At 71.1% G+C, this 54764-nt stretch carries 56 protein-coding genes and 2 pseudogenes (2 of these 58 only partly in view); 24 read left to right on the top strand and 34 right to left on the bottom strand.

The annotated features are described in order from the left end of the window. The 3 genes from ACFYPA_RS30485 to ACFYPA_RS30475 all read left to right on the top strand — a co-directional run. Window positions 1-428: the 3' end of an LCP family protein gene (locus tag ACFYPA_RS30485; RefSeq protein WP_359315019.1), read on the top strand. The gene continues 916 nt to the left of window position 1, outside the view; 428 of the gene's 1344 nt are visible here — the last part of the coding sequence; its start codon lies beyond the left edge, outside the window; the stop codon is at window positions 426-428. Between the two features lie 223 nt (window positions 429-651). After that, the gene (locus ACFYPA_RS30480) at window positions 652-2421 is read left to right on the top strand and encodes an LCP family protein (protein WP_359315022.1); all 1770 of its coding nucleotides are present in this window, start codon (window positions 652-654) and stop codon (window positions 2419-2421) included. 256 nt (window positions 2422-2677) lie between these two features. Continuing rightward, window positions 2678-4177: an LCP family protein gene (locus ACFYPA_RS30475; RefSeq protein WP_359082973.1), complete on the top strand. Its 1500-nt coding sequence runs from the start codon at window positions 2678-2680 to the stop codon at window positions 4175-4177. A 134-nt stretch (window positions 4178-4311) separates the two neighbouring features. Here the strand turns inward: ACFYPA_RS30475 and ACFYPA_RS30470 are convergent, their stop codons facing one another. Continuing rightward, window positions 4312-5340, bottom strand: coding sequence for a glycosyltransferase family 2 protein (locus ACFYPA_RS30470; protein WP_359082972.1), 1029 nt, complete (start codon window positions 5338-5340; stop codon window positions 4312-4314). Between the two features lie 279 nt (window positions 5341-5619). Between ACFYPA_RS30470 and ACFYPA_RS30465 the strand changes: the two genes are divergently transcribed. After that, a complete protein-coding gene (locus ACFYPA_RS30465; RefSeq protein ID WP_389135529.1) occupies window positions 5620-6984 on the top strand; it encodes an LCP family protein in 1365 nt (454 codons plus the stop codon). A gap of 32 nt (window positions 6985-7016) precedes the next feature. Here the strand turns inward: ACFYPA_RS30465 and ACFYPA_RS30460 are convergent, their stop codons facing one another. Further along, a complete protein-coding gene (locus ACFYPA_RS30460; RefSeq protein WP_148018987.1) occupies window positions 7017-7565 on the bottom strand; it encodes an acyl-CoA thioesterase in 549 nt (182 codons plus the stop codon). Between the two features lie 139 nt (window positions 7566-7704). Between ACFYPA_RS30460 and ACFYPA_RS30455 the strand changes: the two genes are divergently transcribed. Then, on the top strand, window positions 7705-8997 hold the full coding sequence (locus ACFYPA_RS30455; RefSeq protein ID WP_359353092.1) for an LCP family protein: 1293 nt from the start codon (window positions 7705-7707) through the stop codon (window positions 8995-8997). 66 nt (window positions 8998-9063) lie between these two features. On the opposite strand, the gene ACFYPA_RS30450 is transcribed toward ACFYPA_RS30455, so the two are convergent. The 7 genes and pseudogenes from ACFYPA_RS30450 to ACFYPA_RS30420 all read right to left on the bottom strand — a co-directional run. Then, window positions 9064-9870, bottom strand: a complete 807-nt coding sequence (locus tag ACFYPA_RS30450) for a class I SAM-dependent methyltransferase (protein ID WP_359315028.1) — start codon at window positions 9868-9870, stop codon at window positions 9064-9066. Beyond that, a complete protein-coding gene (locus ACFYPA_RS30445; RefSeq protein WP_359082965.1) occupies window positions 9867-10343 on the bottom strand; it encodes a hypothetical protein in 477 nt (158 codons plus the stop codon). The genes ACFYPA_RS30450 and ACFYPA_RS30445 overlap by 4 nt, the downstream gene beginning before the upstream one ends. Window positions 10344-10402: 59 nt before the next feature. After that, a complete protein-coding gene (locus ACFYPA_RS30440) occupies window positions 10403-10858 on the bottom strand; it encodes a hypothetical protein (protein WP_389135524.1) in 456 nt (151 codons plus the stop codon). A gap of 246 nt (window positions 10859-11104) precedes the next feature. Then, on the bottom strand, window positions 11105-11776 hold the full coding sequence (locus ACFYPA_RS30435; protein WP_359082963.1) for an enoyl-CoA hydratase-related protein: 672 nt from the start codon (window positions 11774-11776) through the stop codon (window positions 11105-11107). A gap of 287 nt (window positions 11777-12063) precedes the next feature. Next, complete coding sequence (locus ACFYPA_RS30430; protein WP_359082962.1) at window positions 12064-12531, bottom strand: hypothetical protein; 468 nt, start codon at window positions 12529-12531, stop codon at window positions 12064-12066. Beyond that, a complete protein-coding gene (locus tag ACFYPA_RS30425) occupies window positions 12528-12746 on the bottom strand; it encodes a DUF397 domain-containing protein (protein WP_389135559.1) in 219 nt (72 codons plus the stop codon). Before ACFYPA_RS30425 ends, ACFYPA_RS30430 begins: the two co-directional genes overlap by 4 nt. Next, a pseudogene (locus ACFYPA_RS30420) lies at window positions 12720-12842 on the bottom strand (transcriptional regulator); the annotation flags it as partial. The pseudogene ACFYPA_RS30420 and the gene ACFYPA_RS30425, both read right to left, overlap by 27 nt. Before the next feature lie 506 nt (window positions 12843-13348). On the opposite strand from ACFYPA_RS30420, the pseudogene ACFYPA_RS30415 reads away from it, so the two are divergent. Continuing rightward, window positions 13349-13444 (top strand): annotated as a pseudogene (locus ACFYPA_RS30415) (Uma2 family endonuclease); the annotation flags it as partial. Window positions 13445-13513: 69 nt separating this feature from the next. On the opposite strand, the gene ACFYPA_RS30410 reads toward ACFYPA_RS30415, so the two are convergent. Beyond that, on the bottom strand, window positions 13514-13951 hold the full coding sequence (locus tag ACFYPA_RS30410) for a hypothetical protein (protein WP_389135520.1): 438 nt from the start codon (window positions 13949-13951) through the stop codon (window positions 13514-13516). Window positions 13952-14143: 192 nt separating this feature from the next. Here ACFYPA_RS30410 and ACFYPA_RS30405 point away from each other — a divergent pair, with 192 nt between their 5' ends. Further along, window positions 14144-14821, top strand: a complete 678-nt coding sequence (locus tag ACFYPA_RS30405; protein WP_389135518.1) for a DNA alkylation repair protein — start codon at window positions 14144-14146, stop codon at window positions 14819-14821. Window positions 14822-14906: 85 nt separating this feature from the next. Here ACFYPA_RS30405 and ACFYPA_RS30400 read toward each other — a convergent pair whose 3' ends face one another. Then, a complete protein-coding gene (locus ACFYPA_RS30400) occupies window positions 14907-16064 on the bottom strand; it encodes an acyl-CoA dehydrogenase (RefSeq protein WP_359083011.1) in 1158 nt (385 codons plus the stop codon). 174 nt (window positions 16065-16238) lie between these two features. On the opposite strand from ACFYPA_RS30400, the gene ACFYPA_RS30395 reads away from it, so the two are divergent. Further along, the gene (locus ACFYPA_RS30395) at window positions 16239-17582 is read left to right on the top strand and encodes a UDP-glucose dehydrogenase family protein (protein ID WP_389135516.1); all 1344 of its coding nucleotides are present in this window, start codon (window positions 16239-16241) and stop codon (window positions 17580-17582) included. A gap of 10 nt (window positions 17583-17592) precedes the next feature. Here ACFYPA_RS30395 and ACFYPA_RS30390 read toward each other — a convergent pair whose 3' ends face one another. Beyond that, a complete protein-coding gene (locus ACFYPA_RS30390) occupies window positions 17593-18105 on the bottom strand; it encodes a CGNR zinc finger domain-containing protein (RefSeq protein ID WP_359082954.1) in 513 nt (170 codons plus the stop codon). Window positions 18106-18247: 142 nt separating this feature from the next. On the opposite strand from ACFYPA_RS30390, the gene ACFYPA_RS30385 reads away from it, so the two are divergent. Continuing rightward, window positions 18248-18607 carry a VOC family protein gene (locus ACFYPA_RS30385; protein WP_359082952.1) on the top strand — a complete coding sequence of 120 codons (360 nt, stop codon included), beginning with the start codon at window positions 18248-18250 and terminating at the stop codon, window positions 18605-18607. Between the two features lie 19 nt (window positions 18608-18626). Here ACFYPA_RS30385 and ACFYPA_RS30380 read toward each other — a convergent pair whose 3' ends face one another. The 3 genes from ACFYPA_RS30380 to ACFYPA_RS30370 are packed head-to-tail and all read right to left on the bottom strand — an operon-like array spanning window position 18627 to window position 21504. Continuing rightward, window positions 18627-19823: a dipeptidase gene (locus tag ACFYPA_RS30380; RefSeq protein ID WP_359082950.1), complete on the bottom strand. Its 1197-nt coding sequence runs from the start codon at window positions 19821-19823 to the stop codon at window positions 18627-18629. Between the two features lie 5 nt (window positions 19824-19828). After that, window positions 19829-20368 (bottom strand): 5-(carboxyamino)imidazole ribonucleotide mutase, encoded by a 540-nt coding sequence (gene purE / locus ACFYPA_RS30375; RefSeq protein ID WP_389135512.1) that lies wholly within the window; start codon window positions 20366-20368, stop codon window positions 19829-19831. After that, window positions 20365-21504 (bottom strand): 5-(carboxyamino)imidazole ribonucleotide synthase, encoded by a 1140-nt coding sequence (locus ACFYPA_RS30370; RefSeq protein ID WP_359082946.1) that lies wholly within the window; start codon window positions 21502-21504, stop codon window positions 20365-20367. Before ACFYPA_RS30370 ends, purE begins: the two co-directional genes overlap by 4 nt. Before the next feature lie 325 nt (window positions 21505-21829). On the opposite strand from ACFYPA_RS30370, the gene ACFYPA_RS30365 reads away from it, so the two are divergent. Continuing rightward, window positions 21830-22411: a GtrA family protein gene (locus ACFYPA_RS30365; protein WP_389135509.1), complete on the top strand. Its 582-nt coding sequence runs from the start codon at window positions 21830-21832 to the stop codon at window positions 22409-22411. Window positions 22412-22456: 45 nt separating this feature from the next. On the opposite strand, the gene ACFYPA_RS30360 is transcribed toward ACFYPA_RS30365, so the two are convergent. Next, window positions 22457-23722, bottom strand: coding sequence for an ATP-binding protein (locus ACFYPA_RS30360; protein WP_359082942.1), 1266 nt, complete (start codon window positions 23720-23722; stop codon window positions 22457-22459). Between the two features lie 15 nt (window positions 23723-23737). Then, window positions 23738-24415, bottom strand: a complete 678-nt coding sequence (locus ACFYPA_RS30355; protein ID WP_359082940.1) for a response regulator transcription factor — start codon at window positions 24413-24415, stop codon at window positions 23738-23740. A gap of 420 nt (window positions 24416-24835) precedes the next feature. Between ACFYPA_RS30355 and ACFYPA_RS30350 the strand changes: the two genes are divergently transcribed. Further along, complete coding sequence (locus ACFYPA_RS30350; RefSeq protein WP_359082938.1) at window positions 24836-26332, top strand: oligopeptide:H+ symporter; 1497 nt, start codon at window positions 24836-24838, stop codon at window positions 26330-26332. 84 nt (window positions 26333-26416) lie between these two features. On the opposite strand, the gene ACFYPA_RS30345 is transcribed toward ACFYPA_RS30350, so the two are convergent. From ACFYPA_RS30345 to ACFYPA_RS30320, 6 genes are all read right to left on the bottom strand, one after another. Continuing rightward, window positions 26417-27787 carry a hypothetical protein gene (locus ACFYPA_RS30345; RefSeq protein ID WP_359083010.1) on the bottom strand — a complete coding sequence of 457 codons (1371 nt, stop codon included), beginning with the start codon at window positions 27785-27787 and terminating at the stop codon, window positions 26417-26419. Between the two features lie 38 nt (window positions 27788-27825). Next, entirely contained in the window at window positions 27826-28944 is a 1119-nt protein-coding gene (locus ACFYPA_RS30340) for a hypothetical protein (protein WP_389135507.1), read from the bottom strand. Continuing rightward, complete coding sequence (locus tag ACFYPA_RS30335; RefSeq protein ID WP_359082936.1) at window positions 28941-29993, bottom strand: hypothetical protein; 1053 nt, start codon at window positions 29991-29993, stop codon at window positions 28941-28943. The genes ACFYPA_RS30340 and ACFYPA_RS30335 overlap by 4 nt, the downstream gene beginning before the upstream one ends. Before the next feature lie 46 nt (window positions 29994-30039). Next, complete coding sequence (locus ACFYPA_RS30330) at window positions 30040-30705, bottom strand: peptidase (protein WP_359082934.1); 666 nt, start codon at window positions 30703-30705, stop codon at window positions 30040-30042. Between the two features lie 305 nt (window positions 30706-31010). Then, complete coding sequence (locus tag ACFYPA_RS30325; protein WP_359082932.1) at window positions 31011-31553, bottom strand: ATP-binding protein; 543 nt, start codon at window positions 31551-31553, stop codon at window positions 31011-31013. Between the two features lie 227 nt (window positions 31554-31780). Beyond that, on the bottom strand, window positions 31781-32149 hold the full coding sequence (locus tag ACFYPA_RS30320) for an STAS domain-containing protein (RefSeq protein WP_359082931.1): 369 nt from the start codon (window positions 32147-32149) through the stop codon (window positions 31781-31783). 281 nt (window positions 32150-32430) lie between these two features. Between ACFYPA_RS30320 and ACFYPA_RS30315 the strand changes: the two genes are divergently transcribed. Beyond that, a complete protein-coding gene (locus ACFYPA_RS30315; protein WP_359353163.1) occupies window positions 32431-33414 on the top strand; it encodes an RNA polymerase sigma factor SigF in 984 nt (327 codons plus the stop codon). An 88-nt stretch (window positions 33415-33502) separates the two neighbouring features. On the opposite strand, the gene hutI is transcribed toward ACFYPA_RS30315, so the two are convergent. From hutI to hutU, 4 genes are all read right to left on the bottom strand, one after another. Further along, window positions 33503-34690, bottom strand: a complete 1188-nt coding sequence (gene hutI / locus ACFYPA_RS30310; protein WP_389135503.1) for an imidazolonepropionase — start codon at window positions 34688-34690, stop codon at window positions 33503-33505. Window positions 34691-34743: 53 nt separating this feature from the next. Then, window positions 34744-36132 carry a formimidoylglutamate deiminase gene (locus ACFYPA_RS30305; protein ID WP_389135501.1) on the bottom strand — a complete coding sequence of 463 codons (1389 nt, stop codon included), beginning with the start codon at window positions 36130-36132 and terminating at the stop codon, window positions 34744-34746. Next, entirely contained in the window at window positions 36129-37343 is a 1215-nt protein-coding gene (locus tag ACFYPA_RS30300) for an allantoate amidohydrolase (RefSeq protein ID WP_359353165.1), read from the bottom strand. Before ACFYPA_RS30300 ends, ACFYPA_RS30305 begins: the two co-directional genes overlap by 4 nt. 65 nt (window positions 37344-37408) lie before the next feature. After that, window positions 37409-39070 carry a urocanate hydratase gene (gene hutU / locus ACFYPA_RS30295; RefSeq protein ID WP_359082928.1) on the bottom strand — a complete coding sequence of 554 codons (1662 nt, stop codon included), beginning with the start codon at window positions 39068-39070 and terminating at the stop codon, window positions 37409-37411. A 222-nt stretch (window positions 39071-39292) separates the two neighbouring features. On the opposite strand from hutU, the gene ACFYPA_RS30290 reads away from it, so the two are divergent. The 4 genes from ACFYPA_RS30290 to ACFYPA_RS30275 all read left to right on the top strand — a co-directional run bounded on the left by ACFYPA_RS30290 (window position 39293) and on the right by ACFYPA_RS30275 (window position 41473). Continuing rightward, window positions 39293-39715, top strand: a complete 423-nt coding sequence (locus tag ACFYPA_RS30290; protein ID WP_356350479.1) for a hypothetical protein — start codon at window positions 39293-39295, stop codon at window positions 39713-39715. A 65-nt stretch (window positions 39716-39780) separates the two neighbouring features. After that, complete coding sequence (locus tag ACFYPA_RS30285) at window positions 39781-40512, top strand: transcriptional regulator (RefSeq protein WP_359083005.1); 732 nt, start codon at window positions 39781-39783, stop codon at window positions 40510-40512. Between the two features lie 38 nt (window positions 40513-40550). Next, window positions 40551-41024 carry a roadblock/LC7 domain-containing protein gene (locus ACFYPA_RS30280; protein ID WP_359082925.1) on the top strand — a complete coding sequence of 158 codons (474 nt, stop codon included), beginning with the start codon at window positions 40551-40553 and terminating at the stop codon, window positions 41022-41024. A gap of 74 nt (window positions 41025-41098) precedes the next feature. Then, the gene (locus tag ACFYPA_RS30275) at window positions 41099-41473 is read left to right on the top strand and encodes a hypothetical protein (RefSeq protein ID WP_359082923.1); all 375 of its coding nucleotides are present in this window, start codon (window positions 41099-41101) and stop codon (window positions 41471-41473) included. Between the two features lie 459 nt (window positions 41474-41932). On the opposite strand, the gene ACFYPA_RS30270 is transcribed toward ACFYPA_RS30275, so the two are convergent. Together ACFYPA_RS30270 and ACFYPA_RS30265 are read right to left on the bottom strand one after the other, a co-directional pair. Continuing rightward, window positions 41933-42778 (bottom strand): MurR/RpiR family transcriptional regulator, encoded by an 846-nt coding sequence (locus ACFYPA_RS30270; RefSeq protein WP_359083004.1) that lies wholly within the window; start codon window positions 42776-42778, stop codon window positions 41933-41935. Window positions 42779-42877: 99 nt separating this feature from the next. Beyond that, entirely contained in the window at window positions 42878-43324 is a 447-nt protein-coding gene (locus ACFYPA_RS30265; RefSeq protein ID WP_359082921.1) for a MarR family transcriptional regulator, read from the bottom strand. Between the two features lie 59 nt (window positions 43325-43383). Here ACFYPA_RS30265 and ACFYPA_RS30260 point away from each other — a divergent pair, with 59 nt between their 5' ends. Both ACFYPA_RS30260 and ACFYPA_RS30255 read left to right on the top strand, forming a co-directional pair. Further along, entirely contained in the window at window positions 43384-43767 is a 384-nt protein-coding gene (locus ACFYPA_RS30260; RefSeq protein ID WP_359082919.1) for a hypothetical protein, read from the top strand. A gap of 77 nt (window positions 43768-43844) precedes the next feature. Beyond that, entirely contained in the window at window positions 43845-44273 is a 429-nt protein-coding gene (locus ACFYPA_RS30255; RefSeq protein ID WP_359315054.1) for a hypothetical protein, read from the top strand. A 15-nt stretch (window positions 44274-44288) separates the two neighbouring features. Here ACFYPA_RS30255 and ACFYPA_RS30250 read toward each other — a convergent pair whose 3' ends face one another. Continuing rightward, the gene (locus ACFYPA_RS30250) at window positions 44289-45050 is read right to left on the bottom strand and encodes an SDR family oxidoreductase (protein WP_359082915.1); all 762 of its coding nucleotides are present in this window, start codon (window positions 45048-45050) and stop codon (window positions 44289-44291) included. 149 nt (window positions 45051-45199) lie between these two features. On the opposite strand from ACFYPA_RS30250, the gene ACFYPA_RS30245 reads away from it, so the two are divergent. Next, complete coding sequence (locus tag ACFYPA_RS30245) at window positions 45200-46069, top strand: helix-turn-helix transcriptional regulator (RefSeq protein ID WP_359082913.1); 870 nt, start codon at window positions 45200-45202, stop codon at window positions 46067-46069. 298 nt (window positions 46070-46367) lie between these two features. Here the strand turns inward: ACFYPA_RS30245 and ACFYPA_RS30240 are convergent, their stop codons facing one another. Beyond that, window positions 46368-47780, bottom strand: a complete 1413-nt coding sequence (locus tag ACFYPA_RS30240) for a cystathionine beta-synthase (RefSeq protein WP_389135495.1) — start codon at window positions 47778-47780, stop codon at window positions 46368-46370. A 177-nt stretch (window positions 47781-47957) separates the two neighbouring features. On the opposite strand from ACFYPA_RS30240, the gene ACFYPA_RS30235 reads away from it, so the two are divergent. The 3 genes from ACFYPA_RS30235 to ACFYPA_RS30225 all read left to right on the top strand — a co-directional run bounded on the left by ACFYPA_RS30235 (window position 47958) and on the right by ACFYPA_RS30225 (window position 51676). After that, window positions 47958-49013, top strand: coding sequence for an SGNH/GDSL hydrolase family protein (locus ACFYPA_RS30235; protein ID WP_359083003.1), 1056 nt, complete (start codon window positions 47958-47960; stop codon window positions 49011-49013). Window positions 49014-49189: 176 nt separating this feature from the next. After that, on the top strand, window positions 49190-50410 hold the full coding sequence (locus ACFYPA_RS30230) for an acetyl-CoA C-acetyltransferase (protein WP_359315057.1): 1221 nt from the start codon (window positions 49190-49192) through the stop codon (window positions 50408-50410). 396 nt (window positions 50411-50806) lie between these two features. Beyond that, complete coding sequence (locus ACFYPA_RS30225) at window positions 50807-51676, top strand: hypothetical protein (RefSeq protein ID WP_359315060.1); 870 nt, start codon at window positions 50807-50809, stop codon at window positions 51674-51676. Window positions 51677-51781: 105 nt separating this feature from the next. On the opposite strand, the gene ACFYPA_RS30220 is transcribed toward ACFYPA_RS30225, so the two are convergent. Both ACFYPA_RS30220 and ACFYPA_RS30215 read right to left on the bottom strand, forming a co-directional pair. Continuing rightward, complete coding sequence (locus tag ACFYPA_RS30220; RefSeq protein WP_359082905.1) at window positions 51782-52099, bottom strand: hypothetical protein; 318 nt, start codon at window positions 52097-52099, stop codon at window positions 51782-51784. A gap of 98 nt (window positions 52100-52197) precedes the next feature. After that, window positions 52198-53085, bottom strand: coding sequence for a Bax inhibitor-1/YccA family protein (locus ACFYPA_RS30215; RefSeq protein WP_359082903.1), 888 nt, complete (start codon window positions 53083-53085; stop codon window positions 52198-52200). Between the two features lie 212 nt (window positions 53086-53297). Here ACFYPA_RS30215 and ACFYPA_RS30210 point away from each other — a divergent pair, with 212 nt between their 5' ends. Next, window positions 53298-54233 (top strand): aldo/keto reductase, encoded by a 936-nt coding sequence (locus ACFYPA_RS30210; protein WP_389135490.1) that lies wholly within the window; start codon window positions 53298-53300, stop codon window positions 54231-54233. 23 nt (window positions 54234-54256) lie between these two features. Beyond that, complete coding sequence (locus tag ACFYPA_RS30205; protein WP_359082899.1) at window positions 54257-54616, top strand: MerR family transcriptional regulator; 360 nt, start codon at window positions 54257-54259, stop codon at window positions 54614-54616. A 35-nt stretch (window positions 54617-54651) separates the two neighbouring features. Here the strand turns inward: ACFYPA_RS30205 and ACFYPA_RS30200 are convergent, their stop codons facing one another. Beyond that, window positions 54652-54764 carry the 3' portion of a DinB family protein gene (locus tag ACFYPA_RS30200; RefSeq protein WP_389135486.1) on the bottom strand. 472 nt of this gene lie beyond the right edge of the window, so 113 of the gene's 585 nt are visible here — the last part of the coding sequence; its start codon lies beyond the right edge, outside the window — the gene reads right to left on this strand; it ends in the stop codon at window positions 54652-54654.

Here is a 54764-nt window from a genome sequence, read left to right as displayed (position 1 = left end):
GCCAGCAGCAGTTCCTGGGCGCACTGGTGAACAAGGTGCAGAGCAACGGGGTCCTGCTCAACCCCACCCGGCTCTACCCGGTGCTGGACGCGGCCACCAAGGCCCTGACCACCGACCCGGGTCTGGACAGCCTCAAGGACCTCTACGACCTGGTGCGCGGCATGCGCAACGTACCGACCGACAAGGTGCAGTTCCTGACCGTCCCCCGGCAGCCGTACGCCACCAACGCGAACCGGGACGAACTGGTGCAGCCCGACGCGGACAAGCTCTTCAGGCAACTGCGCGACGACAAGCCCGTCGCCGTCGTGCCCGCGGATCAGCTCAAGGATGACGGCGGAAAGAACACTGACGCCGCCGACGCCTCCGGACCGACTCCCACTCCCACCTACTCGGGGAACAATGCGGCAACCGACCTGTGCAAGCAGTAAAGCAATGACCAAGCCGCCCTCAATGTTCGGCGTGCAATGGGAAGAATGCCCGGTTGTAAGGGCCGTGGAATATGTCACGCCCGTCGCTGGACAGCGAACGGGCCGGATAGTGTGACGCGATCCGGTGCTTCCGGCCTCCTGGCCGCGTACTTCCGGAGCGAAAGACTGAGCGCCTTATCGGGGGAGGCGCCTCGCGTGGCACCGACGGAGGACTCAAACAACCGTGGATGCACAAGGCCGTGGGCGGGCGGAAGAAATCGATCCCGCAGACCAATGGGTCCTCAACCCGGACACCGGCGACTACGAACTGCGACTGAACAATTCCGGAGGGGATTCGGGCGGAGCGCCCGGGGTTTCGGCTCCGCGGAGTTCCGGGCGCAGAGGTGCCGTCCGTGAGGGCGACGGGGAGCGTCGCGGTGCGGCGGCGGGTGAGGGATCGCGCCGAGGCCGAGAGGTGCCCCGGCAGGGCGGCCGCCGTGCGGCCCCCGGCCCGCGCGGCCAGGAGGCCACCGCTTCCGCCGAGAACAGCGCGGGCCGGCGCAAGCGCAAGGCCCCCAAGGCCCGCCGCAAGAAGGCGCTGCTCTGGACGGGCGGCGTGATGGCCTTCCTGCTCGTCGGCGCCTCGGCCGGCGGGTACTGGCTGTACCAGCACTTCAACGGCAACCTGAACACCGTGGACATCGGCGACCGCGGCAACAAGGACGTCGTCACGGCCAACGCGCCGCTCAACATATTGGTCATCGGTACGGACAAGCGCACCGGCAAGGGCAACGAGGGCTACGGCGACAAGGGAAGTACCGGCCACGCGGACACGAACATCCTGTTCCACGTCTCCGAGGACCGCACCAACGCCACGGCGATGAGCATCCCCCGCGACCTCATGACCAACATCCCGGACTGCAAGGCGAAGCAGGCGGACGGCTCGGAGAAGACCATTCCGGGCACGCAGAACGTCCGCTTCAACACCAGCCTCGGCCAGGACGGCCGCGACCCGGGCTGCACGATGGACACCGTCAAGGAGCTCACCGGCCTGCAGGTCGACCACTTCATGATGGTCGACTTCAACGCGGTGAAGGAACTGTCCACGGCGGTCGGCGGCGTCAACATCTGCCTGGCCCACGCGGTCAAGGACGACAAGTCGCACCTCGACCTGCCGGCGGGCCCGAGCAAGGTCCAGGGCGAGGAGGCGCTGGCGTTCGTACGGACCCGGCACGCCTACGCCAACGGGAGCGACCTCGACCGGATCAAGGGCCAGCAGCAGTTCATCGGCTCGATGATCCGGCAGATGAAGTCGAACGACACGCTGACGAGCCCGACGAAGCTGTACAAGCTGGCGGACTCGGCGACCAAGGCGCTGACGGTCGACTCGGCCATCGACTCGGTGTCGAAGCTGAGCACGCTCGCCAAGGAGCTCACCAAGATCGACACGAAGAACATCACGTTCGTGACGCTGCCGGTGATCGACAACCCGGCGGAGCCCAAGCCGATCACGGTGGTCGTGGACCCGGTCAAGGCGCCCCAACTGCTCTCGATGATGCAGGCGGACACCTCGCTGACCGAGGTGGCCGCGCAGAAGAAGGCCGCCAAGAGCAAGCAGAACGCGCTCCTCAAGGGAACCAGGGCGGCAGCGGCCGACGTCCGCGTAGACGTGTACAACGGCGGGGAGATCGCCGGCGGTGCCCAGCAGACCGTCTCGTGGCTGCAGAACGACAAGGGAGTCCTGAAGTCCACGAACAAGGCCAACGCCCCGGCGAAGGCTGCCAAGACGACGCTCGAGTACGCGCCGAACCAGGCCGACCAGGCCCGGGCGCTCGCCGAGATGATGGGCCTTCCCGCCACGGCGATGAAGCCGGGCACGAAGGACGCCGTGGGGCTGCAAGCGATGGTGCTGACGCTGGGGGCGGACTTCAAGGGCGCGGGCACTCCCATCACCGGGCCGACGAAGATCGACATTCCGAAGGCCAGCGCCGACAAGGAAGTGTGCGCCAAGTGACACCAGGTCACTGCGCGATATCGCGAGTCTGAACAGCAGGGGGGTCCTGGTGGGACGGAGCAGCACGCCCGGGGAGGGGACACGACCACGGGCTTCACACGCCCGCGCCCTGGGGAGGGACGAAGGCCTCCCCACCGACGACGGCCCGCACCCGCGCACCGACGAGAACGAGGGCGGCGGGAGCGGGGGCGGCCGGGCCGGCCATCGGCGCGGCAAGTCACGTAAACGGGCGGCCACGAAGTCCCGTAAACGCCGCGTGTTCCGTTGGATCGCGATCGCGCTGGCGCTGCTGGTCCTGGGCACGGCCACCGCCGGATACCTGTACTACCAGCACCTCAACAACAACATCCGCAGCAGTGCGCGCAGCGGCGGCGAGAGCGGCGTGAAGAAGGCCGCACCCAACGCCGCGGGGCAGACCCCGATCAACATCCTGCTGCTCGGTTCCGACAGCCGCAACAGTGCGGAGAACGTGAAGCTCGGCGGCAGCCGGGACTCCGTCGGTGACAAACCGCGGGCTGACGTGCAGATGCTTCTGCACATCTCGGCGGACCGGAAGAGCTCCTCGATGGTCAGCATCCCGCGTGACACGATCGTCGAGATCCCCGAGTGCAAGGACGACGAGACCGGCCAGTCGTACCCCGCCACCGACAACAAGCCGATCAACGAGTCCCTGCAGCGCGGCGGTCCGGGCTGCACGCTGACCACCTGGGAGAAGCTCACCGGCGTCTACATCAACCACTGGATGATGATCGACTTCGCCGGTGTGGTGGCGATGGCGGACGCGATCGGCGGCGTCGACGTGTGTGTGAAGACCGGCGTGTGGGACCGGCCGACCCGCATGGTCAAGGGGGGCTCCGGCCTCAAGCTGCCGGAGGGGACCAGCACGGTCCAGGGCGAGGACGCGCTGAAGTGGCTGCGCACCCGGCACGCCTTCGGCAATGACCAGAACCGGGCCAAGGCCCAGCACATGTACATGAACTCGATGCTCCGCACGCTCAAGAAGCAGAACGCGTGGTCGGACGCGGGCCGGCTGATGAACCTCGCCGAGACGGCCACCGAGGCCCTCCAGGTCTCCGACGAGATCCGCTCGGTGAAGAAGCTCTACGACCTGTCGACGCAGCTCAAGAACGTGCCGATCAACCGCATCACGACGACGACGATTCCGACGGTCGAGTGGTCGCAGGACAAGAACCGGCTCGTGATGGTGGAGAAGTCCGCCGACCAGATGTGGCAGATGCTCCGTGAGGACGTCGCCTTCGACAAGAACGGCAAGCCGAAGGCGAAGGCCTCACCCTCCGCGACGGCGCCCGGTCCGCCCGCGGCGGCCCCGGGGACCCTGAACGTCTCGGTGGCCAACGGCACGGGTGTCGGGCAGCCGGCGAAGGACGGCCGGGCCACCGAAGTCGCTCAGCTCCTGAACGGCAAGGGCTTCGGCCTGGCCAAATCCGCTCAAACCGGGGAGCCGGTCAAGACCACGGTCGTGCGGTACCCGCAGGAGGACGGCGATCAGGGCAAGTCCGACGCGGAGTCCGTGGCCAAGGCCCTGGGGCTGCCGACGACGGCCGTCAAGGCCGACGCGGAGGCCGGCGAACTGACCCTCGTCGTCGGCGCCGACTGGCGCGACGGGACCGTGTACGAGGCTCCCGCGACGGCGGAGGCGGGTGACCTCCCGGACGGCGCGGATGAGGCGAACGCCGCCGACAAGGAGTGCATGGACGTCTACTCCGTCTACCGGTGGGACGGCGCCAAGAGCTGACGCGGCGGTGTTCCGGTCCCGGCGGCGCGACGCCCCGGGACCGGGACCTGGAGCGCCGGTACGGGCGGTCCCGTAACGGGCGAGGCCGCCCGGTGCACCATGCACCGGGCGGCCTCGTTCGCTCCCCGAAGGGATCAGACGTGCTGCGGCCCCGCCTGCACCGCCGGGCGGCGGCTGGCGATGACGCGCTTCGCCAGTGAGCGCGGGCTCGTCAGGAAGCCGTAGCCCCACGACATGTGCATGGTCGCCAGCGCCACCGGGATCTGCGCCCGTGCCTTCAGCGGCAGGCCCTTGCCCGCCGGGAGGGACCCGGCGACGATGGCCGCGACGTAACCGGCAGGGACGACCAGCGCCCACGGGGTGACCGCGGCACCCACCACGAGACCGGCCGCGATCGCGACGACGGCGGTCGGCGGGGCCAGATAGCGCAGGTTGATCGAGCCGGGGTGGTAGCGGGCGACGACGTGGCGCCAGCGGCCGTAGTCCTTGTACTGCTTGGCGAGCGCCCGGACGGAGGGGCGCGGGCGGTACTGCACCCGGAGCTCGGGCGAGAACCAGATCAGGCCGCCGGCCTCGCGGATGCGGAAGTTCAGCTCCCAGTCCTGGGCGCGGATGAACTCGATGTTGTACCCGTCCGCCCTCTCCAGGGCCTCCCGGCGGAAGACGCCCAGGAACACGGTCTCGGCCGGTCCGGCCTCGCCGCCCGTGTGGAAGGCCGCGTTGCCTACGCCTATCTTCGACGTCATGGCCGCGGCGACGGCGTCCTCCCAGGCGTTCTCGCCCTCGGCGTGCATGATGCCGCCGACGTTCTGGGCGCCCGTCTCCTCCAGGAGCCGGACGGCGGTCGCGATGTAGTTCGGCGACAGCATGCCGTGGCCGTCCACGCGCACGACCACGGGGTGGCGGGAGGCCTTGATCGCGGCGTTGAGCGCGGCGGGGGTGCGGCCGGTGGGGTTCGGCACGGTCTGGACCCGGGGATCCTCCGCGACCAGCTCGGCGGCGATCTCGTCCGTACGGTCCGTGGACGGGCCGAGCGCGATCACCACCTCCATCTCACCGGCGTACTCCTGCTCCAGGATGTGCCGGACGGAGTTCCGCAGATGCCGTTCCTCGTTGAGTACCGGCATGATCACGGAGACGGCGGGGTGCTGCGCGGCAGACATGTGGTCCTCGGGGGTTCCTCGGGAGCGCCGGGGGTCTCGCACCCCACCAGGCGGCGTCATTCGGCCGCCACGTTACCGCGAATGGGGGACAGCGGCGCGCGCCGCCGGCCTGCTGCCCGGGATGCAGATCGTATGTGCCTACTGTGCGAACGGTCCCCCTTGCACCGCGGAGGTGTCCCCGTGCCCACGCCGCACCGCTCCCCCCGTCCACCGAGGCCCCGCGCCGCTCCCCCGCGACGCGGACGGCCCAGGAAGCAGGACGAGAGACCACGCTGGGGCATGAGGGTGGCGACCACGCTCTCCGTGCTGGTGCTCGGCGCCGGCGGCATCGGCCACGCCGTCGTGACCGGTCTGGAGTCCGGGATCGACCGGATCGACCCGTTCAAGGACATGAAGAACCGGCCCGCGGGCGGTCACGGCATGAACCTGCTGCTGGTCGGCACCGACGGCCGCGACAAGATCACCAAGGACGAGAAGCGGAAGTACCGGCTGGGTGGCGCGCCCTGCCACTGCACCGACACGATCATGCTGGTGCACCTGTCCGCGGACAAGGAGCGCGCCAGCGTCGTCAGCCTGCCGCGCGACAGCTACGCGGAGATCCCCGAGCACCGGGACACGACGACGGGCAAGGAACGCGCGGCCCACCCGGTGAAGCTGAACGCGGCCTATGCCGAGGGCGGGCCGAACCTGACCGTGCGGACCGTCGAGCACATGACGGGCGTCAAGATCGACCACTATCTGGAGATCGACTTCACCAGCTTCATGACGACGGTCGACACCCTCGGCGGGGTGAAGATCTGCACCGCCCGGCCGATGAAGGACTCCTACACCGGTCTCGACCTCGCGGCCGGCACCCATGAGCTGGACGGCGGCCAGGCGCTCCAGTACGTGCGCTCCCGGCACATCGACGGCGCCGCCGACCTGGGCCGGATGCAGCGCCAGCAGAAGTTCATGGCCTCGCTGATCGAGCAGGCGACGAGCAGTGGGGTACTGCTGAACCCGGTGAAGTTCCAGGAGGTCGCCTCGACGATGCTGAAGTCGGTACGGGCCGACCGGGGCTTCGGCACGGAGCGGATGCTGGAGCTCGGCCAGGCGATGCGGGGGTTCTCCGCCTCCTCGACCGAATTCACCTCGGTGCCCATGGGCGACGTCGCGTACCAGGTCAAGGGCATCGGTTCGACGGTCAAATGGGACCCGAAGAAGTCGAAGGCGCTGTTCCGGGCGCTGCGCGACGACCGGCCACTCACCACCGCGCGCCCCAAGGAGGCTCCGGCGAAGAAGGTCGACGTCCCGCCGCGGCAGATCCGGGTCCAGGTCTACAACGGAACCCCGAAGGACGGCCTCGGCTCCACCGTCGACGCGGCACTGCACGCCACGGGCTTCGACACCACCCGCGCCCCGCTCACCGCGCCGCAGCGGGACCTCGAGCACACCCTGGTCACGTACGACCCACGCTGGGACCGGTCGGCGAAGTCTCTGGCGGCGGCCCTGCCGGGGGCCGACCTGATGGCCGTGAAGGGGCAGGGCAGCACGATGAAGGTGACCGCCGGCGCGGACTACCGCACGGTGGAGCGGGTCCGGGCCGAGGAGCCCGATCCGGGCACGTTCGGCGCGGTGAAGGGCGACGAGGTGGTCTGCCCGTAGGGAGTGTCCGCCCGGAGGGCCGTTCGCGGCCCTCAGTCCTCGATGCCGTCGGCCGCGCGCTTCTCGCGCAGCTCCTTGATCGCGCGGCGCCGGGCGAGGCGGTGGGTGCGCCGGATCTGCGCCTCCTGGTAGCGCCGGTTGTCGCGCTCGGTCTCCGGGATCACGGGAGGTACGCGGCGCGGCCTGCCGTCCGCGTCGACCGCGGCGAACACCAGGTACGCGCTGCCGACCTGCGAGGCGGGGGTCGACTCGTTCCAGCGCTCGGCCATGACGCGGACCCCGACCTCCATGGAGGAGCGGCCGGTCCAGTTGACCTGGGCGCGGACGTGAACGAGGTCACCGACGCGGACCGGCTCCAGGAAGACCATCTCGTCCATGGAGGCCGTCACGGCGGGCCCGCCTGAGTGCCGGCCGGCCACCGCGCCCGCCGCGTCGTCGACCAGCTTCATGATCACGCCGCCGTGCACCGTACCCAGCAGATTGGTGTCGCTGCCGGTCATGATGTGGCTGAGGGTGGTCCGGGAGGCCGCTGTGGGCTTGCCCGGAATGTCGCCCTCCGGGCGCGGGGCCTGATCTGTCATGCCCTCCACCTTATGCGGGGGATCGGAGACGTTCCGCCGGGGCGGGAGCACGTCGCAATGCATCAGCTTCGCAACAGCCCTGGTCCGATTTCCCTCACACCCTGTATGAGCAGTGGCCCGGACCTGCACACTGGGTCGCATGAACGATTGGCCCGAGGGCTGGAACGGCGACAACCGCGGCGGAAACGGCTACGGGCAGGGCAGCGCGAGCGGCCGGCCCGAGAGCGCCCGCTCGATGCCGCACGTCCAGCGGCGCCCCACCCCGCCGCAGCAGCGCCCGGCGCCGCCGAGGCAGCCGCAGGTGCCGCAGCAGCCCGGCGGCTACGGCGACGCCCCTGAGTACGACAGCGGCTACAACACCGGACAGGTCTACGGCAGCGGCCAGGACGGCCGCGGCGGTGGCGGTCACGGCGGCGGGCCCGGCGACCGCGGATACGTCCAGGGCCGCCCGGCGGCCCCCGACTGGCGTCGGCGCATCAAGATCGGCGTGCTGAGCCTCGTGGTCGTGGTGCTCGCCGTCTCCGTGGGTACGTACTTCTGGGCCGACTCCAAGCTGAAGCGCGAGGTCGACCTCTCCAAGGTCATCGAGCGGCCGAAGTCGGGCGACGGCACGAACTATCTGATCGTCGGGTCGGACAGCCGCGAGGGCATGACGTCCGAGGACAAGAAGAGGCTCCACACCGGTTCCGCCGAGGGCAAGCGGACCGACTCGATGATGATCCTGCACGACGGCTCCAACGGCCCGACGCTGGTCTCCCTGCCCCGTGACTCGAACGTCGAGATCCCCTCCTTCGTCGGCTCCGAGTCCGGCAAGAGGTTCGAGGGCAAGGGCCGTACGACGAAGCTGAACGCCGCGTACGCCGAGGACGGCCCCGAGCTCCTCGTCCGTACGGTCGAGTTCAACACCGGGCTGCACATCGACCACTACGTCGAGATCGGCTTCGGCGGCTTCGCCAAGATCGTGGACGCGATCGGCGGCGTGGAGCTCGACATCCCCAAGGCCTTCAAGGACAAGTACTCCGGCGCCGACTTCCAGGCCGGCAAGCAGTCGCTCGACGGCCAGCAGGCCCTCGCCTTCGTCCGGACCCGGCACGCCTTCACCTCGGACCTGGACCGTACGAAGAACCAGCAGAAGTTCCTCGCGGCGCTGGCGAGCCAGACGGCGACGCCGTCGACGGTCCTCAACCCGTTCAAGCTGTACCCGACGATGGGCGCCGGTCTCGACACCCTCATCGTGGACAAGGACATGTCGCTGTGGTCCCTGGGCCAGATGTTCTTCGCCATGAAGGGCGTCACGGGCGGTGACGGGACGTCGCTGAACATCCCGATCTCCGGCTCCTCGGGCGGCAACCTGCTCTGGGACAAGGCGAAGGTCAAGCAGCTGGTCGAGCAGCTCAACAACGACGAGAAGGTCACGGTCACCGGCAACTGACCGTACCCCTCGGACAGGCGCGGGCCCGGACGGCTGAACCGTCCGGGCCCGCGCCTGTGCCGGCGCCTACACCTTCCCGTGGGCGAGCACCGCCACGTGCGGCAGCGCCAGCAGCCCGTCCTCGCCCTCGAACTCCTTGCACAGCACGTCGTACTCCCGCTTCGCCTCCGCCACGCCCTCGGGCCCGCGGCTGTTGACGAGCTGCCCGATCGCGGCGACCCCGGACGCGGGCCCCGCCCACCAGTCCTCGGCGTCGGCCCGGTGGTCCCAGGACAGCGACGCGCTGCGTACGTCCCCGAGTCCGGCCGCCGTCAGCAGGGCGCCCAGCCCCTGCGGGGTGCGCGGGAAGTCGTGCTCCTCGTCGACCGCGGCCAGCCAGCCGGGCCGGGTCAGACCGGCGGCCCCGGCGGCGCGGCCGATCAGCGCCTGGCCGGGGGCGCCCGGCGTCTGCCAGATCGTGACGGCGATCCGGCCGCCGGAGCGGGTGACCCGGCGCAGTTCGACGAGGGCGTCCAGCGGGCGGCCGACGTGGTTCAGCACGAAGTTGGCGACGACGGCGTCGAACTCACCGTCCGCGTAGGGCAGCTGGGGCAGCGAGCCGATGCGTACGTCGACTCCGGGCGCCGCCCGCCGGGTGGCCGCGACCATGCCCGGTTCGGCGTCCACGGCCCGTACGACGGCACCGCGCCCGGCGGCGGCCACCGTCACGCTGCCGCTGCCGCACCCCACGTCGAGCAGACGAGTCCCCGCGGCGGTGGACGCGGAGTCCAGCAGGGCGGGGACCGTATGGGCGCAGAGGCGGGCGAAGGTACGGGCGTAGCTCTCGGCGCGCCCGTCCCAGATCCGCCGCTCACTCACGTCGAACGCGGTCACGCGGCGCCTCCGGACGGGCCCTGCGGCTCCACTTCGTCCAGGTCCTCGTAGAGCGCGTCCAGGATGCGCCCCGTCGGCTCGCCCTCCGGCGACAGTTCGGCCAGACACCAGCCGGGCAACCGCGCCTCGACCTCGGGCGGAAGATCGCCGTCCGCCGGATCGGCCAGCGCGTAGAGGAGACCGAAGGCGGTCTCCTTCGCCACCTCCCGGGCTATCTCCCCCAGTTCGGCCGGCGTCAGCCCGAGCCGCACCGCCCGCTCCACCGCCCCGCCCGCCAGGCCTTCCTTCCGGTAGGCCTGAATCCAGTCGGGGGCCGCCGAGCTCCATGCGTCGATGTCCTGCCAGACCGCGCGCAGGAACCGGTACCGGGCCAGCTGAGGGATGTTCTCCTCGGCCTCCGACTCGGCCCAGCCCGATGCGTCGTCGGCCCCCAGTGCCTCGAACAGGCCGGTGAGCGTGTCGATGTCCGTCATGGAGAGGGAAGGTACGCCATCGCGCCGGGTGCCCGCGCCGGGTTCGGGCGTCGTCCGCGTCAGCCCCACATCGAGGCGGCGATCAGCCCGACGACGGCGACGGCGGCGGCCCACACCAGGACGGTCGTGCCGCGGCCACGTCCGCCTTTCCGGGAGCCCTGCCGTGGGTGGTCCCGGCCCGGCGAGGGGGCCACCGTCTCCGTAGCCCTCGCGCCGGCCGTCTCGGCCAACAGGCCCCGGCAGCAGGCCGCCAGGCGGGCGATGTCGCCGTCGAGGGGGGCGGTGGTCTCGGCACGCGCCGGGGCGGTGGTGCCGCCGTCCAGGATGCGCCCGGCCCGGATCCTCACCCGGCCGGACCCGTGCGGGGCGAGACTGATCCACCGGTCGGCGTCCTCACCCCGGATCACGACGGTGCCGCCGCGTTCGCGGTAGACGGTGTACTGCCGCCAGAGCAGCTTCGCCAGCGGTCCGGGGAGGTCGGCCACCGTCGCCGCCTGCCATCTGTCGTCACTCAACGGCATGGGGCCGCCTGTCGGGTGCTGTGCGTCGGCCGGGGTCTGTGCCCCGGTATGTACGTGGTCAACTCGCCGGTCCTTTCGGGCCACGCCGGTCGGCGCGATCACCGCAGGATTGTAGAGGTACGGCAACGACGCACGTCCACCTGGGAGTTGACAGCCCGTACGTTCCTCTCCGCCGCGGACGACGGGGGGCGCCGCAGCCGCGCCCGCGAGGCCGGGGCGCGGGGTGGCGCGGCGCGCGGGTCAGCCGAGCGGGTTGGCGGTGTCGCGCAGGGCGGCCAGGGCCGGGGCGTACATCCGCGCCTTGATCGTCCCGACGGTGTCGCCGGCCTTGTTCACCTGCGCCTGGGCGATCTCGATCGCGGTGGAGCGCACGGCGTCCTCACCGACCGCCAGGTCGACGATGCCGGCGGCCGCGGCGTCGGACCCGCCGTAGCGGTGGGCGGTGAGCATGGCCTTGTGCGCGGTCTGCGGGGCCAGCCGGGACTGGACGAGGGCTGCCATGCCGGGGGTGAAGGGGATGTTGATGTCCGCTTCGGGCAGGCACCAGTAGCCGCGGTCGGCGCGCATGACACGGAAGTCGTGAGCGAGGGAGAACATCGCACCGGCGGCGAAGGTGTGCCCCTGCAGGGCGGCCACCGTGATGATCGGCAGCGACAGCACCCGGGCGAACAGTCCGTGGACGGAGACGACGTAGTCCTGGTGCTGGTCGGCGTGGGCGAACAGCCAGTCCAGGTCGAGCCCGTTGGAGTAGAACTTGCCGGTGGCGGCGGTGACCAGGGCGCGGGGGCCCTCCGCCTTCTCCACCTCGTCGAGCGCGGCGCCGACGGAAGCGAGCCAGTCGGGGTGGAAGCGGTTCTCCCCGTCCCCGAGGTCGAGGACGAAGACGTTGTCGTGACGGTCGAGCGTGGGCATGGGGGCTCCTTCGGGCTGTGCTGACGTGGGCTGAGTCGAGTGGCCACGCTCTACGGCCGGGGCCGCGGTCCGGCCCCGTAATCACGCGGCGGAGGGGCAGCACCGAGGATCATCCGGTCACGGCTCACACTCCCGCGCGGACTCACCTGCCCACCACTTCCCCGACGACGACGCGGCCCGCCACAGATGGTCTACCTGCCAGTAACTTATGGGCGCGGGAGGGAACAGGCAAGTGGGTCACGGTGATCGTTTGCCGTCCCCTGCCGAAAACCGCCGTAGCGCCCCGCTCACCTGCGACTGTTGCGGGCCATCCAGGGGCTGAGCATCATGCGCGGCACGAGTTCCTTGTACGTCTCGTCACCGGGCAGCGGGACGACGAGCCACTGGCCGGGCGGAAAGAGCTTCCCCTTCACGAACGCGGTGCCGCCGTACACGGAACGCAGGAACGCGGGCACGGAGTCGCGGGGGACGTCCTCGAACTCCACCCCGTCGACGGTGACCTTCACGTCGTCCTCGGGAAAGACCTGCACGGTGACGGCGGGCGCTCCGCCCAGCTCGATGAACGCCTCGTGCGGCAGCGAACCGTCCGTGTCGAGCACCGTGAACGCGCCGGCGGAGGTGCGGCGGGAGGTCTGATCAGCACCGATGTCATCGGTGACGGTCACCTCCAGGTTGTACGTGCTCGCGACCTCACGGACCGCGGCGACGGCGGCCTCGGTGCTCGGGAGATGAGGATGCGGGTGCGGGTGCCTCACGCGGCGCTCATCCCTGCACCGCGTACGCGACGAAGGCCATGGGCGCGCTTGGAGTCGCGGTCGTGGACGGTGCTCGAAGCATCAGCGACCTCGACACACTCGCTGCCGTTGCCGCTGTCGCTGTAGCTGCTCTTGACCCGCTTCAAGGCGGAAGCATCTCCGGCAGACGACTTGCGGATCATGTCTCTCCCAGCACTTTGCTCGATGAAGGCCATCGACTCCCGAGGGCTTGGAGCCCGGGCCCGGATCATTCCATACCGCAGCTCAAGGATTCGGAGCTGCTTCGCATCGGAGACGGGCCGACCGCCGAACCTCGTCATCGGGATCGACGTCCCGGACGGGCTCGTCCGCCCCGCCGTCGCCCCGCTCCGTACCGTCGCCAACCACGCTCGTGCGTGCCCCACTTCCGGCGTGCGTGCCGTTCTTCGCTCAACGGCATCCGTTCCCCGCACGTCACTCCGGACAGCCGGTACAGCACTGGACGAACCCCGGCATCCCGCACCGGGTCGTGGATGCCCGCGCCCCGGTGAAACACGTCCCGGTGAGCCGCGACGCGGCCGCCCACGACGTCTAAAGGCTTGTAAAGAACTCAGGGAAATAACCCCACCAAACCCCACCCGGCCCCCGTCCTGACCTGCATCACTCACGCGAGTGAACAATGGCAACCGGGCTGGATTCGGGACGGGTTGGCCGACATATGCTCGCCGCGACAATCACAGAACATGAGACGGCCCCGGCCGGGACTGAGAATCCCGCCCGAGGCCTGACCACGAGGAAGAAGAGAGCTTCCCGATGGATACGCAGCAGGTTATCGCGCCCCCGCTACGCCACCCGCAAGGACTTCGTGTACGGCGAGGACGTCACCATCGCCGGGTGGACCATCGCGACGACCGACCTCCCCCGGTACGCCTGAAGCCGCCGAACTCACGGCCCGACAGCGCGGCCGCACAACGGTGGAGGCCCCTGGCGGCCGTGGGCACCGTCAGGCCGACTGGCCGGCTCGGGACGCGGGCTCCCTGAAGAGCGGGGCGCGCACGACCCCTGTCCCGCAGACGCCCATCCCGAGGACGCCCACCGCCACCAGGACGGCAGGCAGCGACGGGCGGATCATGAGCAGCATCGCGATCGGGCTGATCGTGCCCGCGGACATCGCCGTGATGAGGGTGACGGCCCAGCGCACGCCGCGTGGGACGGGGCGGGTCAGCACGATGAGTCCGCAGGCGACGGCGACGGCCACGATCGCCACCACCAGGAGCACCCCCCAGGACGCACCCGGGACCTCGGGCCCGAACTCGTGCTCACGGGTCGCGCCATTGCTCACGGCCCATATCCACCCTGCGGCGCCCAGGACTGACGCACCGACCACCCCGTAGAGGAGGTAGTACCTCTTCGTGTGGCGTGCCGCGGTGCTTTTCCCCATGGTCGGTCAGTCCTAGGTTCGAGTGTGCGTGCCGGGTGGACTCCCCTTCACGGCGGGCCGCCGACCCCTCGCGAGGGCGATCACACCGTACGGCGTGCCGCCCTCGCGCGCGACGAAGATGTACCGGCAGCGGACGCCTCCCGCCCTACGCTGAATCCCGTACGTGAGGAAAGAGAGGAACGGGAGGCGCCGATGACCGGGACGACGACGACAGTGGCCGAGGTGATGGCTGAGCTGGCCACGCTCGATGACCCGAAGGCACGCGCGGTCAACGCGCGGCGCGGCGACGATCACGGTGTGAACCTCGGCAAGCTGCGCGCGCTCGCGAAGCGACTGAAGAAGCAGCAGGAACTCTCGGGCGAGCTCTGGAAGACGGACGACACCGCGGCAAGGCTGCTGGCGCTCCTGATCTGCCGACCGAAGGCGTTCGGGCGGGACGAGCTGGACGCCATGCTGCGTGAGGCGCGGGCCCCCAAGGTGCACGACTGGCTCGTGAACTACGTGGTGAAGAAGAGCCCGCACGCCGAGGAGCTGCGCCTCGCGTGGTCCGCCGATCCGGATCCGGTCGTCGCCGCTGCCGGCTGGGCCCTCACCACCGAGCGTGTGGCGAAGAAGTCCGAGGGCCTCGACCTCGCCGGGCTGCTCGACGTCATCGAGGCCGGGATGAAGGACGCCCCGGACCGCCTGCAGTGGGCGATGAACCACTGCCTGGCGCAGATCGGGATCGACCACCCCGAGCACCGAGCCCGAGCGATCGGCATCGGGGAGCGCCTCGAAGTGCTCAAGGACTACCCGACCCCGGCGGGCTGCACGTCTCCGTACGCACCCGTCTGGATCACGGAGCTGGTGCGGCGGCGGCAGGGTAAGTAGGCATGGGCATGGGCCGAAAGAAACGCCCCGCCCCCGGGGACAGTCCGGGGGCGGGGCGGCTGGGGCTGTGCCGTGCGTTACGCCGTTACGGCAGGTTGCGGGCCATGACGATGCGCTGGACCTGGTTCGTGCCCTCGTAGATCTGGGTGATCTTCGCGTCCCGCATCATCCGCTCCACCGGGTAGTCCCGCGTGTAGCCGTAGCCGCCGAGCAGTTGGACCGCGTCGGTGGTGACCTCCATCGCGACGTCGGAGGCGAAGCACTTGGCCGCGGCGCCGAAGAACGTGAGGTCGCCGTCGAGGCGCTCGGACTTGGCGGCGGCCGAGTAGGTGAGCTGGCGGGCCGCCTCCAGCTTCATGGCCATGTCGGCGAGCATGAACTGGACGCCCTGGAAGTCGCCGATCGGCTTGCCGAACTGCTTGCGCTCCTGGACGTAGCCCTTGGCGTAGTCGAGGGCGCCCTGCGCGACGCCGAGCGCCTGGGCCGCGATCGTGATGCGGGTGTGGTCCAGGGTCTTCATCGCGGTGGCGAAGCCGGTGCCCTCCTCGCCGATCATGCGGTCGGCGGGGATGCGGACGTTGTCGAAGTAGACCTCGCGGGTCGGCGAGCCCTTGATGCCGAGCTTCTTCTCCGGGGCGCCGAAGGAGACGCCCTCGTCCGACTTCTCGACGACGAACGCCGAGATGCCCTTGGAGCGCTTGGTCGGGTCCGTGACGGCCATGACCGTGTAGTACTCGGAGACGCCCGCGTTGGTGATCCAGCGCTTCACGCCGTTGAGGACCCAGAAGTCGCCGTCGCGGACGGCCTTGGTCTTCATGCCGGCGGCGTCGGAGCCCGCGTCCGGCTCGGAGAGGGCGTACGAGAACATCGCGTCGCCCTTGGCGAGCGGGCCCAGGTACTTCTTCTTCAGGTCCTCGGACCCGGACAGGATCACCGGGAGCGAGCCGAGCTTGTTCACGGCCGGGATGAGGGAGGAGGACACGCAGGCGCGGGCCACCTCCTCGATCACGATGACCGTGGCGAGCGCGTCGGCGCCCGCGCCGCCGTACTCCTCCGGCACGTGCACCGCGTGCAGGTCGGCGGCGGTCAGGGCGTCCAGCGCCTCCTGCGGGAAGCGGGCCTCCTCGTCGACCGCGGCCGCGTGAGGGGCGATCTTCGCCTCGGCGAGCGCTCGCACCGTCTCACGGAGCATCTCGTGCTCCTCGGCCGGACGGTACAGGTCGAAATCGGTCGAACCCGCCAAGACGCTCACTCCCCAAGATGCTAACTACCGTTAAGTAACCCAATTTTAGGCGCCTCCCCCCGCACAGGCATACGTGCGGGGGCCGTGAGCTTCGCGACAGCCGGAATGGGACGTTTCAAAGGCAGGACTATGCTCGTTCACCGCACGTCTGTCCGCATCTCACAGGAGCACTACATGGCCCTCAGGATCACTGTGATCGGCACCGGCTACCTCGGCGCCACCCACGCCGCGGCCATGGCGGAACTGGGTTTCGAGGTCATGGGGCTCGACGTCGTGCCCGAGAAGATCGAGATGCTGTCCGCCGGCCGGGTCCCGATGTACGAGCCGGGACTGGAAGACATCCTGAAGAAGCACGTCGCCGGCATCGAGGGCTCCACCGGGCGGCTGCGGTTCACCACTTCGTGGGAAGAGGTGGCGGAATTCGGGGATGTGCATTTCGTCTGCGTCAACACCCCGCAGAAGCACGGCGAGTACGCGTGCGACATGAGCTATGTGGAGAGCGCCTTCGAGTCGCTCGCCCCCCATCTGACCCGTCCCGCCCTGGTCGTCGGCAAGTCCACCGTGCCGGTCGGCTCCGCCGCCCGGCTCGCGGCCCGGCTCGCCGAGCTCGCGCCCGTGGGTGAGGGTGCCGAGCTGGCCTGGAACCCGGAGTTCCTGCGGGAGGGCTTCGCCGTCAACGACACCCTCCACCCCGACCGGATCGTCGTCGGCGTGGAGAGCGAGCGCGCCGAGAAGCTGCTGCGCGAGGTGTACGCCGTGCCGGTCGCGGAGGGGTCGCCGTTCGTGGTGACGGACTTCCCGACCGCCGAACTGGTGAAGACCTCCGCCAACTCGTTCCTCGCGACCAAGATCTCCTTCATCAACGCCATGGCGGAGGTCTGCGAGGCCGCCGACGGCGACGTGGTGAAGCTGGCCGAGGCGATCGGGTACGACGAACGCATCGGGAAGAAGTTCCTGCGGGCCGGCATCGGCTTCGGCGGTGGCTGCCTGCCCAAGGACATCCGCGCCTTCATGGCACGCGCCGGTGAACTGGGCGCCGACCAGGCCCTGACCTTCCTCCGCGAGGTCGACTCCATCAACATGCGCCGCCGCGGCCACATGGTGGAGCTGGCGCGCGAGGCCGTCGGCGGCGACTCGTTCCTCGGCAAGCGCGTGGCCGTGCTGGGCGCGACGTTCAAGCCGGACTCGGACGACGTACGCGACTCGCCGGCGCTGAACGTCGCCGGGCAGATCCACCTCCAGGGCGGCCAGGTCACCGTCTTCGACCCGAAGGGCATGGACAACGCCCGGCGGCTCTTCCCCACCCTCGGTTACGCCGACAGCGCCCTGGACGCCGTGCGCGGTGCGGACGTCGTGCTGCACCTCACCGAGTGGAGCGAGTTCTGCGAGCTGGACCCGGAGGCGCTGGGCGAGGCCGTCGGCCGCCGCATCATCCTGGACGGGCGCAACGCGCTGGACCCGGCGGTGTGGCGCGAGGCCGGATGGACGTACCGGGCGATGGGGCGGCCGAAGGCCTGACGCCTGCCGCTCAGCCGCGCTTCGCGCGGTAGGTGCGCATCTTGGCCCGGGCGCCGCACACCGACATCGAGCACCACCGGCGGCGCCCCGCCGGGCTGCGGTCGTAGTACGCCCAGCGGCAGTCCGCCGCCTCGCACGCCTTGAGCCGCACCCACGTGCCGTCGGCCGAGGCGGCGGCGATGGCCGCGGCGACGCGAGCGGTCAGTCCCGGCGGTTCCTCCACGGGACGCAGACAGGCCGCGCCCTCCTCGTCCACCGCGACGCGCAGGGCCGCGTCGGCGAGCAGCCGGTCGAGCACGGACACCGGACCGGCGTCGGGCGGGTGATGACCGGCGTGCGCGAGGCAGGCGGTGCGCAGGGCCTCGCGCAGGGCGCGGGCCGCCGGGACGTCAGGCTCGGCGATGGCGAGGGCGGCGCGCCCGGCAGCCGCGTCGAGGGCGTCCGCACCGGTCCCGACGTTCAGGGTGTTGACCAGGGCTTCGACCAGCGCGAGTCCGCCGGGTGCGGAATCCCTCTCATTCATGGTTGCGACGTTACCCCCATTGGGGGAGCATGCAGTAACGGTGACCGGTTGAGCGGCTTTACCAGTAACCGCGTGTCCGCTTCTGCCGTGCGCGTCTGCCTGCGCGTCTGCCGTGTCCGCATCTGCCCGAGGAGGAAACGTCATGGCCACAGCCACACTGGGTGCCGTCGTCCTGGACTGCCCGGATCCCGTCGCCCTTGCCGGTTTCTACGCCGAGCTGCTCGGCGGGGAGGTCGAGCGGCAGGAGGACTGGGTGAACCTCACCGGGGTCACCGGCGCGCCGCTCGCCTTCCAGGCCGCGCCCGGCTTCGTACGGCCGCAGTGGCCTCGTCCGGACGCCTCGCAGCAGTTCCATCTGGACCTGAGGGTGCCGGACCTGGACGCGGCGGAGAAGGAGGTGCTGGCGCTGGGCGCGACGGTGCTCGAAGCGGAGGACCGGCAGCGGACGTTCCGGGTGTACGCCGATCCGGCGGGCCACCCGTTCTGTCTCTGCGCCTGCTGAGCGCGGGGCGCCCCGGGGCTCAGGCCGCCGGGGCGTCCAGCTGCTCGATCGTGGCGTGGGACGGGCCGCGGCGGGTGCGCAGGTCCCGGGCCACGTCCTCGGCGGCACGCAGGACCCGTACCGCGTTCTGCCAGGTGAGCTTGGCGAGGTCGGCGGTGGACCAGCCGCGGCCCAGGAGCTCCGCGATCAGGTTCGGGTAGCCGGAGACGTCTTCGAGGCCCTGCGGGAGGAACGCGGTGCCGTCGTAGTCCCCGCCGATGCCCACGTGGTCGATACCCGCGACCTCGCGCATGTGGTCGAGGTGGTCGGCGATCGTGGCCACGGTCGCCATCGGGCGGGGGTTCGCCGCCTCGAACGCGGCGTGGACCTTCATCCCGCGCTCGGTGGTGTCGAGGTGGTGCAGGCCCTGGGCGCGCATGTTCTCGTCCGCGGCCTTCGTCCAGGCGACGGCCTCCGGCAGCACGAACTTCGGTACGAAGGTCGCCATGGCGATCCCCCCGTTGGCCGGGAGCTGCGCGAGGACATCGTCGGGGATGTTGCGCGGGTGGTCGCAGATCGCCCGCGACGAGGAGTGCGAGAACATCACCGGCGCGGTCGAGGTGGCGAGCGCGTCGCGCATCGTCGTCGCCGCGACGTGCGAGAGGTCGACCAGCATGCCGGTGCGGTTCATCTCCCGTACGACCTCGTGGCCGAACGGGGAGAGTCCGCCGACGCCCGGGACGTCCGTCGCCGAGTCCGCCCAGGCGATGTTGTCGTTGTGCGTCAGCGTCATGTAGCGGACGCCGAGGGTGTGCAGGGCGCGCAGGGTGCCCAGCGAGTTGTGGATGGAGTGGCCGCCCTCGGCCCCCATCAGGGAGGCGATCCGGCCTTCGGAGCGGGCCGCCTCCATGTCGTCGGCCGTCAGGGCGCGGCGCAGGTCGGCGGGGTGGCGCTCCAGGAGTTCGGCGACCGCGTCGATCTGTTCCAGGGTGGCGGCGACGGCGTCGTCGCCCGCCATGTCGGACCGTACGTAGACGGACCAGAACTGGGCACCCACTCCCCCCGCGCGCAGCCGGGGGATGTCGGTGTGCAGGTGGGCCGACTGGTCGGTGGCGATGTCGCGGGCGTCCAGGTCGTAGTTGACCTGCTCACGCAGTGCCCACGGCAGGTCGTTGTGGCCGTCGACGACGGGGTACTCGGCGAGGAGTTCCCGGGCCTGCTCCAGGCGGTCCGTCATGATGCCTACGTTCCGAAGCCGAAGGTGTCGGGGTTCCCGGCCTTGCTGCGCAGGCGCTTGCCCTTCTCGGTGGCCTGGTCGTTCAGGTCCGAGAGGAATTCCGTCATGCGGGTCCGCAGCTCGGCGTCGTGGGCGGCGAGGATGCGGACGGCCAGCAGGCCGGCGTTCCGCGCGCCCGCGATGGAGACGGTGGCGACCGGGATGCCGGCCGGCATCTGGACGATGGACATGAGGCTGTCCATGCCGTCCAGGTACTTCAGCGGGACCGGCACACCGATGACGGGCAGCGGGGTGACGGAGGCGAGCATGCCGGGCAGGTGGGCGGCGCCGCCCGCACCGGCGATGATCGCCCGGAGGCCGCGGCCCGCGGCGTTCTCGCCGTACGCGATCATCTCGCGCGGCATGCGGTGGGCGGAGACGACGTCGACCTCGTAGGGGATCTCGAACTCGTCGAGTGCCTTGGCCGCCGCTTCCATGACGGGCCAGTCGGAGTCCGAGCCCATGACGATGCCGACGACCGGTGCGGTGGAGGCGGGGGAAGTCATTCGGTGATCGTTCCTCGCAGGTAGTCGGCCGCGTGCCGGGCGCGCTCGCGCACGTCCGCCAGATCGTCGCCGTAGGTGTTGACGTGGCCGACCTTGCGGCCGGGCTTCACGTCCTTGCCGTACATGTGGATCTTGAGCTGCGGGTCGCGGGCCATGCAGTGCAGGTACGCCTGGTACATGTCCGGGAAGTCGCCGCCGAGCACGTTGGACATGACCGTCCAGGTGGCGCGGGGGCGCGGGTCGCCGAGCGGGAGGTCGAGGACGGCCCGGACGTGGTTGGCGAACTGCGAGGTGATCGCGCCGTCCTGGGTCCAGTGGCCTGAGTTGTGCGGGCGCATCGCCAGTTCGTTGACGAGGATCTGCCCGTCGCGGGTCTCGAAGAGTTCGACGGCGAGGTGGCCCACGACGCCGAGCTCGGCGGCGATGCGGAGGGCGAGCTGCTGGGCCTCGCCTCCGAGCTTCTCGCTCAGCCCGGGTGCCGGGGCGATGACCGTGTCGCAGACGCCGTTCACCTGGACCGACTCGACGACCGGGTAGGCGACGGCCTGGCCGTGCGGCGAGCGGACGATGTTGGCCGCCAGCTCCCGTACGAAGTCGACCTTCTCCTCGGCGAGGACCGGGACGCCGGCCCGGAAGGGTTCGGCCGCGTCCGCCTCGGAGCGGACCACCCAGACTCCCTTGCCGTCGTAGCCACCGCGCACGGTCTTGAGGATGACGGGGAAGCCGCCGGCCTCCACGGCGAAGGCCGCCGCGTCGGCCGGGTCCTTCACGATGCGATGGCGGGGGCAGGGCGCGCCGATCTCCGTGAGCTTCGCGCGCATCACCCCCTTGTCCTGGGCGTGCACCAGCGCGTCGGGGCCGGGGCGCACGGGGATGCCGTCCGCCTCCAGGGCCCGCAGGTGCTCGGTGGGCACGTGCTCGTGATCAAAGGTGATCACGTCACAGCCGCGCGCGAAGGCGCGCAGCGTGTCCAGGTCGCGATAGTCGCCCACGACGACTTCGCTCACCACCTGGGCCGCCGAGTCCTGAGCGGTGTCACTGAGGAGCTTGAACTTGATGCCGAGGGGGATGCCCGCCTCGTGGGTCATACGGGCGAGCTGACCGCCACCGACCATGCCGACTACCGGGAACGTCACTCCTCCAGGGTATCCGCACCGTCCGGGGCCTCCGGACGATGCCCCTGGGGGCGGGTGCGGGGGCTCCTCGGCGTCACGGCCCCGCCACACCTGCCCCCGTACTCACAGGCAGCCGACGGGCGGCCTGGTTAGCATGGCCGGGTTGACAGAACCTGAAGCCGAACCGACAGACGGGCTAGCGATCACCATGAGCGAACGGGGCGCACCAGATCCTGTCTGGAGTTCCAGCGCGGGAGAAGGAGCGGCGTTCGGTGCCGTCGATTCCAAGGCGGATGAGGGAGTCGAGGCGGAGCGTCGGCGACTGACGACAACGCCGGAGGCAGCGGTGCCGGACGCCGCGACGCCGCGGGGGAGCTCCGGACAGGGCCTGCGGGCCCGGCTGGATCTGCTGGCCCGGGAGGTCGCCAAGTTCGGCGTGGTCGGCGCGGTCGGCCTGGTCGTGAACATCGCCGTTTCCAACCTGCTGTGGCGCTACACGGACATCCCCACGGTGCGGGCCGGCCTGATGGCGACGTTCGTCGCGATCCTCTTCAACTACGTCGGCTTCCGCTACTGGACGTACCGGGACCGCGACAAGACCGGACGGACCCGTGAGCTGACGCTGTTCCTGCTGTTCAGCGCGGTGGGGGCGGTCATCGAGACCGGTGTGCTGTACGCGGCGACGTACGGGTTCGGCTGGGACACCCCGGTCCAGAGCAATGTCTTCAAGATCGTCGGAATCGGCATCGCGACGCTGTTCCGCTTCTGGTCCTACCGGACCTGGGTCTTCAGGGCGCTGCCTGACAAAGACGTGAGCGTGGACGTGAGCGCGGAGGACGCCGCCCCGGCCGTTTCCGTACCGGCACCGGCGACGGCACCGGCCGCAACCGCGGCCGCGCGGGTCGACGCGGATACGGCCCGGCGCTGACGGCTCACCGGCGACGGCCCGGGGCTGACGGCTGCCCCTAGCGGCTCACCTCACCGGGCGTTCCGGTTCGCCCCTGTCCAGGGCCACCTGGCTGAGGAAGAGGGCGAAGACCGGCGGCTGCTGCTGGAGCAGTTCGAGGCGGCCGCCGTCCGCCTCCGCGAGGTCGCGGGCCACCGCCAGGCCGATGCCCGTGGAGTTGCGGCCGCTGATGGTCCGCTCGAAGATCCGCGCGCCGAGGTCGGCGGGGACTCCCGGTCCCTCGTCCGTCACCTCGATGACCGCCTGATTGCCGGTGACCCGGGTGCGCAGCGCGACCGTGCCCCCGCCGTGCATGAGTGAGTTCTCGATCAGTGCGGCGAGCACCTGCGCGACCGCGCCCGGTGTGCCGACGGCCCGCAGCCCGTGCTTCCCGGAGCAGACGACGGCGCGGCCCTCGCTCCGGTAGGCCGGGCGCCACTCCTCGATCTGCTGCTTGACGATCTCGTCGAGGTCGAAGACGACGGCGGAGCCGGTCCGCGGATCCCTGGCGTTGGTCAGCAGTCGCTGGACCACGTCCGTGAGCCGCTCGACCTGGGTGAGGGCGATGTTCGCCTCCTCCTTCACCGTGTCGGGGTCGTCCGTGACGGAGATCTCCTCGATCCGCATGGAGAGTGCGGTGAGCGGCGTACGGAGCTGGTGGGAGGCGTCGGCGGCGAGCCGGCGCTCCGCGGTCAGCATCCGGGCGATGCGTTCGGCGGAGGAGTCCAGGACGTCGGCGACCCGGTCCAGCTCCGGCACCCCGTACCGCTTGTGGCGCGGGCGGGGGTCGCCCGAGCCCAGGCGTTCCGCGGTCTCGGCGAGGTCGGTGAGTGGCGAGGTCAGTTTGTTGGCCTGGCGTACGGCGAGGAGCACGGCGGAGACGATGGCCAGCAGCGCCACCGCGCCGATGATCATCAGGGTGCGGCCGACCTCGCGGGTCACGGAGGAGCGGGACTCCTCGACGGTGACCTTCTCGCCGTGCTCGCCCTCCTCCGTGGCCGTGATCACGCTGCCGCTGGGGCGGTCGCCGACCTCGATGGGGGCGCGGCCGGGCATCTTGACCAGGGCGTAACGCGAGTCGTCGATCTGTTCGGCGAGCACGCCGGGGTTGATCCGCTCGGCGCCCAGGAGCCGGCTCTCGATCACGCTGATCAGCCGCAGCGCCTCGGAGTCGACGCTCTCCTGGGCGCTGCTGCTGATGGTGCGGGTCTCGACGATGACGAGGGAGACGCCGAAGACGGCGATCACCACGAGCACCACGGCGAGGGTGGAGTTGATCAGTCTTCGGCGCATGAGTGCTTCTGTACGTCAGCTCTTCTCGAAGCGGAAGCCGACGCCCCGGACGGTGGCGATGTAGCGGGGATTGGCGGCGTCGTCGCCGAGCTTCTTGCGGAGCCAGGAGATGTGCATGTCGAGGGTCTTGGTGGACGACCACCAGGTGGTGTCCCAGACCTCGCGCATCAGCTGGTCGCGTGTGACGACGCGGCCCGCGTCCCGGACGAGGACCCGCAGCAGGTCGAACTCCTTGGCGGTGAGCTGGAGTTCCTCGTCGCCCATCCAGGCCCGGTGCGACTCGACGTCGATCCTGACGCCGTGGGTGGCGGGCTGCGCGGCGGGCTCGGTGGCGCCGCGGCGCAGCAGGGCGCGGACGCGCGCAAGGAGCTCGGCGAGCCGGAAGGGCTTGGTGACGTAGTCGTCGGCGCCGGCGTCGAGGCCGACGACCGTGTCCACCTCGTCGGCGCGGGCGGTGAGCACCAGCACCGGGACCGTGTGGCCTTCGGCACGGAGCCGGCGGGCGACTTCGAGGCCGTCCATCCCGGGCAGCCCCAGGTCGAGGACGACCAGGTCGATGCCGCCCTGGAGGCCGGCGTCCAGGGCGGTCGGGCCGTCTTCGCGGACCTCGACCTCGTAACCCTCCCGACGCAGGGCGCGGGCCAGCGGCTCCGAGATGGATGCGTCGTCCTCGGCGAGCAGTACACGGGTCATGCAGTGATGGTAGTCCGCGCGGACGACAAGGAGTGAGGTGATCCGGAAGCCCTGCGGGTCTGCGACTCGTTCGCGCCCGGACCTTCGAATGTGGGAGCGTGGTTGCGTCTGGACCTGTGATCCATGTCTCAAGTCCTTCCATATGCCGCTCAGTCGTGTCGTATGGTGTTTCAACGCCTGTTGCACTACTCAAGGACCTTTGGGCAGCTATGAGCGCCGAAGGTCCTTCCGCATGTGCGGGACTGGTACCCGCCAGTCCGGAATCCCAGTGAATGACCTGTGGGCCGGGCCCGGTGCGCCGACGAAGGCGCTCCGGGTGTGGATCCCGACGTGGTGGGCGTACCCGCGTCGGTGCCGGCCTCCCCCCACCGGGCGCGTACCGCTCACGAGCGACGCGTCCCGAGCAAGCAAGGATCGATCATGGCGTCCAGCCTGACGAAGGACCCGGCGAGCATCGCGGGCGGCGAGAAGACCTTCTTCGGCCACCCCCGCGGCCTGGCCACGCTCTTCATGACCGAGATGTGGGAGCGCTACAGCTTCTACGGCATGAAGGCACTGCTCCCGCTGTACCTGATCGCGCCCGGCGGCATGCACATGAGCGCCACCACCGCGACGGCGATCTACTCCGTCTACATGGCGATGGTCTACCTGCTCGCCATGCCCGGCGGCTGGATGGCCGACCGCTTCTGGGGGCCGCGCAAGACGGTCGCCATCGGTGGCGGTGTCGTCATCCTCGGACACATCACGCTTGCCGTGCCCAACTCGGCGACCTTCTTCGCGGGCCTGGTGCTCGTCGCGCTCGGCTCCGGCCTGCTGAAGGCGAACATCTCCACGATGGTCGGCCACCTGTACAAGGGTCCGGAGGATCCGCGCCGTGACGGTGGCTTCACGCTCTTCTACATCGGCATCAACATCGGCGCCTTCCTCGCCCCGCTGACCATCGGCACCGTCGGCGAGAACGTCAACTGGCACTTCGGCTTCGCGCTCGCCGCGATCGGCATGGCCCTGGGTCTCGCCCAGTTCATGCTCGGCACCCGCCACCTGAGCCCGGAGAGCGACGTCGTCTCCACTCCGGCGACGGAGCAGGAGAAGCGCTCGGTCCTGCGCAAGGGCCTGGTCTGGCTGATTGTCGCGGCGGTCTTCTACAGCCTGCTCGCCATCACCGGCAACTTCGCCGACTGGGCGCTGCTGCCGATCACCATCGCCGGTCTGATCATCCCGGTCGCCGTCCTGGTCCGCATGAAGCGTGACAAGGAACTCACGAACACCGAGCAGTCCAAGCTGTCGGGCTACATCTGGTTCTTCGTGGTCGCCGCCGTCTTCTGGATGATCTACGACCAGAACGGCTCGACCCTGTCGATCTTCGGTGAGAACTCGACGACGAACAGCCTGTTCGGTCTCGACTTCCCGACGTCCTGGTACCAGTCGCTGAACCCGGTCTTCATCATGGCGATCGCCCCCGTGGTCGCCTCCGGCTGGCTGTGGCTGAACAAGCGCGGCAAGGAGCCGAGCACGGCCGTCAAGTTCGCCTCCAGCCTCGTGCTGATCGGCATCTCCTTCGTCGTCTTCATGATCCCGCTGATCGACACCGCGGCCAACGGCGGACGGGTCAGCCCGATGTGGCTGGTGGCGATCTACTTCATCCAGACCGTCGCCGAGCTCTGCCTCTCCCCGGTCGGCCTGTCGGTCACCACGAAGATGGCCCCGGCGAAGTACAGCTCGCAGATGATGGGTGTCTGGTTCCTCGCCGTCACCGCGGGCGACTCCGTGACCGGCCTCCTCACGTCCCCGCAGCTCGGGGTCGATCTGAACACCTCGGGCGCGGTCGCGTTCGAGGCGGTCCTCGCGGTCATCGCCGGTGTCGGCATCTGGATGTACCGCAAGAAGGTCACGCAGCACATGAGCGACGCGGACTGACCCTCCGGTTCCACGCGAAGGGGCCGCCGCACCGTGCCCACGGTGCGGCGGCCCCTTCCGTATGCGTACGGACCCCGGCTCAGCTCACCGGCCCGTGCGAAGCCTGCGCCACGGGGTGAACGTGAACACGGCGCCGCCCAGCAGGATCGCCGTGCCGGCGACCAGGCCCAGTGCGCGCAGGGCGCCGTTGTCCTCGGCACCGGTGGCCGCCAGCCCGCCGCCGGACGCCGTACCGCCGCCCGCTGCCGCCGCTCCGCCGGAGCCCGCGGTGTCACCTCCGGAGGCACCGCCTTCCTGGGCGGCGGTGTCGAGCTCGAGGGACACCTGCGGGGTGCCCTTGACCGTGCACGGAATGTTGATCTTCTGGCCGCCCAGTACGACGTCGATCGTCAGGGCACCGGGGGTGAGGGTGGACTTGCCCGAGGCACCGGGCTTGTACGTGCCGGTCATGTCGGGCAGGTTGACCGGCTTGCCCGTCTCCAGGGGGTCGGGGTTGCCCGGTCCGGTCGCGGTGACGGATCCCTTGTCGGCGCCGCCGATGACGATCTTCATGGACGGCTTGAGCGCTCCGGCGGGCAGCGGAGCGGGACTGTCCATCACGTTCTTGGCGGTCTTGACCGTGAGCGCGTAACTCCCGCCCTTCTTCTTGGCGTTGATCGTCACCTTGGTGGCGATGCCCTCCTGTGGCCCCGGCGACTGGCAGGCGTAGTTCACGACGACTTCCTTGCCCGGAAAGTCGGTCGCACCGCCGGTGCCGCCGGAGGCCGTACCGCCCGTGGTCGTCGTGCCGCCACTGGTGGTGCCGCCACTGGTGGTGCCGCCGGTGGTCGTCGTACCCCCGCTGGTCGTACCTCCGGCGGTCGTCGTACCCCCGCTGGTCGTACCTCCGGCGGTCGTCGTGCCACCCGCGGTCGTCCCGCCGGCCGTCGTGCCCCCGGCGGTGGATCCGCCGCCGTCCGTGACCTTGATCGTCGCGCCCGGCTGGACCGCCTCCTTCGGGGTGCACTTGGTGTCCGTGGAGATCGGCTTGGAGACGTTGAGGGCGTAGGCGTCCGGCGTCAGCGTCAGCTCACCCGCCTTCTCCAGCTTCAGCGTGCCCTTCATGTCCGACACGACCATCGGGCTCTTCTTGGGGATGGGCGGATTCTGCCGCGGTCCTTCCATCTTCAGGTCGCCGGTCGCGGCGCCGCCCAGCTTGATGGTGCCGGTCGGCTTGATGGTGTCCTTGCCGAGATCGAGCACGTCGGGGTTGTCGGACGCACCCTGGATCGTCTTCCACACGACCTCGACCGTGTCCCCGACCTTCGCCTCGGCCGGTGCGGTCAGTTGCACCTTGGTGGTGCCCTGGACGGGCGGCAGTCCGGAGATGGCCGGGGGTATGCACTCCGTCTTGTACGAGATCTCGGCGGCCTGGGCCGGGCTCGCGGCCAGCAGCATGCCCGCCCCGCCGATCATCATCGCGACTCCCGCCGCGACCGTCCTGCGTTGCGTACTCACGAATGTCCCTTCGTCGTCGGTCTGTGCTCTGGCGGTGCGGAATCAGGGGTGAACCACGGCAGTGCGGCCGTGGTGGTGCTCGTGGGCGGCGCGGGGCCCGCGGCCGGAACCGGGGCGCGCCGCAGCTTCGGGAACCGCACGGTCGCGCCGGTGCGCGGGAACGAACGCCGGCCCGCCGCGTGCGCGGAGCGCGGCCGCACCTTGTCGACGATCGCCATGCCGATACGGAAGACGGCCGCGGGCACGACGAGGCAGAGCAGGATCCAGAAGAGCGTCACGCCCCACGGGCGGCCGACCCCCCACGGCTGCTCGGCCAGCACCTTCGTGCCGTACTTCAGCGAGATCTGGTAGTCGCCGTGGGCACCGGCCGTCAGCTCGACGGGCAGTTCGATACGGGCCTTGCGGCCGGGCTCGACGGTCCCGCGCCACTGCCGCTCCTCCCACTGCGCGGCGTAGACGCCGTGCGCGGTGCCGACCCGGAAGACCGGGTCCTTGACCGGCGCGGAGCCCAGGTTGCCGACCGTGAACACGAGCCGTCGCGACGCCGGGGCCCCGAACCAGGTCAGCAGCCCGCTGTCGCCCTCGAGCCGGGTGGCCGCCAGGACGGCGAGCTTCCCGCTGCCGCTCTCCTTCGGCAGCGCGGCGACGGGGTGACCGGCGACCACGAACACCGCTTCGGCCAGAGCCTGTTCACCGGTGACCGTGGCGACGTGGACCACGCAGGGGCAGGGCACCGGCGGCTCGGCGACCGGCAGCTTCTTGCTGAAGGCGCCCTTCTTGTCGGTGGTGACGGCACGGCCGTCCGCGTTGGCACAGGAGTTGGTGCCGCCGATCACGCCGCGGGCGGGGGCGGACTGCCCGCAGACCAGCATCATGAGCAGCGTCTCCGGCCGCCAGTTCCTGCCGCTGACGGTGACCTCTCCGCCCTTGCCCGCCTGCTTCTGCGAGAGGGTGACCACCGGTTTCGGGTCGGCCGCGCCGTGCGCTCGGGCCCCCGCCCCGGTCGCGGTCAGCAGCAGGGCGGGCAGTATCGCGGCCAGCAGTACGGCGAGCAGCGCGGCCGCCCGCCCGTGGCCGTCGCTCCGGAATGCCGCCGGTCCGGTCCGTCCAGTCACGATTCCGCTCCCGCCTTCACCAAGTGCCTCTCGTCGGAGTGCTGTCGATGGCCAGGGGCCGGTGCGGCCCCGTCGTCCGGTGCGCCCCACCGGGCCGCGCGCCGACGCCGGAGGCCGTACAGCACGGCGGCGGCGGTGCCCAGGAGGAGCAGTGCGCCGCCGGTCACCGGCGCCCAGGGCACGAAGGCGGCCGTGGCGGCCGCCTCGCCGTGTGCGCCGCCCGCCGCCGTGACGCGCAGCCGTACGGTGGCGGAGTCCAGGGCGGGGGTGTCGGGCCACGGCTCGGTGAGCCGCGCCCGCTGCCCCGGCAGCAGTTCCACCGGCAGGGTGCGGGCGTCACGCCGCAGCAGGGCCCCGAACACCCCGTCCGCGCTGACGGACAGGCGCGGCACGAGGACCGCGTTGCCCCGGTTGACCAGCGTGTAGTGGATGGTCCCGCCGCTCACCGTCACGTCCTCCACCGTGAGCGCGGCCAGTGTCGGCCCACCGACCCGCAGCTGGACCCGTACGCCCACCGAGCGGCCACCGCCCTCCGCGACGATCGCGCCGGGGTGGTCGCCGGGCCGCGCGTCCTCGGGGACGGTGAAGGAGACCGGCACGTCGGCCCTGGTCCGGCCGGGCACCGTCACCTCGGTGCTCGCCGTCCGCAGCCAGGACCCAATCCCGGTGGAGCCGTGCGCGCCGCGCACCGCGAACCCGCCGTCGCCCGTGTTGTACGCGTCGGCGCCGCGCAGCCGTACGGTGACCGGCTCCGGCCCCGGGTTGGTGACGGAGAGCCGGTCCTGGAGGACGCTGCCGGGCAGGCCCTCCAGGTAGAAGTACGGTCTGCCCTCGTCCTGCCCGGGGCCGCTCGCCGCGGGCCGCGCCGTCCATGCCGGGCCGGACGGCTGCTCGGTGGCACCGGCCACCGCCGCCGTGGCGAGGGTGCACCACAGGGCGGCGAGCAGCGGCAGGACACGGGCGAGACGGCGTGCGGCGGCCGGCGGCCGGACGACGGGCGCCGGGGCGGTGCGGGTGGCGTGACCGGTCAACGGCGGCATGGGCGGCATGGGCGGCTCCCTGGTGCGTAACGGTGGCGGCGGTTCGCGCGGGGAGTCAGCCCGCGGCCCGCTGCCCCCGCCTGGTCAGCCACAGAACCCCGGCCGCGCCGGTCAGCAGCACCGTGCCGCCGAGGGTGCCGAGCGCCACCGCCGAGTCCAGCGGGCCTGTCTTGGGCAGCGAGGTGTCGGTCCCGGGCGTGGTCGTGCCGCCACCCGCCGCGGTGACGTCGAGGGAGAGCGAGGGGCCGGGGTTGTTCGACGGGGTGCAGGTCGTCGTCGTGCCGAGCGCCTTGATGGTGAGCACGCCGGCGGTGAAGTCGACCTTGCCGCTCTTCTTCGGGGTGTACGTGCCCGTCAGATCGCTGATCTTGATGGGGCTGTTGGCGGGTATGGCCGCGGAGTTGGCCGGTCCGGAGACGTGGACCTCTCCCGGGTCGGCGCCGCCCACCTTGATCACCGCGCTGGGGTTCATCGCCCCCTTGCCCAGTTCGACCGGGCTGGAGGAGACGCCCTTCGCCCAGGACATGGTCAGTTTGTAGCCGCTGCCGCTCTTGACGCTCTTGATGTCGATCGGCGAGATGGCCGCCTTGTCACCGATCGGGGTCTTGCACTTGTAGTTGACGTCGACGGCGGTCGCGTGGGCGGCGGGCGCGGCCAACAGCACCACCGCGCTCGCCAGGCCGGACGCCAGCGCGAGAGCTGTTCGCTTCTGGTTCGACACCTCGGGTTCCCCTCATGCCGGGAGTCGCCGCGCGCCGCTTCGGTGCGGCACAAGTAACTGACGACACATCAGATTGGCCGTCAAGGTACGCCCGGGGCGTTGTGGAGGGAAGACAAAGAGCGCGCCGATCCGGCGCGCTCTCAGAAGGGGCGGACAAGCCCGGGGGACGGGCAACGGGAACCCGTGGGGGGCTCCGGCCGTGCGGGGACTTCGGCTGCGCGAGGACTCCCGCTGCGCGGAAGCCCGGGCGGCCACCCGGGGGCTTGGGCCATGTGGAAGCCCGGCCGGCCACCCCGGGGCCTCGGCTACGCGGGGGCGGCCAGCTCCGCCCAGACGGTCTTGCCGGGTTCGCCCGGCACTCGTACGACTCCCCAGTCCAGGCAGAGCCGCTGCACGATGAACATGCCGTGGCCGCCGGGCCGTCCCGACCGGTGCGGGGTGCGGGGCGCGGGCTGCCCCGCTCCGCCGTCCGCGACCTCGACGCGCAGCGCCTTCGGCGTGCACGCGATGCGGAGCTCGTCGGGGCCGTCCGCATGCAGGCACGCGTTGGTGACCAGCTCGGAGACGACCAGCAGGACGTCCTCGGCGGCCGCGCGGCGGTCGGCGGTCGAGGCGGGGAGCCAGCCCCAGTCATGGAGGGCCTGCCGGGCGAAATCCCGGGCCGTCGGCACGATGCCGGCGACCTCCCGCAGCGGCAGCGTGCGCCATTGCCGCTCCGCGGGCTCGGCGGGCGTGACGGAGGGAACGCCGGAACGCGCGTCCGCACGCACACCCGCGTCGGCGCGTGCACCTGCGCCCTCCGGCTCGCGGCCGAGGTCGCCCGGTGGATGCTGCCGGGTGGTGCTCATCAGCGCTTCACCTCACCGATTCACCATGTCGCCATCGAACAGATACAGAAACGAATATTGATACAGCCACTGACACAGATACCGCACAGACACGAATCGTGCAGACCTCCCACGGCTCGCCAAGGAGTCTTCTGCCCGCCCGTTTCGTGACAACACCCACTTCGTCTACGCGGAACGCGTGACACGGGCGACAGGAGGTGCGCCCGGGGTGCCCGACCGCACCACGATCAGGTGTCCAGGGCCTCTTCGAGCGAGTCGTGGACGGTGAATACCGCCCCCGCCCCGGTGATCTCGAAGACCCGTGCCACCACCGGCAGCATTCCGGTCAAATGGACCCCTCCCCCGGCCGCCTCCGCCTTGAGGCGGGCACCGAGCAGCACATTGAGCCCGGTGGAATCACAGAATTCGAGCTGCGAGCAGTCGACCACCAGGCGCACACGCCCTTGCTCGACCGCGTGCTCCAAGGGCTCGCGCAGCAGGTCCGCCGTGTGGTGATCGAGCTCGCCCACCGGCGTCACAATCTCACTGCGGCCCTCGGTCCGGGCCTCGACCTCAAGTCGTCCCCGGTTCGCGCTGCCGACCGTCCCGCGGTCCATGCCCGTCCCTCTTCGCTCGTCACTGTCTGCATCAGTGCGCATGCAGATGCGTTGCAGCTCTCGCTGACACTCCTGAAACAGTACGCGTTCTGTGCGCCACGCGGTAGCCGAAGACCTCAACAAACCGGACATATAGCGTCAATTGGAGGTTGTAACGACCTGCAAGAACCGGGTATGGGTAGGGGGACACCCGAAAACACGGCCGGCTTTGGAGGCGCCGCTTCACCGCAGGAACACGTATGGGCATCGGCAGCCATATGCCGAGAACGATGGAGGAGACCATGTCACCCCGGCTCGACGAACCGCGTACCCACAACGCGACGTCAGCATGTCCTCAGGGACTGACCGAATCAGACTCCCCTGCTGCGGCCGTCCTGGACGGCACGCGCAACAGCATCACCAGCAGTGGCAGTGACACCCGCAGTACCGAAGACGACCTCGGCCCCGAAGACGTGACCGGTCTCGAAGGACTTCCCGAGATCCCGCCCTACTCCGAGGTGGGGCCGCTGGACGCCAGAGCCCTGTCGAAGACGCTCTTCGGCCGGCTGGAATCCCTCGAAGAGGGCTCGCACGAGTACTCCTACGTGCGCAACACCCTCGTCGAACTGAATCTGACCCTGGTCAAGTTCGCCGCCTCCCGGTTCCGCTCGCGCAGCGAACCGATGGAGGACATCGTCCAGGTCGGCACCATCGGCCTGATCAAGGCGATCGACCGGTTCGAGCTCAGCCGGGGCGTCGAGTTCCCGACCTTCGCGATGCCGACCATCATCGGCGAGATCAAGCGCTTCTTCCGCGACACCAGCTGGTCCGTGCGCGTCCCGCGCCGCCTGCAGGAGCTGCGGCTCGACCTGGCCAAGGCGGGCGACGAGCTCGCCCAGAAGCTGGACCGGTCGCCCACCGTGGGCGAGCTCGCCGACCGCCTCGGCATCACCCATGACGAGGTCGTCGAGGGCATGGCCGCGAGCAACGCGTACACCGCGAGCTCGCTGGACGCCAAGCCCGAGGAGGACGAGAACGAGGGCGCGCTGGCCGACCGGCTCGGCTACGAGGACCACGGACTCGAGGGCATCGAGTACGTCGAGTCCCTGAAGCCGATGATCGCCTCGCTGCCGGGCCGTGACCGGATGATCCTCTCGCTCCGGTTCGTCTCCAACATGACGCAGTCGGAGATCGGCGAGGAGCTCGGCATCTCGCAGATGCACGTGTCGCGCCTGCTCTCCCGCACCCTGGTCAAGCTCCGCAAGGGACTGACCCTGGAGGAGTGAGCGAGCACCCCGCGACGCGTCGCGGGGGCCGCCGGATCAAGGACCTGCCCCGCCGGGGGGCAGGTCCTTCCGCGTTTCCGGCGCCGGTTCAGACACCCTGCGGAGCTACGACCCGCTCGCCGCGCCGCCAGACCTCGTGGACGAGGGGGACGCCCGGCCGGTAGGCGAGGTGGACGTGGCTGGGGGCGTCGAGGACCACCAGATCGGCGCAGGCGCCGGGGGTGATCCGGCCGACGTCCGTGCGGCGCAGTGCGGCGGCGCCGCCTGCGGTGGCGGACCAGAGCGCCTCGTCGGGGGTCATGCCCATGTCGCGGACGGCGAGGGCGATGCAGAACGGCACGGACGAGGTGAACGAGGAGCCCGGGTTGCAGTCCGTGGAGAGCGCGACGGTGGCGCCCGCGTCCAGGAGGCGGCGGGCGTCGGGCCAGGCGGCCCGGGTGGAGAACTCGGCGCCGGGGAGCAGCGTGGCGACGGTCTCCGACTGGGCCAGGGCGTCGACGTCCGCGTCGGTGAGGTGGGTGCAGTGGTCGGCGGACGCGGCATCGAGCTCGACGGCGAGCTGGACGCCGGGACCGTGGCCGAGCTGGTTGGCGTGGACCCTGGGGTGCAGACCCCTGGCGCGGCCCGCGGTCAGGATCGCCCGGGCCTGGTCGCCGTCGAACGCGCCCTTCTCGCAAAAGACGTCGATCCAACGGGCGTACGGGGCGCAGGCGTCGAGCATCGGGCCGGTGACGAGGTCGACGTATCCGGCCGGGTCGTCCGCGTAGTCCGGGGAGACGATGTGGGCGCCGAGGAAGGTGACCTCGTCGGTGTGGCGGGCGGCGATGCGCAGGGCGCGGGCCTCGTCCTCGACGGTGAGGCCGTAGCCGGACTTGGTCTCGAACGTGGTGGTGCCCTGGCGCAGCGCCTCGGCCAGGTAGCGGGCGACGTTGGCGGAGAGCTCCTCGTCGGTGGCGGCGCGGGTGGCGGCGACGGTGGTCCTGATCCCGCCCGCGCTGTAGGCGCGGCCGGACATCCGGGCGTTGAACTCCTGGGTGCGGTCGCCCGCGAAGACCAGGTGGGAGTGGGAGTCGACGAAGCCGGGGATCACGGCCCGCCCGCCCGCGTCGACGGCGTTGTCAGTGGCCGGTGCTTTGCTTGATTCACCGGTCCACACGACCCGGTCGCCCTCGATGACGACGGCCGCGTCCTGGATCAGTCCGAGGGGGGAATTGTCACCGAGGGAGGGGTCGTTGGTGACCAGTGCGGAGATGTGGGTGAGGGCGGTCGTCGTCATCGGGGGGCTGCTCTCCTTACGCGAGGGCGGTGGAGGGGCCACCGCCTGGGTGCTCAGTGGTGCAGGGCCGCGATGGCTTGTCCGAGCGCTCCGGGGACGTCTTCGACCGACGTGTGATGTCCGTCGCGGACGATGTGCCGGCCCGCGACCACGGTGTGGCGCACATCGGCCGCGGAGGCGGCGAATACGGCTGTCTCGGCTGCCAGCCGTGGCACCGGCCCCGCTGTTCTGACGGAGTCGAGGGCCACGGTCACCAGGTCCGCGGGAGCGCCCGGTTCGAGGATGCCCGCGTCCGGCCGGCCGAGTGCGGCGTGACCGTCGGCGGAGGCGGCGCGCAGCAGCGCGGCCGCCGTCCAGTGACCGCGGGTGCGGGTGCGCAGGCGCTCGTTGAGCTCCATCGCGCGGGCCTCTTCGAAGAGGTCGATCACGGCGTGGCTGTCGCTGCCGAGCGAGAGCGGCGACCCCGCGCGCTGGAGGGCGGCCGCGGGGCCGATGCCGTCGGCCAGGTCGCGTTCGGTGGTCGGGCACATGCAGGTGCCGGTGGCCGTGGAGCCGATGAGTTCGATGTCCTCGCCGGTGAGGTGCGTGTTGTGGACGCCGGTGGTGCGCGGGCCGAGGACCCCGTGGTCGGCGAGGAGGCGGGTGGGGGTGCGGCCGTGGGCGGTGAGGCAGGCGTCGTTCTCCGCGGTCTGCTCGGAGAGGTGGACGTGGAGCGGTGCGCGCCGCTCCTCGGCCCACTGGGCGACGACGGGGAGCTGATGAGCGGGGACGGCCCGCACCGAGTGGACGGCGGCGCCGATCAGGGTGTTCTCGTCCCCCTTGAGCAGACTGGCGCGCTCCGCCCAGGCGTCGGCGGTGGTGTCGGAGAAGCGCAGCTGGTGCTGGTCGGGCTTCTGGTACTGGGAGGGCCTGCGGCCGAATCCGGCGGCGAGGTAGGCGGTGTCCAGCAGGGTGATGCGGATGCCGGCCTCGCGGGCGGCCGCGATCAGTGCCTCGCCCATCGCGTTCGGGTTGTCGTACGGGGTGCCGCCCGGCGCGTGGTGCAGATAGTGGAATTCGCCGACGGCCGTGATGCCGGCCAGCGCCATCTCGGCGTACACGGCACGGGCCAGGTCGTAGTACGTGTCGGGGGTGAGCCGGGACGCGACCTGGTACATGGTCTCGCGCCAGGTCCAGAAGGTGCCGGAGCCGACCTGGACGGTGGAGCGCAGGGCGCGGTGGAAGGCGTGCGAATGGGTGTTGGCGAGACCCGGCAGGGTGAGTCCGCGCAGCACCGTCGCACCGGGCGGCGGGGTGGGGACGCCGGTCCGCACCCCGGCGATCCGCCCGCCGGACACCTCCAGGACGACGTCCGGCTCGGCATGGGTGCCGAGCCAGGCGTGGGACAGCCAGTACGTCGCGGTGACGGGCTTGCCCGTCGCTTCCGTCACTTCCGTCGTCATCGGCACGCGAGACCTTCCAGTACGTCGGCGAGTGCGATCACCCCGGCCACGCAGTCGTCCTCGGCGGCGTGCTCGGCCGGCGAGTGCGAGATCCCGGTGGGGTTCCGTACGAACAGCATGGCGGTAGGGACCGAAGCGGACAAAATACCCGCGTCGTGTCCGGCTCCGGTGCCGAGTACGGGGACGTCGCGCCCGGTGTCCCGGACGGCGGAGCCCTTGAGGAGCGCGCCCAGCTCGTCGCGCAGGGCGTGCTGGAACTCCACGACGGGCGTGAAGGACTCCCGTACGACGTCGAGATCGATTCCGGCCCGCTCGGCGTGCTCCCGGGCGGCCCGCTCGATGCCGGCGACGACGGTGTCCAGCGTGTCCTGGTCGGCGGCCCGGGAGTCGAGCCAGCCACGCACGAGGGAGGGGATGGCGTTGACCCCGTTCGGCTCGACGGCGATCTTGCCGAAGGTGGCCAGCGCGCCGGCCAGTTCCGCCTCGCGCCGCGCCGCGAGCACGGTCTCGGCGTACGTGAGCATCGGGTCGCGGCGGTCGGCGAGACGGGTGGTGCCCGCGTGGTTGGCCTCGCCCCGGAAGTCGAAGCGCCAGCGTCCGTGCGGCCAGATCGCGGAGGCGATGCCGACCGGGTCGCCGGTGAGGTCGAGGGCGCGGCCCTGCTCGACGTGGAGCTCGACGAACGCACCGATACGGGCGAGCCGTTCGGGGTCCGCGCCGATGGCGTCGGGGTCGTACCCGGCGGCTTCCATGGCCCGGGGCAGCGTGACGCCGTCGCCGTCGCGCAGCCGGTGCGCGGCCTCGACGGTGAGCTGCCCGGCGGCGAGCCGGGAGCCGACGCAGGCGAGACCGAAGCGGGCCCCTTCCTCGTCACCGAAGTTGGTGATGGCCAGCGGCCGGGTGAACTCCACTCCCCTGCGGCGGAGTTCATCGAGCGCGGCGAGGGAGGAGACGACCCCGAGCGGCCCGTCGAAGGCTCCGCCGTCCGGTACGGAGTCGAGGTGCGAACCGGTCACGACGGCGTCCGGTGCCAGGGGGTCACCGAGCCAGGCCCACTGGTTGCCGTTGCGGTCGGTCTCCAGGGTCAGCCCGCGCGCCTCGGCCTGCGCCCGGAACCAGGCGCGGCAGTCGGTGTCGGCCGCGGTCCAGGCGTACCGCCGGTATCCGCCGCTCTCCCGGTGCCGCCCGATCGGTGCGAGCTCCCGCCACATCTCCTGGAACGTCGGGGGCGGGGCCGGCCGGGAGCCCGCACCCGGGGCCGCCGCGTGCGAGGGGATCACGCCCCGTCCTCCGCCATCGGCACGCGTACGCCCTTGTCCGAGGCCACGGACTCCGCGATGTCGTATCCGGCGTCCACGTGCCGGATGACGCCCATGCCCGGGTCGTTGGTCAGCACCCGGCGGATCTTCTCGCCCGCCAGCTTCGTACCGTCGGCGACCGTCACCTGACCCGCGTGGAGGGAGCGGCCCATGCCGACCCCGCCACCGTGGTGGATCGAGACCCAGGAGGCGCCGGACGCCACGTTGACCATCGCGTTCAGCAGCGGCCAGTCGGCGATGGCGTCGGAGCCGTCGAGCATGGACTCGGTCTCGCGGTACGGGGAGGCGACGGAGCCGCAGTCCAGGTGGTCGCGGCCGATCGCCAGCGGCGCCGCGAGCTCGCCGCTCGCCACCATGTCGTTGAACCGCTCGCCGGCCCGGTCCCGCTCGCCGTAGCCGAGCCAGCAGATGCGGGCGGGCAGTCCCTGGAAGTGGACGCGCTCGCCGGCCATCTTGATCCAGCGGTGCAGCGACTCGTTCTCCGGGAAGAGCTCCAGCATCGCCTTGTCGGTCTTGTGGATGTCGGACGCCTCGCCGGAGAGCGCCGCCCAGCGGAACGGGCCCCTGCCCTCGCAGAACAGCGGCCGGATGTAGGCGGGCACGAAGCCGGGGAAGTCGAAGGCCCGCTCGTATCCGGCGAGCTGTGCCTCGCCGCGGATCGAGTTGCCGTAGTCGAAGACCTCCGCGCCGGCGTCCATGAAGCCGACCATCGCCTCGACGTGCCGGGCCATCGACTCCCGCGCGCGCTGGGTGAAGTCGGCGGGCTTCTCGGTGGCGTAGGAGGCCATGTCGTCGAAGTCGACGCCGAGCGGGAGGTAGGCCAGCGGGTCGTGGGCGCTGGTCTGGTCGGTGACGATGTCGATGGGGGCGCCCTCGGCGAGCATCCGGGGGAGCAGTTCCGCCGCGTTGCCGAGCAGGCCGATGGAGAGCGGCTTGCGCGCGTCCCGCGCCTCGGTGGCCAGCTGGAGGGCGTGCTCCAGGCTGTCCGCCTTCACGTCCAGGAAGCGGTGCTCGATGCGGCGCTCGATGGCGCGCGGGTCGCAGTCGACGCAGATCGCGACGCCGTCGTTCATCGTCACGGCGAGCGGCTGGGCGCCGCCCATGCCGCCGAGTCCGGCGGTCAGCGTGATCGTCCCGGCCAGCGTGCCGCCGAACTTCTTCGCGGCGACGGCGGCGAACGTCTCGTACGTGCCCTGCAGGATGCCCTGCGTACCGATGTAGATCCACGATCCGGCGGTCATCTGGCCGTACATGGTGAGTCCGAGCGCCTCCAGGCGGCGGAACTCCTCCCAGTTCGCCCAGTCCCCGACCAGGTTGGAGTTGGCGATCAGGACCCGCGGGGCCCACTCGTGCGTCTGCATGACACCGACCGGCCGCCCCGACTGGACGAGCATCGTCTCGTCCTGCTTGAGCGTCCGCAGGGTCCGCACCATCGCGTCGAACGAGCGCCAGTCGCGGGCCGCCTTGCCCGTGCCGCCGTAGACGACGAGCTTGTCGGGGTGCTCGGCGACCTCGGGGTCGAGGTTGTTCTGCAGCATGCGCAGCGCGGCTTCCTGCTGCCATCCCAGGGTGCTCAGTTCGGTACCGCGCGGTGCCCGTACGGGGCGGGGTCCTGACATGGCAATGCCTCCTCGCGACTGTGATTTTTCTATTCACATCTTGAGTGGCTGAATAGCTCCAGTCAACAGGGCGCAGCCCGCACACCTTCCCGCAGCCCGCGGCGGGGCATTCTCCCGAACCGACCGCATGTACCTATGGAAAATGCCAGAACCTCCACCTGGCGCGAGCACGTTGCGTAACCTCTGGGTCACAGCCGCACGCAGCGTCGGAGGGGAGTCCGCGTGCCCGGAATCGACGAATGCCTGCTCGACGTCATGAGACTGCCCGGTGCCCGTGGCGCCGCCGTGGTCGACTGGACGAGCGGTCTCGCCCTCGGCACCATCGGCGACTCGCCCAACGGCGATCACGAGGCCACCGCCGCCGAGACGGCGGAGGTGGCGCGGATGGCGGCCGAGCAGCCCGCCTTCGCGGTCGGCTTACCCGAGGCGTCGACGGGGCCTGCCGACAAGGGCGTCAACGGGAGCCCACCGCCCGTCGAGGACGTCATCGTCACCACCCGCGCCGGTTACCACATCCTCCGTTTCGTCGAGACGGACTTCGACAGCAGCGTCTTCCTCCATCTGTGGCTGGACCGCGCGGAGGGCAATCTGGCCCTCGCCCGGATACGGCTGGGCGAGATGGCCGAGCGGCTGGTCCTCGCATGAGAACCCCCGCCCCCTCGCCCGCCCAGCCCTCGGCCGCCTCCGCCCCGGCCTCCGTCCTCTCGCCCATGCTTCAGCGCCTCGCCGCGGAACGGGCCACCGGCGCCCTGATGCGCGACCGAGGCACCCTCTACCTGGCCGACGGCAAGGTGGTGCACGCCGAGAGCCCCGCCACCCCGGGCATCGACGTCCTGCTCACCCGGGGCGGCGCCCTGCACCGCGAGGGCTGGTGGGACGCGGTCGCCCAGGCCGGTGCCGGGCAGCGCGTGGGCCGCTACCTCGTGGACAGCGGCCGGGTGCCGGGCGGCGCCCTGGAGCTGTGCCACCTGGGCGCCCTGTACGACGCCGCGTTCTTCGCCCTCGCCCCGACCCGGACACCGGCCCGCTTCCGCTACGGGGTCGCCCACTGGATCGGCCCCGTCCGCCCCGTCCCCGTGGACGCCGTGCAGCGCGAGACGCTCCGGCGCCGGGAACTCCTGGACCGGATCTGGCCGGAGGCGGTGACCGACAGCGCCCCGCTCGTGGCCACCGGAAGCCCGGACGACTCCCCCGTGCCGCCGCGCCAGCGCCGCGTTCTGGAGCGCGTGGACGGGGTACGCACGGCCACGGACATCGCGCAGGAGCTGGGCAGATCGGCGTTCCACACCCTGGTCGACCTGCGCCGCCTGGCGGCCGCCGGACTGGTCGCCGCGGTACGGCAGCCGGCGGATCCGGCCGCCCGCGTCGCGCTCCCCGACGTCACGGCCGACCCCGACGTCGCCCTGCTGCGCCGGCTCCGAGACGCATTGGAGGCCCTGTGATACGCGCGCTCAGACAGCGTGCCGGGAGGAGACAACTGATGGTGGCCGAGGCCGAAGTACGGGATGTCCTGGCCGAGCTCCAGCGGTTACGCGCCCGGGTTCCGCTCCTCTCCGGCGCCCTGGCGGCCAGTACCGACGGTCTCGTCCTGGCCCATGACACCCCGGGGGTGGAGGCGGAGGGCGTCGCGGCGCTGACCGCCGCCGCACTCGGCGTCTCGATCCGGATGACCGACGCGACCGGCCGGGGCGGCTTCCGCGAACTCCTCGTACGCGGCGAGACGGGTTACATCGCGACGTACGCCGCCGGTTCCTCGGCCGTGCTGACCCTGCTCGCCGAGGACCGGATCAACGTCGGCCGGCTCCATCTGGAGGGCCGCAGGTCCGGCACCCGGATCGGCGAGCTCGTCGACACCGCCCTGGAGCGCGCCCCACAACAGCCCGCCCCGAACCCCCGGGCCCCGGTGCCCCACACCCCGCAGCAGCCCGGCACCCTGCCGCACCGCACGACATGACTCCGAACGAGCCCCGCACCACGCAGAAACGGAACCGGTCGTCCCGACCGGTCAGGGAAAGGAAACGAGCACCCATGGCGAACACCGAAGCGGCACTGAAGGAAGCGATGTCGTCCATCGAGGGCACCGTCGGTGTCGCCCTCGTCGACTACACGAGCGGCATGGCGCTGGGCACCCTCGGCGGCGGCAAGGACTTCAACCTGGAGGTCGCGGCCGCCGGCAACACCGACGTCGTACGCGCCAAGCTCCGCACCATGGAGCACCTCGGCATCAAGGACGAGATCGAGGACATCCTGATCACGCTGGGCACCCAGTACCACCTGATCCGGCTGCTCAAGACGCGTGGCAACAACGGCCTGTTCCTCTACCTGGTGCTGGACGGCGGCCGCGCGAACCTGGCCATGGCCCGCCACCAGTTGAGGAAGATCGAGGCCGACCTGGAGATCTGACGCCCGGTCGACGACAGCGCCGGCGTCCACCGGGTGCGGGGTTCCGTCCTCAATCGCCGGACGGGCTCCGGTTGTGGGTGGGGGTCCGGGGGCCCTCCGGGGCGTCTCCTCAAACGACGAACGTTCGGCGGGTACGCGATGGACCCAGGTCGATGTTCGTCGTCCTGCGGGGACTCCCCTGCACGCCCCCGAACCCGCCCGCCGTGAGTCTGCACCAATCGTCCCACCGGCGTGCAGACGCAGGAGCGACCGGGTGGGGGCGTGCAGGGCAGTCCCCGCAGAAAATGGCGTACGACCCGGGCACCTGCTCGTCGTCGGGCGCACACGCCATTTTTGAGGAGTCTGCCCGGAGGGCCCCCACCCCCACCCACCGCACAGAAACGCACCCCGGGGGCCCCGCACACCAGCCCGTCCGGCGATTGAGGACGGAACCCCGCCGCCCCGGAAAGGGGCAAGCGCTCACTCGACGAACAGCCCCCGCACCACCGCACCCGCGTCGAACTCCTCCAGCCGGGCCTGCGCGTCGGGCAGGTGGTCGCACATGGCCTCCAGCAGCACCCGCCCCAGCAGCATCGGCGCACACGCGGTGTCGAAGGCGAGGCCCGTCCCGACGGCGGCGGGGATCAGCAGATCGCTGTGCGCGGCCACCGGGGCGAAGGCGGAGTCCGCGACCGACACCACGACGAGTCCCTGGTCGCGCGCGTGGGCGAGGGCGTCCACGACCTCGCGGGGGTGGCGGGGCAGCGCGAAACAGATCAGCGCGCTCGCCCCGGCCCGCCGGGCCGCGTCGATCCGGTCGTGCAGCATGCTGCCGCCCTCGTCGAGCACCCGGACGTCCGGGTGCACCTTGGCGGCGAAGTATCCGAAGCCCCGCGCCTGCGAGGACGCGGCGCGCAGCCCGAGCACGAGGAGGGGCCGCGAGGCGGCGAGGAGCCTGCCTGCCCGCTCGACGGGCCCCGGGTCGGCGAGCAGTTCGGCGAGGTGGCGCAGATTCTCGATCTCGCCGAGCACCGCCTGCTGGTACTCGTTGTACGCGTCCTCCCCGTCGCCCTCGCCGGGTCCGGCCGGGGCGACCTCGCGCAGGTGCTTGCGCAGCGCGGGATAGCCGTCGAAGCCGAGGGCGACGGCGAACCGGGTGACGGAGGGCTGGCTGACCCCGGCGAGTTCGGCCAGTTCGACGCTGGAGAGGAACGGGGCGTCGCCGGCCCTGCGCACCATCGAGTGCGCGATGCGCCGCTGGGTGGGCGTGAGCCTGCGCCCCTCGAACAGCTGCTGCACCCGCGCGGCCGGGCTGCTCCCGCTCATCATGACCCCTCGGTAGATCCGTCACGCCGGAACCGGCACCGACGAATCCATTCAGCCAGCAAGCCGTCTGCATGTCCATATGCAGAAGCCCCTGCGCACCTATCCGGGCAGGCCCGCCCGCTCCGCCAGCACGGCCAGGGCCTCGTGCAGGCCGTCCCGGGTCGCGTCGTCGAGCCCGGCCGTCAACTCCTCGTCGATGGCGCGGGCCGTCGTCGTGCACAGGGCGAGCAGGTCGCGGCCCCGGCCGGTGAGGGTGAGGACCTGGCGGCGACGGTCGGCCGGGTCGCGCTCACGGGCGACCGCACCGAGCTCCTCCAGGTGATCGGCGAGGCCGACCACCAGGCTGGGCGTCACCCCCATGGCGCGGGCGATCTCCTGCTGCGAGGCTGCCGCACCGCCGGCCAGCAGGGCCATCAGCCCGGCGTGCTTGGGCTTGAGTCCGTGGACGGCGATCCGCTCGGCGAACCGGTCGGCGGTGATCGCGCCGAGCATGCCGAGCCGGAAGCTCGCGGTGTCGGTCAGCTTCTCCTGCTTGACATCCTTCACGCTCCGCACCATATCATCGGCACATCATTCACAGTGTTAATGATTAACGAGGTGACGCTATGCGGCGTACTGTGCTCGTTCTCAACGCGGCCATGGCCGTGGGCTCGGCCGTCTCGGCCGTGATCGGGGTGCTGCACCCCACCCTCGTACTGCCGGCCGGCACCGAGCCGACCGCCGGGCTCCGCATGTACGCCGAGGCGTACGCGGTCCGCGCCGTCCCGCTCGCCGTCGTGCTCATCCATCTGCTCCGGCGCGAACACCGCGCGCTCGTACCGGTCCTGGCCGTGGCCGGCGTCGCCCAGCTCGGTGATCTGTACATCGGCATCGACCAGGGGATCTCGGGCATGGCCGTCGGAGGGGCGCTCGGGGCGGCCCTTCACCTCGCCACCGCCTCCTGGCTGAGCCGGCGCAGGGGGACCGGCACCCTGCGGACCGCGCCATGAGACCGGGATGACCAGCCGCCGGAAACAGGGGGGTTAGCCCCACTGACCCGGCCGACCCCGCTTCGTACCGTGGAACCATGGACGCACCCGACACCGAGCTCAAGAAAGAGCTCAAGGCCACCCTTCAGGCCCGCAGCGAGCTGGGGGCCGAGTACGAGTCCGCGCTCGTCGAGTCGTTCCTCGAGAAGGTCGAGCAGCGGCTCGACGGCACGCTCGACCGCCGGGTCCGGCGCCATCTCGCGGAGCAGCAGATCAACGTCGCCCGGGGCGCGCGCACCCCGCGGCAGCCGCTGGAACACTTCGGTGAGCGCTTCGGCTTCGGGATCATCTCGATGATCCTGGCGATCCCGCTGTCCGCCATCGGCGTCGCGAACGCGGGGATCCAGGGGCTTGTCGTGGCCTGGCTCGGCATCGTCGGCGTGAATGTCGTCCAGGCCGCTCACGGCGGGCGGCTGTTCAAGCGCCGGGAGGACGAGCGGCGGTCGGCGTCCGACTGGGAGGACTGAGCGGAGCGGCCGCCCTCAGGCCTGACGGGTCGGCAGCACGACCACCTGACGCAGGTTGATGTGGCGTGCGCGGCTGGTCGTGTACGCGATCAGGTCGGCGATCTCGTCACTGGAGAGCCCGCCGAGCGCGTCGAACATGCCGTCGAGCTGACCGCTGAGTTCCGCGTTGTCGACGTGTCCGGCCAGTTCGGAGTCGGTGAGGCCGGGCTCGATGTTCGTGACGCGGACATCACGCGGGCCGAGTTCGGTGCGCAGCGAGGCCGACAGGTAGGTGAGGGCGGCCTTCGTGGCCCCGTACACGGCGTAGTTGGGGAACGTGACGTGCGCGCCGATCGACGAGATGTTGACCAGGTCGGCGGTGCGGCCCTCGGCGGCGGCCGCCACCAGGTCGGCCGTGAAGGCCCTGATGATGCGCAGGACGCCCGTGACGTTGGTGTCGAGCATCCGCTGCCACTCGTCGGCGCGGCCCGCGTCGACCGGGTTCGGCAGCATCACACCGGCGGCGTTGACCACCAGGTCCACCGGGCCGAACTCGGCGTGCACCCGCTCGGCGGCGGCGTCCACGGATGCCTGGTCGGTGACGTCGGTGACCACGACGAGCGCCTGACCGCCCCCGGCGGTGATCTTCTCGGCGAGCTCCTCCAGCCGCTCCGCGCGGCGGGCCAGCAGCGCCACCCTGACCCCCTGGGCGGCGAGCAGCCGGGCGGTCGCGTTCCCCATGCCGCTGGCGGCCCCGGTGATGACGGCGGTGCGGCCTGCGAGCGTTGCGTACGACATGTCCGTACTCCTCGGTGCTGTTGCCGCCGGGGCGCTTCCCCGGCGTGGACCCCACTCTGTGACGTCGCGCGGCGGCTACCCAGGGATGCGTCTTTCCTGGGTCCGGCAGTACCAGGCTGGGGAACGGCCCGTCTTCTACGATCGGCGGCATGGACGGCGACCTCGGAGACTTCCTCCGCTCACGACGTGCCCGCATCCAGCCCGAGGACGTGGGGCTGAACTCCTATGGCCGAAGGCGCGTTCCCGGGCTCCGGCGCGAGGAGGTGGCCCAGCTCGCCGGGGTCAGCGTCGACTACTACATCCGGCTGGAACAGGGCCGCGGCCCGAGCGTCTCGGACGCCGTGCTCGACGCGATAGCGCGGGTGCTCCGGCTGGACGGGACGGAGCACGCCTACCTGCGCACGGTGGCCCGCCCGGCCCCGCGCAAGGCGGCTCCGCCCGCCGCGCAGCGGGTACGGCCGGGGCTGCGGCTGCTCCTGGACTCGTTCGACCGGGCCCCGGCCTTCCTCCTGGGCCGCCGGATGGACGTCCTGGCGTGGAACGCGCTGGGTGACGCGGTCGTCGGCTTCTCCCGGATGGCCGCCGGTGAGCGCAACATGCCGCGCCAGACGTTCCTGGAACCGGCGGCCCGTGAGCTGTACCCGGACTGGCCGGCGGTCGCGGCGGAGACCGTCGCGTACCTGCGCCTGGACGCGGGACTCCACCCCGACGACAAGCAGCTCGCCACTCTGGTCGGCGAACTGTCCCTGAAGAGCGAGGACTTCCGCCGGCTGTGGGCGGACCATCAGGTGAAGGCGAAGACGTACGGCGTGAAGCGGATCGACCACCCGCTCGTGGGCGGCCTGACGCTGCCGTACGAGACGCTGGGCGTGCCGGGCGACCCCGATCAGTCCCTCGTCGTCTACACGCCGGAGCCCGGATCCGAGACGGCGGAGCGCATCGCCCTGCTGGCGAGCTGGGCGGCAGCCCCCACGGCACGGGACGGGGACGAGGAGGGGGCGCGCGACCTGCGCGCGTAGACGCCGTAGGCAGACGCCATGGACAGACGCGGATGTGTCGCGGGGACCGCCGCACCCCCGGTTTCCCAGGGGGCGGGACGACGGCGGTCCCCGCGAAGGACGCGGTCCGGGTCAGGGCCGGATACCGCGTCCGGGCGACGGTGGAGGTCCGGGAGCCGCTCCGTAGTCCGTGTCGCCGTTCCGGTGCCGGTGGGCTTCCCCGCCGGCACCCATCAATCTGCCCGAGCCGTGTTAAGCCGGTGCTGCGGCCACGTGTCGCGCTCGTACCGTTTTCGCGAAGCGCGCGTTGCGGACCGCGTTACGCCTTGGGGCCGGGGGCCGGCGCCTCCTTGGCGAGGAAGGCCAGCAGGTCCTGGCGGCTGACGACCCCCTTCGGCTTGCCCTCCACCAGCACGATCGCCGCGTCGGCCGCGCCCGTGCCGCCGAGCACCGCCATCAGGTCCTCGACCGGTTCGCCGGAGCCGACCTGCGGCAGCGGCGGCGACATGTGCTTCTCCAGCGGGTCGGTGAGCGAGGCCTGCTGGGCGAAGAGCGCGTTCAGCAGCTCCCGTTCGACGACCGAGCCGATGACCTCGGCGGCCATCACGTCGGGGTGCCCGGCGCCCGGCTTCACGATCGGCATCTGCGAGACGCCGTACTCGCGCAGCACGTCGATCGCCTCGCCGACGGTCTCCTCCGGGTGCATGTGGACGAGCGTCGGGATCGGACCCGCCTTGTAGTCGAGGACGTCGGCGACGCGCGCGGACGGGCCGGTGTCCTCCAGGAAGCCGTAGTCCGCCATCCACTCGTCGTTGAAGATCTTGCTCAGGTAACCGCGGCCGCTGTCCGGCAGCAGGACGACGACCACGTCCTCGGGCCCGAGGCGCTTCGCGACCTCCAGGGCGCCGACGACCGCCATGCCGCAGGAACCGCCGACGAGCAGCCCCTCCTCCTTGGCGAGCCGGCGGGTCATCTGGAAGGAGTCCTTGTCGGACACGGCGACGATCTCGTCGGTGACCGTCCGGTCGTACGCCGACGGCCAGAAGTCCTCACCGACGCCCTCGACCAGGTACGGCCGCCCGGAGCCACCGGAGTAGACGGAGCCCTCCGGGTCGGCGCCGACGACCTTGACGGCGCCGCCGCTGGCCTCCTTCAGGTAGCGGCCGGTGCCGCTGATCGTGCCGCCGGTGCCGACCCCCGCCACGAAGTGGGTGATCTTCCCCTCCGTCTGCTCCCACAGCTCGGGACCGGTGGTCTCGTAGTGGGAGCGCGGGTTGTTCGGGTTGGAGTACTGGTCGGGCTTCCAGGCTCCCGGCGTCTCACGGACCAGCCGGTCCGAGACGTTGTAGTACGAGTCCGGGTGCTCCGGGTCGACCGCCGTCGGGCAGACGACGACCTCGGCGCCGTAGGCGCGCAGCACGTTGATCTTGTCCGTGGACACCTTGTCCGGGCAGACGAAGATGCACTTGTAGCCCTTCTGCTGCGCGACGATCGCCAGGCCGACGCCCGTGTTGCCGCTCGTCGGCTCGACGATCGTGCCGCCGGGCTGCAGCGCACCGCTCTGTTCGGCGGCCTCGATCATGCGCAGGGCGATCCGGTCCTTGACCGATCCGCCGGGGTTGAAGTACTCGACCTTGGCCAGGACCGTCGCCTGGATGCCGGCCGTGACACTGCGCAGCCTCACCAGCGGGGTATTGCCAACGAGGCTGATCATCGAATCGTGGAATTGCACCGTGTACTCCGGGGTCTCCGAGATGGTGCCGCAAGAGTATGCGTACGGGCACGAGATTGGGCGAAGCGATTGAACGACGGCCACTTGGGGGCAGTTAGCTCTGTGTGAGGCGGTACGACGGTACGGGTGAGGCCGTAAGGCAACGAGGAGGTGGACCGGACTGTGTCGAGGGCGAGGGTGGCACGGCGGATCGCGGCGGGCGCGGCCTACGGCGGTGGCAGCATCGGGCTGCTGGGCGCCGCGGCGGTGGGCGTTCTGCTGGCGGAGGTCCAGCTGGCGAAGCGGCAGGTGGGCGGCGGCACCGCGCCGGTCCCGCCGAGCGCGGACGGGCGGTACGGGGTGGCGTTCGCCGGCCCTACGGATCCGCTGCGGTTCGGGTTGCTCGGGGACTCCACGGCGGCCGGACAGGGCGTGCGCAGGGCCGGGCAGACTCCGGGGGCGCTGCTCGCGTCGGGGCTGGCCGCGGTGTCGGAACGGCCGGTGGACCTGCGTAACGTCGCGCAGCCGGGGGCACGGTCGGACGATCTGGAGCGGCAGGTCTCGGTGCTGCTCGCTGACCCGGCCCGGGTGCCGGACGTCTGCGTGATCATGATCGGTGCGAACGACGTGACGCACCGGATGCCCGCCACCCAGTCGGTGCGCTGTCTGACGACGGCGGTGCGCAGGCTGCGCACGGCGGGGGCCGAGGTCGTCGTGGGCACCTGCCCGGACCTGGGCACGATCGAGCCGGTCTACCAGCCGCTGCGGTGGATGGCCCGGCGGGTCAGCCGGCAGCTGGCGGCGGCGCAGACGATCGGTTCGGTGGAGCAGGGCGGGCGCACGGTGTCGCTGGGCGACCTGCTGGGCCCGGAGTTCGAGGCGAACCCCCGGGAGCTGTTCGGCCCGGACAACTACCACCCGTCGGCGGAGGGGTACGCGACGGCCGCGATGGCGCTGCTGCCGACGCTCTGCGCGGTGCTGGGCCTGTGGCCGGAGACCGACCGTCTGGACGGGGCCCGGCGCGAGGACATGCTGCCGGTGGCCAAGGCGGCCTCCCAGGCGGCCAAGGAAGCCGGTACGGAGGTCACGGGGGCCCGGGCGCCCTGGGCGCTCCTCAAGCACCGCAGGCGGCGGCGCCTGCCCGCGCCCACGGAGCCGCACCCGCACCCGGAGATGCACGGGGAGCCGGGCGGCTCGACGCGGGTGGAACGGCACCCGGGCACGGATACGGACACCGCGCCGCGGCACGCCTGAGGGTGAGGGGTGCGGGCTTCGCACCCCTCGTTCCGGGCGGGACTCCCAGCGGACTGAGCGGTCGCTTAGAAAAGAGGTCCGCATCACACGCCCTGTCGGGTGACCTCAGCAGTACGTCCGGGTAACTTCCAGAGCAGTCCTGCCAGACAGCCTTCCAGCCCTCATGGAGCCGCGTGATGCCCGAAGCCGTGATCGTCTCTGCTGCCCGTTCGCCCATCGGCCGGGCCTTCAAGGGTTCACTGAAGGACCTGCGCGCGGACGACCTGACCGCCACGATCATCCAGACCGCCCTCGCCAAGGTCCCCGAGCTGGACCCGAAGGACATCGACGACCTGATGCTCGGCTGCGGCCTCCCCGGCGGCGAGCAGGGCAACAACCTGGGCCGCATCATCGCCGTACAGATGGGAATGGACCACCTTCCCGGCTGTACGGTCACGCGCTACTGCTCGTCCTCCCTGCAGACCAGCCGCATGGCGCTGCACGCCATCAAGGCCGGCGAGGGCGACGTCTTCATCTCCGCCGGTGTGGAGATGGTGTCCCGCTTCGCGAAGGGCAACTCCGACAGCCTGCCGGATACCCGCAACCCGCTCTTCGCCGACGCCGAGGCCCGCACCGCGGCCCGCGCCGAGGAGTCCGGAGCGAGCTGGCACGACCCGCGCGAGGACGGTCTGGTCCCGGACGCGTACATCTCGATGGGTCAGACGGCGGAGAACCTGGCCCGGGTCAAGGGCGTCACCCGTCAGGACATGGACGAGTTCGGCGTCCGCTCGCAGAACCTCGCCGAGGAAGCCCTCAAGAACGGTTTCTGGGAGCGCGAGATCACCCCGGTGACGACCCCGGACGGCACGGTGGTCTCCAAGGACGACGGTCCGCGTGCGGGTGTCTCCCTGGAGGGCGTGCAGGGCCTGAAGCCGGTCTTCCGCCCCGACGGCCTGGTCACCGCGGCCAACTGCTGCCCGCTCAACGACGGCGCGGCGGCGCTCGTGATCATGTCCGACACCAAGGCGCGCGAGCTGGGCCTGACCCCGCTGGCACGGATCGTCTCCACCGGAGTCTCGGGCCTCTCCCCCGAGATCATGGGCTACGGACCGGTCGAGGCGAGCAAGCAGGCGCTGAAGCGGGCCGGGCTGACGGTCGACGACATCGACCTGGCCGAGATCAACGAGGCGTTCGCCGCCCAGGTGATCCCGTCCTACCGCGACCTGGGCCTGCCGCTGGACAAGGTCAACGTCAACGGCGGCGCCATCGCCGTCGGCCACCCCTTCGGCATGACCGGCGCCCGGATCACCGGCACGCTGATCAACAGCCTGCAGTTCCACGACAAGCAGTTCGGTCTGGAGACCATGTGCGTGGGCGGCGGCCAGGGCATGGCGATGGTCATCGAGCGACTGAGCTGAGCCGAAGCGGAACGGACGCGACCGCAGGAAAGAGCGGCTGAGCCGAGCCGGAGCGAGGAGCCGGGGCACACACGCCCCGGCTCTTCGCAACTCCCGGGAATTCCGTGACTCTCCGGATCCACCGGATCACCCGCCACCCGCCTCCGCCGGGCCCACACCGCCTTCCGGGCCCTTCGGTCCGGCGAAGTGGCCGGTTCCGAGCTCCGACCGTGACCGAATCTCCCCCAGGATGTGACCTATCTCCTGAAGGAGAGTCATTCCCGCAGGTCACACCAGCAACAGGGTTAAACCCTGGGCACAAAGACCTGTCCAATTCGTGACGTAATGCACTGACACAGGGTGCCGGTAGAGGACAAGCTGATGTAGGAAGTCGGGGGATCGATTGAAACCGGGAGTATGTCAGTGAGCGCCATGCCTCTTGCCCTGTTGCTGACCACCGCCGCCGCCACGGCCGTGGGCGCTGCCGCTCTGCACGCCGCTCACGGGCTGCGTCAGCAGGTTGCCGCCCTGCGGAGGGAGCTTGCCGACGGCCGCGCCCATAGTGCAGCCGTACCCGCTCAGAGCCGTAACGAAGCCACCCCTGCCGCGGAAATACGCGCGGCGGTCGCCGAGGCGCTGGCCGAGGAGCGGGAGCGCGAGCTCGCCGAGGCCCGTGCCTTCTGGGCCACCCAGGAGGCGCGCGACGCCGCCGACGCCCCGTCCCTGCTGGGCGGACTGGCCGGGCTGGGCGAGGACGCCCCGTTCTTCATGCCGCGCCAGAGCGACTTCACCGGGCTGGAGTCGATGGACCTCGACGCCACGGAGGCGTTCGAGGAACTGACGGAGCTCGCCGAGCTGACGGAACTGGCCGACATGGCCGAGCTCCCGGAGACGGCCGAGTTCGCCGAGGACTCCCCCGAGCTGGCCGCGGCTCGCCGCCGCCACCCCTCGCACCCCGACTTCGTGCCGGTGCAGACGCCCGTCGTCACCGACCACGAGCGCACGGTGAACCGCCTGGAGGAGCTGGCCGACAGCCGGACGGAACTCTCCGACGTGCGCCCCGGCCCGCTCGGCACGCTCGACGTGTACGTCTTCGCCGACGGCACCACGCTCTGCATGACCCCCGGACACCGCGAGACGGCCGAACAGCTGGCCGCGTCGCTGCGGGCCGGCGAGCACCCCGTGCTCCTGGGAGGTTCCGGCGTCTCCGGCGCGTACGCGCTGACGTTCTCGTGCGGCAAGGACAACGTCTACATACTGGCCGACCGCGTCATCGCGAGCTTCTAGCCCGCGGACCGGTCTCCGGCCCCACCCCGGGCACTGCGGCCCCCGTCGGCCGCTGCCCCAGATCAGCGCGCACTCAGCGCCCGTTCAGCACCGGCCCGCGCGCCCTCACTCGAACGCCCGCGCTGCCGCTTCCTCGACGAACCGCACGGCCTCGTCCAGCTCCACGGACGGGGCCATTTCCAGTGCCACGGCCAGATCCCGGCCCGCGACGGCAAGCTGGTCGCCGATGGCGAAGATCCCGGCGTCCGGCATGATCCGCGGCTCCCGGTCCGGCGCCTCGACACGTTGCGCCCGCACCGCCAGCTCCCTGGCCGCGGCCAGTCCCCCGGCCGCCGCTCCCCGCTGCAGCCTGCTCTGCGGGGCGGCGCGCAGCCGGTCGGCGAATCGGTCCACGGCGGTGATCAGGGGCGTCGTATCGAGCACCCCGCGACCCTACGCGCCCCTCCCGGGCAACGGAAACGGCCCGCGGGCTCCGTGGAGGAGCCTGCGGGCCGTCGCCGCGATCGGACGCAGCGTTATGACTAGTCGTCGCCGCTGAGGATGGAGAGCAGACGCAGCATCTCCAGGTAGATCCACACCAGGGTCATGGTGAGGCCGAAGGCCGCCAGCCAGGACTCCTCGCGCGGAGCGCCGTACGCGATGCCGTCCTCGACCTGCTTGAAGTCCAGAGCCAGGAAGCACGCACCGAGGATGATGCCGACGACACCGAAGAGGATGCCGAGGCCGCCGCTGCGGAAGCCCAGGCCGTCACCGCCACCGAACGCGGCGAACAGCAGGTTGACCACCATCAGGAGCATGAAGCCCATGGCGGCGGCCATCACGAAGCCGTAGAACCGGCGGGTGACGCGGATCCAGCGCATCTTGTACGCGAGCAGGACACCGGCGAAGACACACATGGTGCCCAGCACGGCCTGCATCACGACGCCCGGTGAGATGTACGTGCTCACCGCGCTGGAGATGACCCCGAGGAACACACCCTCGAAGGCCGCGTACGCGATGATCAGCGCGGGGACGGGCGTGCGCTTGAAGGACTGGACGAGCGACAGCACGAAGGCGATCAGCGCGGCGCCGATCGCGATGCCGTACGACTTGCCCAGGTTGGCCTCGTCGACCGGCAGCAGGGCCCAGGCGAGCGCGGCACCGAGCACGACGGTGCCCAGCGTCAGCGCCGTGCGGGTGACGACGTCGTCGATCGTCATCACACCGGAGCGCGCCGGCGCCTGCGGGGCGCCGTACTGGGTGTCCTGCTGGGCGTACGGGTTGGTGGCGTACGGGTTCGGGGCGGTGCCCTGTGCGTACGGGTTGGCACCCGCTGCGGGGGCCCCGGCCTGCGGTGACGCGTTGAAGCCCGCGTGACCGTTGTCGCGGCTGAAGCCCCGTCGCGAGAAGACCGGGTTGCTGCTCCTCATCTCACTCCTCCATGGCCACCCAGCGTGGCCTTGGAACAAGAGTAATGGGTAGGCAAAACAAACTCCCTAGTGCCAGGGGAGGATCTTTCCGCCGCCGCCGGCCGGCGGGAGAGATCGACACACCCGGAGGCGGCACCGCGTACGGCGTGCTCCCGGACCGCTCGTCGCGATCGCTTGACCTGGAGCGCGCTCCAGATCCGAGGATGGGCGGCATGGACACCAAAGACCCCCAGATCATCCTCGGCACCATGGACTTCGGCACCCGCGTCGCCCCGGACCGCGCCTTCGCGATCCTCGATTCCTTCGTCGCCGGCGGCGGTGTCTGGCTGGACACCGCTAACTGCTACTCCTTCTGGAACGACCCCACCGGTGTCGGCGGCGCCAGTGAACGCGTCATCGGCGCGTGGCTGAAGGCCCGCCCCGGAGCGCGCGACACCGTGCGGATCGCGACGAAGGTCCGCCACAACCCACGCGTCCCGCACTCGGCGGAGAGCGCCGAGGGGCTTTCGGCGCGCGCCGTTCACGCCGGTGCGGAGGAGAGCCTGGAGCGGCTCGGAGTCGATCACGTCGATCTGCTCTGGGCCCACGCGGAGGACCGCGGCGTGCCGCTGGAGGAAACCGTCGGGGCGTTCGGCGACCTGGTCGCCAAGGGAGTGGCACTGCGGGTCGGGGCCGCGAACCACGCCGCCTGGCGCGTCGAGCGCGCCCGGGCCCTGGCCCGGGAGCAGGGCGTGGAACCGTGGACGTGCCTGGAACTGCGCCACTCGCTCGTCCAGCCGCGCCCCCTCACCCCGCTCGCGGAGGGCGGCCACCGCATGCTCACCGCCGATGACCTCGACCTCGCACGGTCGGAGGGGCTCGCGGTGTGGTCGTACAGCTCACTGATGTGGGGTTCCTACGTGCGCACGGACAAGCCGCTTCCGTCGACCTATGATCACCCCGGCACCACGCGGGTCCTCGCGGTACTGGACGACCTCGCCGACGAACTCACGGCCACCAGGAACCAGGTCGTCCTGGCATGGCTCATGCGGCAGGGGATCGACCCCATCGTCGGCGCGAGCCGGGTGGAGCAGATCGAGGAAGGACTCGCCGCACGCCGAGTGGCGCTCGGCACCGAGCACCTGGCGCGTCTCGCCGAAGCGCGGTAGCGGCTGTGCCGGAAGGAGCTTCCATGACCACCCTCACTCCGGCGGCTGCCGCCGACCGCACCGGCGTCTCCATCGACACCCTGCGGTACTACGAGCGCGAAGGGCTGATCGGCCCCATCCGGCGCTCCGCCGGCGGACGCCGGGAGTACACGGAGGACGACGTCTTCTGGATCGGTCTCGTCACGTGCTTCCGCGAGGCCGGTCTCGGCATCGCGGACCTGCGCGGGTTCGTCGCCATCCTGCGTACCGCACACGCTCCGCAGGAGCGGGTCGCCTTCCTGCGCGAGCGCCGGACGGCCCTGGAGCAGCGGGTGGCGGCGCTGCACCGGGCCATGGGGGTCCTCGACGACAAGATCGCCTACTACGGCGGATCCACCGGCTGACACCGGCGACCCCGCACACGATGCGGCGGCGGCTGTTACGTCGCAGCCGCCTCCCTGGCCGCTCGCTCCACCCGCTCCCGGTGCCCCGCCCACCAGGCCGCATCGCCGGGCGCCATGTTGGGCCCCTGTTCCCGCTGCCCCGTGGCCC

Source organism: Streptomyces sp. NPDC005775 (assembly GCF_042871565.1).
In the GTDB taxonomy this organism is placed as follows: Bacteria; Actinomycetota; Actinomycetes; order Streptomycetales; family Streptomycetaceae; genus Streptomyces.
The sequence above is the reverse complement of the archived record's forward strand: the minus strand, read 5'-3'. Positions and strand labels throughout refer to the sequence as shown.

What these genes read in the sequence shown, in the direction of transcription:
- ACFYPA_RS30280 (WP_359082925.1), top strand. Translation starts at nt 40,551, where the DNA reads ATGGTGGCCGAGGCCGAAGTACGGGATGTCCTGGCCGAGCTCCAGCGG.
- ACFYPA_RS30275 (WP_359082923.1), top strand. Translation starts at nt 41,099, where the DNA reads ATGGCGAACACCGAAGCGGCACTGAAGGAAGCGATGTCGTCCATCGAG.
- ACFYPA_RS30285 (WP_359083005.1), top strand. Translation starts at nt 39,781, where the DNA reads ATGCTTCAGCGCCTCGCCGCGGAACGGGCCACCGGCGCCCTGATGCGC.
- ACFYPA_RS30315 (WP_359353163.1), top strand. Translation starts at nt 32,431, where the DNA reads ATGTCACCCCGGCTCGACGAACCGCGTACCCACAACGCGACGTCAGCA.
- ACFYPA_RS30250 (WP_359082915.1), bottom strand. Translation starts at nt 45,050, where the DNA reads ATGTCGTACGCAACGCTCGCAGGCCGCACCGCCGTCATCACCGGGGCC.
- ACFYPA_RS30305 (WP_389135501.1), bottom strand. Translation starts at nt 36,132, where the DNA reads ATGACGACGGAAGTGACGGAAGCGACGGGCAAGCCCGTCACCGCGACG.
- ACFYPA_RS30380 (WP_359082950.1), bottom strand. Translation starts at nt 19,823, where the DNA reads ATGACGGACCGCCTGGAGCAGGCCCGGGAACTCCTCGCCGAGTACCCC.
- purE (WP_389135512.1), bottom strand. Translation starts at nt 20,368, where the DNA reads ATGACTTCCCCCGCCTCCACCGCACCGGTCGTCGGCATCGTCATGGGC.
- ACFYPA_RS30260 (WP_359082919.1), top strand. Translation starts at nt 43,384, where the DNA reads ATGCGGCGTACTGTGCTCGTTCTCAACGCGGCCATGGCCGTGGGCTCG.
- ACFYPA_RS30435 (WP_359082963.1), bottom strand. Translation starts at nt 11,776, where the DNA reads ATGCCCACGCTCGACCGTCACGACAACGTCTTCGTCCTCGACCTCGGG.
- hutU (WP_359082928.1), bottom strand. Translation starts at nt 39,070, where the DNA reads ATGTCAGGACCCCGCCCCGTACGGGCACCGCGCGGTACCGAACTGAGC.
- ACFYPA_RS30230 (WP_359315057.1), top strand. Translation starts at nt 49,190, where the DNA reads ATGCCCGAAGCCGTGATCGTCTCTGCTGCCCGTTCGCCCATCGGCCGG.
- ACFYPA_RS30350 (WP_359082938.1), top strand. Translation starts at nt 24,836, where the DNA reads ATGGCGTCCAGCCTGACGAAGGACCCGGCGAGCATCGCGGGCGGCGAG.
- ACFYPA_RS30385 (WP_359082952.1), top strand. Translation starts at nt 18,248, where the DNA reads ATGGCCACAGCCACACTGGGTGCCGTCGTCCTGGACTGCCCGGATCCC.
- ACFYPA_RS30210 (WP_389135490.1), top strand. Translation starts at nt 53,298, where the DNA reads ATGGACACCAAAGACCCCCAGATCATCCTCGGCACCATGGACTTCGGC.
- ACFYPA_RS30395 (WP_389135516.1), top strand. Translation starts at nt 16,239, where the DNA reads ATGGCCCTCAGGATCACTGTGATCGGCACCGGCTACCTCGGCGCCACC.
- ACFYPA_RS30425 (WP_389135559.1), bottom strand. Translation starts at nt 12,746, where the DNA reads ATGGCCTTCATCGAGCAAAGTGCTGGGAGAGACATGATCCGCAAGTCG.
- ACFYPA_RS30300 (WP_359353165.1), bottom strand. Translation starts at nt 37,343, where the DNA reads ATGTGGCGGGAGCTCGCACCGATCGGGCGGCACCGGGAGAGCGGCGGA.
- ACFYPA_RS30390 (WP_359082954.1), bottom strand. Translation starts at nt 18,105, where the DNA reads ATGAATGAGAGGGATTCCGCACCCGGCGGACTCGCGCTGGTCGAAGCC.
- ACFYPA_RS30345 (WP_359083010.1), bottom strand. Translation starts at nt 27,787, where the DNA reads ATGATCGGCGGGGCGGGCATGCTGCTGGCCGCGAGCCCGGCCCAGGCC.
- ACFYPA_RS30335 (WP_359082936.1), bottom strand. Translation starts at nt 29,993, where the DNA reads ATGCCGCCCATGCCGCCGTTGACCGGTCACGCCACCCGCACCGCCCCG.
- ACFYPA_RS30270 (WP_359083004.1), bottom strand. Translation starts at nt 42,778, where the DNA reads ATGAGCGGGAGCAGCCCGGCCGCGCGGGTGCAGCAGCTGTTCGAGGGG.
- ACFYPA_RS30455 (WP_359353092.1), top strand. Translation starts at nt 7,705, where the DNA reads ATGAACGATTGGCCCGAGGGCTGGAACGGCGACAACCGCGGCGGAAAC.
- ACFYPA_RS30360 (WP_359082942.1), bottom strand. Translation starts at nt 23,722, where the DNA reads ATGCGCCGAAGACTGATCAACTCCACCCTCGCCGTGGTGCTCGTGGTG.
- ACFYPA_RS30445 (WP_359082965.1), bottom strand. Translation starts at nt 10,343, where the DNA reads ATGACGGACATCGACACGCTCACCGGCCTGTTCGAGGCACTGGGGGCC.
- hutI (WP_389135503.1), bottom strand. Translation starts at nt 34,690, where the DNA reads ATGACGACGACCGCCCTCACCCACATCTCCGCACTGGTCACCAACGAC.
- ACFYPA_RS30325 (WP_359082932.1), bottom strand. Translation starts at nt 31,553, where the DNA reads ATGAGCACCACCCGGCAGCATCCACCGGGCGACCTCGGCCGCGAGCCG.
- ACFYPA_RS30460 (WP_148018987.1), bottom strand. Translation starts at nt 7,565, where the DNA reads ATGACAGATCAGGCCCCGCGCCCGGAGGGCGACATTCCGGGCAAGCCC.
- ACFYPA_RS30205 (WP_359082899.1), top strand. Translation starts at nt 54,257, where the DNA reads ATGACCACCCTCACTCCGGCGGCTGCCGCCGACCGCACCGGCGTCTCC.
- ACFYPA_RS30410 (WP_389135520.1), bottom strand. Translation starts at nt 13,951, where the DNA reads ATGGGGAAAAGCACCGCGGCACGCCACACGAAGAGGTACTACCTCCTC.
- ACFYPA_RS30465 (WP_389135529.1), top strand. Translation starts at nt 5,620, where the DNA reads ATGAGGGTGGCGACCACGCTCTCCGTGCTGGTGCTCGGCGCCGGCGGC.
- ACFYPA_RS30255 (WP_359315054.1), top strand. Translation starts at nt 43,845, where the DNA reads ATGGACGCACCCGACACCGAGCTCAAGAAAGAGCTCAAGGCCACCCTT.
- ACFYPA_RS30225 (WP_359315060.1), top strand. Translation starts at nt 50,807, where the DNA reads ATGTCAGTGAGCGCCATGCCTCTTGCCCTGTTGCTGACCACCGCCGCC.
- ACFYPA_RS30245 (WP_359082913.1), top strand. Translation starts at nt 45,200, where the DNA reads ATGGACGGCGACCTCGGAGACTTCCTCCGCTCACGACGTGCCCGCATC.
- ACFYPA_RS30355 (WP_359082940.1), bottom strand. Translation starts at nt 24,415, where the DNA reads ATGACCCGTGTACTGCTCGCCGAGGACGACGCATCCATCTCGGAGCCG.
- ACFYPA_RS30215 (WP_359082903.1), bottom strand. Translation starts at nt 53,085, where the DNA reads ATGAGGAGCAGCAACCCGGTCTTCTCGCGACGGGGCTTCAGCCGCGAC.
- ACFYPA_RS30405 (WP_389135518.1), top strand. Translation starts at nt 14,144, where the DNA reads ATGACCGGGACGACGACGACAGTGGCCGAGGTGATGGCTGAGCTGGCC.
- ACFYPA_RS30320 (WP_359082931.1), bottom strand. Translation starts at nt 32,149, where the DNA reads ATGGACCGCGGGACGGTCGGCAGCGCGAACCGGGGACGACTTGAGGTC.
- ACFYPA_RS30470 (WP_359082972.1), bottom strand. Translation starts at nt 5,340, where the DNA reads ATGTCTGCCGCGCAGCACCCCGCCGTCTCCGTGATCATGCCGGTACTC.